Origin of the sequence: Streptomyces sp. A0642, assembly GCF_004795105.1 — a bacterium.
Classification (GTDB): domain Bacteria; phylum Actinomycetota; class Actinomycetes; order Streptomycetales; family Streptomycetaceae; genus Streptomyces.
This window is the reverse complement of record NZ_SSBL01000023.1, coordinates 57,672-114,027: the sequence shown is the minus strand read 5'-3', so window position 1 is coordinate 114,027 and position 56,356 is coordinate 57,672. Positions and strand designations below refer to the sequence as shown.

Below are 56,356 nucleotides of genomic sequence, written 5' to 3'. Positions count from 1 at the left end.
CCGCTGCCTTTCCCCGCCCGGCACGCGGCCCTGCGGCTGCACCGGAACCGAAGGGGAAAAGGGGCCCTCCGGGGGCGGGCCAGGGCCACCGAACGGCATCCCCCTCGCCTGCGCCTGCCCGGACGGCCCTGCCGCTCTGGAAGTCATCGAAGCGCCCCCTCGACCCGCGTCCGCAGGTACCGGGGCGGGATGACGCCTCCCCGGTGATCCTGACCTTGAGCAGCGTGCCCATGCAGGGGCCCGGACGCACCGTGATGCGGGCTTGTTCACCCGTCGCACGTCAGTCGGAGCGGCTCGATCGAGCCGGAGTCCCGCCCCTTACCCGCTCTGACCTGACTCAAGGATGCGGAGTTCATGATTCCTTCACGAGTACTCCATCTGGGCGATACCGTTCTCCTCGTGTGCGGCGGATTGCGCTGCGTCACGGATCAACACATGCTGCCGCCAGGGCGCCACCCGACACGGCGGCGCGTCTGGGGGACTGTATGCGCGAGATGACCAAGGGTGCCAACGTCGGCCTGGCAGACCTCAGCGACGACGCCGGATCGGTCATCGCGAGTCTGAGCTGGAGCAGCACCACAGGGGACGGCGACGCCGATGTGTCCGTCCTGCTGCTGGACGGCGTAGGCAAGGTCCGCAGCGACTCGGATTTCTTCTACTACAACAACCCGGCGGCGGCCGACGGCAGCGTGCAGCTGCTGGGAAAGACCCCGACCGACGGCGGCAGCGAGGACCGCATCAGCCTCGATCTGACCGCCGTGCCCGCTGATGTGGAACGCATCGTGGTGGCCGCGAGCCGTTACGGCGGGTCGCGGTTCGGTGATCTCGAGGATCTTCGGATGACGGTGTCCGACCGCACCGGAGACGTGCTTTTGGGGTTCTCGATCGCGGATGCCGGGGTGGAGAGCGCCTTCCTGTTCGGCGAGCTGTACCGGCGCGGCACGGAGTGGAAGTACAGGGCCATCGGACAGGGGTACGAGACCGGACTGGCCGGCCTCGCCACGGACTTCGGCATCGATGTCGACGACGACGAGGGAGAGGCCGAGGGCCCGAGCGAGAGCACGGTGGCGGGGCGGGTTGTGGAGGCGCCCGAGGCCCAGGCTGTGCCCGCACTCGGTGAGGATGCGGCGCCGCCCGTCGTCCAGGATCCCGCCCCCGTGCCACGGCAACCTGTCCGCGAAGCCGGAAGTCCGGCGGCCGGGCCAGAGGGCACGGGTACAGGAAGTCCGGCGTCCGGAGCAACGACTTCGGATCCGGTTGCCGCCCCGCCCAAGCGCGCCCGCGGCCCCCGCACCGCGAAGAAGAAGGTGACCCTCCCGGCCGTCGTCAAGAAGTCGCTGGCCGAAAACGACGCGTGGAGCGCCGCACGGCTCTTCCCCGCCCCGACGCTCAAGAGCGACAAGGAGCGGGAGGTCCGGGCCACCTCCGTGCTGCTATCGGTCATGGCCCAGGTTCCGGAGTTCGGGCGACGGCTGACGGCGGGTTTCGGCGCTCCGGCCGGCCGCATGGAGACCTTCACAGAGGTCTCGCTCCCCCACGGCGACACCCCCAAGCGCCCGGACGGCGTGATCCGGGTCGAGCGGGCGGGAAAGCTGTGGACCGCCCTGGTCGAGACGAAGACGAACGGGAACGTACTGCGTTCGGAGCAGGTCCAGAACTACATGGACATCGCCGCCCGGCGCGGGTACGAGGCCGTGATCACGCTGTCCAACGACGTGGCCCTGGAGGGCAGTCCCCTCGTCGACGTCAAGACGGACGGCCGGCGCAAGCACAAGGTCGCGTTGCGGCACCTGTCCTGGGCCGAGGTGGCCCATCAGGCACACATGTTGATCCGGCACGAGGGCGTCGGCAACGCCGCCCACGCCTGGCTCCTCCAGGAGCTCCTGCACTACCTCCAGCATGAGAACTCCGGCTGCCACGGCTTCCAGAACATGGGCCCCTCGTGGATCCCCGTACGCAACGGCATCGACACGGAGACACTCAGCCAGGGCGACGCGCGTGCCGTCGAGGTCGTGGAGAGCTGGGAGCGCCTCATCCGTCAGGTCTGTCTGCGGCTCGGCGGTGAGCTGGGCCAGAAGACGCTTCCCGTCCAGCGCGCCCAGCGCGGCACCACTCCGCAGTCGCGACGGGCGGCACTCGCCGACCAGCTGTGCGAGGAGGGCCGGCTCACCGCCGGCTTGCGGGTCGAGGACTCGCCCGGCGTCATCACGATCGTCGCCGACCTTCGGACCGGGAAGCTGCGCACCTCGGTGGAGATCCCGGCGCCGGAAGGCGCGTACCCCCTCGCCTCCGCCAAGCGGCTGATGCGGCAGCTGGCCGATGCGCCGGCCGACCTCCACGTCGAAACGCTGCTCGACGGCCGCAGCGGTCCGCGCGGCACGCTGGAGCGGCTCCGTCCGGAGCCCGGCGACATGCTTCCCGCCGACGGCAGCCGGATCACCGGCTTCCGGCTCTCTCTCTTCAAGGGCATGGGCCTCTCCCGCGGCAACGCCGAGTCGGGCTTCATCCGCAGTGTCGATGATGCCGTCGACCGGTTCCACGCCCATGTCATCGCGCATCTTCCCGCGGCAGACCGCCGCACCGCACGCCGACCACAGGAGGGTACGAAGGGGGCGGCATCGGAGGGCGCGCACGTAGCAGCGCCTGCATCGGCGGTTGCGGCCGACGCCCCGGTGCCCGCCTGAACCCGAAAAGCGTCACCCCGGCGTCCGTCCCTCCTGGGCCGTTCCGGGAGTTCTCGGGGTGTCCGGGAAAGATCTGCGGCGCGGTGTCGAGATCCGCCGCCCCGCTCCGACGTCCCCTGTGAGAGTCGCCCGCGAGGGGCGGCAGGGACGCATCGAGGAGCGGAACCATGAAGTACCTGGTGATGGTGCAGGGCTCACAGGCCGATTACGAGGCGATGCGCGGGAACGCGTCCGCCGGCAGTCCGGCCTGGAGCGAGGAGGACGTGCAGGCCATGTTCGGGTTCATGGGCGCGGTCACCAACGATCTCGCCGAGTCGGGTGAGCTCATCGACGCCCAGGGCCTGGTCGAACCGGCGAAGACCCGGCTCGTCACCGCGGGCGAGGACGGCCGGCCGGTGATCACCGACGGTCCGTACGGGGAGACGAAGGAAGTGCTCGCCGGGTACTGGGTCCTCGAATGCGAGAGCCTGGAGCGGGTCACCGAGGTCGCCGCGCGCGTCACCCGGTGCCCGGCGCCCGCGGGCGCGCCCGTCCGTCCGGTGGTCATCCGGGCCATCGACAGCGGTGGGGGCGATGTGTGAGCGGAGGCGGTGCGTGAGACGGACCACCGAGGTCGAGGACCTGCTGCGGCTGCACGCCCCGCAGGTCCTCGGCGCGCTGGTGCGCCGGTACGGGCACTTCGACCCGGCCGAGGACGCGGTGCAGGAGGCCCTGATCGCCGCCGCGCGGCAGTGGCCCGGGCAGGGGGTGCCCGACAATCCGCGGGGCTGGCTGATCAAGGTCGCCTCCCGGCGCCTCGTGGACCGGCTCCGCAGCGACGCCGCCCGGCGCGTGCGGGAGGAGGAGGCGGCCGCGCTCACGCCGCGGGACGCGTTCACCGCGCCGGCGCCCGACGCGTCCGTGCCGGGGGGTGGCCGGGGGCCCTCCGAGGACGACACCCTCACCCTTCTCTTCCTGTGCTGCCATCCGGACCTGGCCCCGGCCGCGCAGGTCGCCCTGACGCTGCGGGCGGTCGGCGGGCTGACCACGGCCGAGATCGCCCGGGCGCATCTGGTGCCCGAGGCGACGATGGCGCAGAGGATCAGCCGCGCGAAGCGGAGGATCCGGGGCGCCCCCTTCGTCCAGCCGGTACCGGCCGACCGGGACAGGCGGCTGGCGGCCGTGCTCCAGGTGCTCTACCTGATCTTCAACGAGGGTTACACGGCCACCTCGGGGCGGTCCCTGCACCGCGCGGGGCTGGCCCGGGAGGCGATCCGGCTGACCCGTGCGGTGCGCCGGCTGCTGCCCCGGGACGGCGCGGTGACCGGGCTCCTGGCGCTGATGCTGCTGACCGATGCCCGCAGCGCCGCCCGCACCGGCGCGCACGGCGAGCTGATCCCCCTGGACGAGCAGGACCGCACCCGCTGGGACCGGGCGGCCGTCGCCGAGGGCCTCGCCCTGGTCGAGGAGGCACTGGGTGAAGGCCCTGCCGGGCCGTACCAGGTGCAGGCGGCCATCGCGGCCCTGCACGACGAGGCGGAGCGCGCCGAGGACACCGACTGGCCGCAGATCCTGGCGCTGTACGACGTCCTCGTACGGATCGCCCCGGAGCCGATGGCCGCCCTGAGCCGCGCCGTCGCCGTCGCCATGGTCCACGGGCCGCGGGCCGGGCTGGCCGAGGTCGACGCCCTCGCGGAGCGGCTGGCGGGCCACTACCGCCTGGACGCCGTCCGCGCCCACCTGCTGGAACGGGCGGGGGACACGGAGGGCGCCCGCGCCGCCTACCGTTCGGCCGCCGCCAAGACCCTGAGCCTCCCGGAGGCCCGCTATCTGTACGGGCGCGCGGACCGCCTCGGCCGCTGACGGACCTCGTCTCCTCTCCGGGACGCCAGGGAAGCGACGAAAACGGCGCGGAAGGTCGGCAAACGGCTGCAAACAGTCGCACGGGCGGTGGTGCCACTGGCCGTCGCCCGTCCGGCTCGCAATCATCGGGTCCATGACCAACAGTCACCAGGGCCAGGACATCACCCTCCGGATCGCTCAGCAGCCGGAGGCGGACGAGCTTCTCGCACGCAGCCCGCTCGCCGCCCTCGTCGGCATGCTGCTGGACCAGCAGGTGCCGATGGAGTGGGCGTTCTCCGGCCCGTACGCACTGGCGCAGCGGATGGGAGGGGACGATCTGGACGCCCATGAGATCGCCACGTACGACCCCGAGGCCTTCGTCGCGCTCTTCACCGACAAACCCGCCCTGCATCGCTACCCGGGTTCGATGGCCAAGCGGGTGCAGCAGCTGTGCCAGTACCTGGTGGCGCAGTACGACGGCGAGGCGAGTGCGGTGTGGACCGGCGCCACCACCGGCGCAGACCTGCGGAAACGGCTCAACGCCCTGCCCGGGTTCGGCACCCAGAAGGCGCAGATCTTCCTGGCGCTCCTGGGCAAGCAGTTCGGGGTCCGCCCGCCGGGCTGGCGGGAGGCGGCGGGACCGTACGGAGAGGAGGGCTCGCACCGTTCGGTCGCCGACATCACCGGCCCCGAGTCGCTGGCCGAGGTCCGCGCCTTCAAGCAGGAGGCCAAGCAGAGCGCGAAGGCCGCGAAGGCGGCGGCCAAGGGAAGGTGAGCCCCGCCGGGGCCTGCCGCTCGCGCGCCCCGCGCCCTCGTCCCTCGCGAGCGCGCCCCGCGCCCTCGTCCGTCACGGCCTCAATTCCGGAATGGGCGCCCATATGCCTCCCCGGCCGGCGTCGCAGTCACCCGCCATGGCTGCGCCCGGAGGCCCTTGACCGGTAGGCTTTCCGTGTGATCTTCAAGCGCATCGGAAATGGACAGCCCTATCCCGACCACGGCCGGGAAAGCACCCGGCAGTGGGCGGATGTCGCGCCGCGCCCGGTCCGCCTCGACCAGCTCGTCACCACCAAGGGCCAACTGGACCTCGAAACGCTCCTCGCCGAGGACTCCACGTTCTACGGCGACCTGTTCGCGCACGTCGTGAAGTGGCAGGGCGACCTCTATCTGGAGGACGGGCTGCACCGCGCGGTCCGCGCCGCGCTCCAGCAGCGCCAGGTCCTGCACGCCCGCGTGCTCGACCTCGGCTGAGGCGCCGCACCGGTCACGACCGGCTGCCGCCGGGGTCGGCCGGGCACCGAGGGGCACTGACGGGGGTCGTTCGGGTGCTTTCGTACTCGGACGGGTGCGATCCGTCGATCATCAAATAGTCATCATCACCAGGTCGCACTACGCTTCGTCCATGAGCATGCTCACTCCCCCCGGCATGGGCGGAAAGTACCGCATCACGGGTGACAAGTACCCGCGTATGCGGCGCCCCCGCCGCCGCAGCAAACTGGTCCTCGCGACCGTCGCCTCCGTGGCCGCCCTCGGGCTCGCCGGATGGGGCACGCTGCAGCTCATCGATGTCTTCACGGGTGGCGACAAGCAGGCCAGTGCCGCCGACCGCAAGGCGGACTGCCCGAGCGCCAAGGCGTCCGCGCCCGCGCCCGCGAAGATCCTGCCGAAGCCCGCCAAGATCACGGTCAACGTCTACAACGCGACCCCGCGTGGCGGACTGGCCAAGGCGGCGGCCGACGAGCTGAAGAAGCGCGGCTTCACCATCGGCAAGGTGGGCAACGCCACCGCCGCGTACGACAAGAAGGTCCCCGGCACCGGTCTGCTGCTGGGCGCCCCGACCGCGGCCAACGGCACGTTCCCCGTACTCGGCACGCAGTTGCCCGGAGCGGCGACGAAGACCGACGCACGCAAGAGCGGGGACGTCGATCTGATCATCGGCACGAAGTTCAAGGCGTTCAGCACCCCGCAGGCGGCCGCCACCGCGCTGACCGCGCTGACGAAGCCGGCCCCGGCACCGTCCTCCTGCTGAGGCCCGCACCGGGCGGCCGGACGCGACGCCCCGGGTGCTCCTGGACGGCACGCGGCGGACGGGCCTGACACGGCCCTGCCCCGGGGCAGGGCAGGAGCGCCCGGACGAACACGTCGGCCACGGGACTCCCGGAGCGCCCGGACGAACACGACGGCCGGGACTCCCGCAGTGCCCCGACGAACACGACGGCCGGGGTGCTCCTGGAGCGCCCCGGCCGTCGCCGTCCCACATGCTGCTGACCGCTATCCGGCGGTGCCGTACATCCGGTCCCCCGCGTCGCCCAGGCCCGGCACGATGTAGCCGTTCTCGTTGAGCCGCTCGTCGACCGAGGCGGTGACCACGGTGACCGGCGTCCCCGCCAGCTCGCGCTCCATCACCTCGACGCCCTCGGGCGCCGCGAGCAGCACGACCGCGGTGACGTCGTCCGCACCCCGCTTGATCAGCTCCTGGATGGCCGCGACCAGGGTGCCGCCGGTGGCGAGCATCGGGTCCAGGACGTACACCTGGCGGCCCGAGAGGTCCTCCGGCATACGGGTCGCGTAGGTGGACGCCTGGAGCGTCTCCTCGTCGCGGATCATGCCCAGGAAGCCCACCTCGGCGGTCGGCAGCAGGCGCACCATGCCGTCGAGCATGCCGAGACCGGCCCGCAGGATCGGCACGACCAGGGGCCGCGGGTGCGACAGCTTCACGCCGGTGGTGGCCGTCACCGGGGTCTCGATGTCGACCTGTTCGGTGCGCACATCGCGGGTGGCCTCGTACGCGAGCAGGGTGACCAGCTCGTCGGCGAGGCGCCGGAAGGTCGGGGAGTCGGTGCGCTTGTCGCGCAGGGTGGTGAGTTTGTGCGCGACCAGCGGGTGGTCGACGACGTGGATCCGCATGGCACCAACAGTAACCGCGCGGCCCGTGCCCGTGCGCTGGCATCAACCGCACCTTCGGAGGGAAGGTGGGGGCATAAGGACCCAGCCTGGGGGTGATGAGCCGATGCCGGACGGGGCGAAGCAGCAGCGGGGCGGCCCGGACCCGCAGGAGGCGCAGGACGCGCCGGAGACAGAGGCGCAGGACGCGCCGGAGACAGAGGCGCAGCGACGCAGACGCCGCGCCCAGTTCCTCCGCGAGCTCAACGAGGCCAAGGCGCTCCGCGACCGGGTCCAGCCGCGCCGGGTCAAAGCCGCCAGAATGCGCCAGGCCATGCGGATGCGGACGTTCCGCTGGTAGGCGTCCGACCGCCGGAGAAACCCCCAGGTGGCGGCGTCGGAGAGAACTGATGGCCGACGCAACGGCGGAACTGCTCTCGCGGAGCCCTCGTATCTGCCACGATTCCGATGGGCGGGACGCAGGGCAGCCGGAGCACCGACTGCCTCCCGCCGGACCGACACACCCAGGGTCTTTCGTTGGGATCGGACTCCGCTGCGTGATCCGGCCCGATCCGAACGAGAGCCTCTCAGACAGTGGGAGAGTCACGGTGTACTTCGCCGCACTGCTCGCGCGCACCGAAGACGGGTGGGAAGCGAGCGACACGGAGCTGGACGATGTGGAGACCCTGTCCGACCTGACGGATCTGGCCCGTGACGCCTCGATGGACGAGGACACGGTGCTCGTCTACATCGAGCAGGAGGACGCCTGGTTCGGCGTCGTCCGGGTGGACGGTGAGGAGGACCCGCGCATCTTCGTCTCCAACGCCTCCGCAGCCGCCCGCTCCTCGTACGGGGAGATCCTGCTCACCGATGAACTGCTCGGCCGCGAACCCGAGGCCGAGGACTCGATCGCCGCCCTCGAGGAACTCGTCGGCCTCGACGGTACGGAGGACGGCGAACCCGGACCCCCCGGCCATTCCGACACCGACACCGACCACGCCACCGACGACGATGACGACGGGCCGGACGCCGACGCCGTACCGGCCGGTCCGCTCGGCGACACCGGGGTGCTCTCCGACCTCGGGCTGCCCGAGGCGGAGCTGCTGATGCTGCGGACGGACGCCCTGGCGGAGATCGCGGACGCGCTGGGAGCGGCCGAGGTCCTGGAGACCGTCCGTTAGGGTCCGCGGGTGACCGAAGCACCGCACCCGCACGACCCGTCCCCAGCGCAGCACCCCTTGCACGATCCCGTACGGGACCCGTGGCGGGCGCCCATGCGCCGCGCCCTGGACGAGGCCGCCCGGGCGGCGGCGGCCGGCGATGTGCCGGTCGGCGCCGTCGTCCTCGCCCCGGACGGCGCACTGCTCGCCACGGGCCACAACGAACGTGAGGCGACCGGCGACCCCACCGCGCACGCCGAGGTCCTCGCGCTGCGCCGGGCCGCCGCCGCCCTGGGCGCGTGGCGGCTGTCCGGATGCACCCTCGTCGTCACCCTGGAGCCCTGCACGATGTGCGCGGGCGCCCTGGTGCAGTCCCGCGTGGGCCGGGTCGTCTACGGCGCCCGGGACGAGAAGGCCGGAGCGGCCGGCTCCCTCTGGGACGTCGTACGGGACCGCCGGCTCAACCACCGCCCCGAGGTGATCCACGGCGTCCTGGAGACGGACTGCGCGGCGCTCCTGACGGCCTTCTTCCGCGACCGCTGACCTGCGCCCACGGCATCGCCGCGGTCGTGCGGGGAATCGGATTTCGACGGACGGCCGAGATGGTCTAAGCTCTCTCTCGGTAGCGTGTCCGAGCGGCCGAAGGAGCTCGCCTCGAAAGCGAGTGTGGGGAAACTCACCGAGGGTTCAAATCCCTCCGCTACCGCTCTTATGAAGGGCCCGACGCACAGCGTCGGGCCCTTCGAGTTTTCCGCCCGTGCCGCTGGCGGCCGTGCCGCTGACGCTGACGCCCGGCCGATCGCGCCCGTACCGGCGCCGCCCGCACCGCTGGCTCCCGGAGCGGGGCCGCCCGGCCGCAAGCGCCCGGCCGATTCCGTCCGGCCGGCGTGCGGCGGGTACGACAGTGGCCCCGGGTCCGACGGCGGTCGGGTCCGGGGCCATGGCCGTGGATGCAGGTCGGGGGAGGCGGCATCGGGGGGACAAGCCGCCTCCCCCGGTGAGAACAGGACCTGCCGGTCCTTGCCGCGATCGGGGGAGGCCGCGGCGGGACCCACAGTGAGGTCCTGTTCCTCGCCCCTCGGATTCCTGCCGAATCCGCTGGGCTCACCTCCATCCTGCCGCGGCGCACAAGCCGCGCGGGCGGGCAAAGGGCCCCGATCGCCGGGTCCTTGGTCCTTAAAGACCGCATGAGTGATCGGAAACAACAGGCCGATACGGCCATACGTGCGGATAGACTCGCCCGACCGCACAGGGGATCGAAGGGGAGTCAGGGGCTGATGGTGCAAGCGAAGAAGATCGCTCTCTACGTGATAGTCGTCTTCGTGCTGTACACGATCATCACGTCCCCCGCCCGGGCCGCCGACCTCGTCCAGGTAGGGTTCGAAGGCGTTTCGGACGCCGCACAGGGCGTCGGCGACTTCATGTCCGAGCTCGTGAAGTAGGAGTAACCCCATGATCCGCCATCTGGTCCTGTTCAAGCTGAACGACGGCGTCGAGCGGGACGATCCGCGGGTCGTCGCGGGCGCGGAGGCCTTCCGGGGGCTGGCGGACAAGGTGCCCGGGCTGGAGTTCTGGGAGTGCGCCTGGAACATCACCGACCGGCCGATCGCCTACGACTTCGCCATCAACTCCGCCGTCGCCGACGAGGCCGCGCTCAAGAGCTACATCGAGCATCCGGCCCACCAGGCCGCCGCCGCGCAGTGGCGTGAATTCGCCACCTGGGTGATCGCGGACTACCCGTTCTGACGGCTTCGGCCCTGCGAGCCCCTCACCATGGCGGTGAGGGGCTTTCTTTGTGTTTAAACCGATTCGAGGTCAACACGGCGCTATGGGGTGCTTGCACATAGTGGACATGTCTTGTGATGCTATGACCGCTTTTGACGGATGAGTTGACCGAAGTTGACCGCGAAGGGGTGGCGTCACCGTGCCGGCCAGTACAGCGCCTCAAGTGCCTCCCCAGACCGTCCAGGCGGCCCAGCCGATCCAGGCGGGCCAACCGGTCCGGACGGCCCAGGCCGCCCAGACCGCGACCGCCCGGACGGTCCAGACCGCACAGACCGCACAGGCGGTCCAGACGATCCAGACCGAGACGCCCGACGACACCGTCGCACCCGCCAGGACCCGGGGCGCCGACACCAGGGCGCTCACCCAGGTCCTCTTCGGCCGGCTCCAGGGGCTGGAGCCGGGCACCGCGGAGCACGGGCGGGTCCGGGCGGCGCTGATCGAGGCGAACCTGCCTCTCGTGCGGTACGCCGCCGCGCGGTTCCGGAGCCGCAACGAGCCGATGGAGGACGTCGTCCAGGTCGGCACGATCGGCCTCATCAACGCCATCGACCGGTTCGACCCCGAACGCGGGGTCCAGTTCCCCACCTTCGCGATGCCGACCGTCGTCGGTGAGATCAAGCGGTACTTCCGGGACAACGTGCGGACCGTCCACGTACCGCGCCGGCTGCACGAGCTCTGGGTCCAGGTCACCGGTGCCACCGAGGACCTGACGACCGCCCACGGCCGCTCCCCCACCACCGCGGAGATCGCCGCGCGGCTGAAGATCTCCGAGGACGAGGTGCTGGCCTGCATCGAGGCGGGCCGCTCGTACCACGCGACCTCGCTGGAAGCCGCCCAGGAGGGCGACGGGCTGCCCGGCCTGCTGGACCGGCTCGGCTACGAGGACCCGGCCCTGGCCGGCGTCGAGCACCGCGACCTGGTCCGGCACCTGCTCGTACAACTGCCCGAACGCGAGCAGCGGATCCTGCTGCTGCGGTACTACAGCAATCTGACGCAGTCCCAGATCAGCGCCGAACTCGGAGTCTCCCAGATGCATGTGTCAAGACTCCTGGCCCGAAGTTTCGCCCGACTTCGATCCGCAAACAGGATCGAAGCGTAGCTGGATCGGGTAGACCGGTCCTGGAGCAATCCGCGCGCGCCAAAAGCCGCACACCCCTTGTTAACTGGGCGTACACCCCCAGAACTTGTCGACAAGTCACTACAGCGTGTTGCCGACATGTGACATTCTGCGGGAACCGCGTTTGCCGCTGCCTCCCCTCCGGTATTCAGGTGGAGGCAGCGTTCCTCCGATGGTCGCGGCCACCGCGACCGTCCGCGACCTCAAGGGGGTGGCATGTCCGCAGAACAGGGCAGCTCGAAGGTGCTCACGCTCACGAAGAGCGCACCCGCACCCGTTGTGCTCACCAGCTCGTCGGAAGCCATCGACACCCGCACGCTGTCCCGCTCCCTGTTCCTGCGGCTCGCCGCGCTGGGCCCCGCACCGGGCCCGGATGGAACGGACACTCCGGAGCGCGCCTATGTGCGGGACACACTCATCGAGCTCAACCTGCCGCTGGTGCGTTATGCCGCGGCACGGTTCCGCAGCCGCAACGAACCCATGGAGGACATCGTCCAGGTCGGCACGATCGGCCTGATCAAGGCGATCGACCGGTTCGACTGCGAACGCGGAGTCGAGTTCCCCACGTTCGCGATGCCCACCGTCGTCGGTGAGATCAAGCGCTTCTTCCGCGACACCTCGTGGTCGGTGCGGGTGCCGCGCCGGCTCCAGGAGCTGCGGCTCGCCCTCACCAAGACGAGCGACGAGCTCGCGCAGAAGCTCGACCGCTCGCCGACCGTGCCGGAGCTGGCCAAGGCGCTCGGAGTCTCCGAGGAGGACGTCGTCGACGGCCTGGCCGTCGGAAACGCCTACACGGCCTCCTCGCTGGACTCGCCCTCGCCCGAGGACGACGGTGGCGAGGGCTCGCTGGCCGACCGGCTGGGCTACGAGGACGCGGCGCTGGAGGGCGTCGAGTACCGCGAGTCGCTCAAGCCGCTGCTGGCCAAGCTCCCGCCACGCGAACGCCAGATCATCATGCTGCGGTTCTTCGCCAACATGACCCAGTCGCAGATCGGCGAGGAGGTCGGCATCTCGCAGATGCACGTCTCGCGTCTGCTGACCCGCACGCTCGCCCAGCTCAGGGAGGGGCTCATCGCCGACTGATCCGGACACCCCGCTCAGGGGTTCCGAATTGACTAACCGTCAGACACACTGTCGCGATGCGACGTCAGACGTTCGGCCGGCCCGGCCGCCGGGGCACAGCGATCGCCGCCTCGGCGGCCGTGCTGTGTCTGGGCGGCGTCCTGGCGGGCTGTGGAGACGGGGCGGGCGACGGCTACACGGCGGTCGGCGCGGCCGCGGCGGGCCGGGGCCGGTCGCCCTCCGGCGCGGTGGCGCCCTCGGGGAAGGTCACTCTGATCCCGCTGGACGGGGCCGGTGACGGAGGCGGGAAAGGGGCGGGGGAACCTTCGGGCGGCTCGCCGTCGCCCGGATCCTCGGCCGGCGCCTCGGCCGGTGCCACCGCCGGCGCCTCGGCGCGGGACGGCGGTACGGGAGCTTCCGGGGGTGCCGGTACGGCGCCCGCACACCCCGGGGCGTCCGGGCGCCCGGCAGGGACTCCGGCGGCCCCAGGAGCCCGTCCCACGAGCGGTACACCGCCGAGGAGCTCCGGTCCGTCGGGCGGCTCCGCGAACTCCACGCCGCCCGACGCCCCCGCGTCCCCGTCCGCGCCCGGCTCACCCGCCCCCGCCGGGCCCGCCGTCGTCGTGGCCGGCGTGCCCGTGCGCGCGGCGGCGGACGAGCGGTGGTGCGAGAAGGTGACCCTGGAATTCCGCAACACCGGCGGTTCACCGGCACGCTCGGGCACCGTCACGTTCGCCACGCACATCATCGGCGCGCTGGGGATCGACTGGGCGACCCGGGAATCGACAGCGCCGCTGCCCGTGCCGATCGGCGCGGGAGCGGCGCGGAAGAGGACGTACACCGTCTGTGTGGACGCCTGGCGGGTGCCCCTGGGCATGCGGGTCGAGACCCGGGACGTGACCGCCGTCTGGAAGTGACGGGGGACTGCGACGCGGCCTGAGGGCCGGTCAGCCGAGGGCGAGCCAGGCGACGGCGCCGAGCACGACGATCACGGCGACGATGCCGACGATGAGCCCGGTCCTCGGTCCGGAGGACACGGCGGCGGGCTGCTGCCGGCGCTGCGGCTCGCCCTCGTCGACGAAGGCGCGGAACATCTGGGTGTTGCCTGCCGGGTCGCTGTTGCCCTCGGGACCCTGCGGAGCGTGGGGATTGTGTGCCATGTCGCAGGACCCTAGCGAACTCGGCGCAACGGCCCAACCCCCGGGCGGTGAAGGCGCACGGCCATAACCGGGGAACCGGTGAAGGAGAAGGACGGAGAAGTAAGGAGGAGTACGGAAGACGTCCGGCCGAACGCAGGCCGCACGGACCACCCCCGGCAACCGGCAGCGCCGGCCCCGAACCAGCCGCACGGGCCACCCCGGACACGGACACCCGGCGACGTCGACCCGCCCCGGCCGCACGGGCACCCGGACCCCCGGACACCCGACGGGGCCGAGCCCCACCGCACGGGCCACCCCGGACACGGACACCCGGCGACGTCGACCCGCACCGGCACCCGGACCCCCGGACCCCCGGCGACGTCGACCCCACCCCACCCCACGGGCCACCCCGGACCCCCGGCAGCGTCGACCCCACCCCGCCGCACGGACACCCCAAGCAGCCGGCGGCGACGGCCCCGACCCGGCCGTCGAAGCGCCCCCCGCTCCTCCCCCGAGGTGGCGCACGCCACATCCGGCGCACGCGCACCGCACACGCTGGGTGTTTGACCCGCGCCCTACACAGCCTTTTGCCTTCCTTTACTTCTGCAAGCCCCTCTTCGTTTGCCTGCAGCAACCAACAGCTTCTATGGTTGCCCTAAGCAACAAGATGACCGGCGAGATGTCTGGGGGTCCCGTGGCCGCGCGGAGTCAGTACGAAGAACTGGCCCGGCAGCTCAGCGCAGTCGGCGCCGTCAAACGGGGCCTGGCCCGCATCCTCCCCGCCGAATGCCCCGCCGGCTCGGCGGCCGTACTGGCTCTGCTGAGTCAGCACGGCGAGATACGGATCAGCAGACTGGCCGAGCTCCTCGCCGTCGACATGTCGGTGACCAGCCGGCACGTCGCCCATGTGGCGGAACGCGGCTGGATCGAGCGGTCCCCCGACCCGGCGGACAAGCGCTCCCGCATCCTGCGGCTGACGCCCGCGGGCGAGGGAGTGCTCGGTGAGCTGAACTGCCGGACGACCGAGATGTTCGCCCACAACCTTCAGGACTGGTCCGACGACGAGGTCGGACAGCTCAACACGTTGCTGGCCCGGCTGCGCGACAGCTTCTCCTGTCGCGGCGCCGGCGGGTGTGCCCCGGGGAAGCACAGCGGCGACTGCCGCCCCCGGCCCACCGACAGCCACGACGGCTCGTACACCCGTACACCCGTGTAACAGAAGCAAAGACAAGGATTTAAATGGCTACGACCACACCAACCGGTGTGCGGGGCGGCCACGCCAAGCACGGGGGGAACGACCCCTCCAACGGCGTGCCGATGACACACCGGCAGATCATGGAAGCGCTCACCGGGCTGCTGCTCGGCATGTTCGTCGCGATTCTGTCGTCCACCGTCGTCACCAACGCCCTGCCGGAGATCATCTCCGACCTCGGCGGCGGCCAGAGCGCCTACACCTGGGTCGTCACGGCCTCGCTGCTGGCCATGACCGCGACCACCCCGCTGTGGGGCAAGCTCTCCGACCTGTTCAGCAAGAAGCTGCTGGTCCAGATAGCCCTCGTCATCTACGTCGCCGGATCGGTCGTCGCCGGTCTCTCGACCAGCAGCGGCATGCTGATCGTCTGCCGTGTGGTGCAGGGCATCGGCGTCGGCGGTCTCTCCGCCCTCGCCCAGATCGTGATGGCCGCGATGATCGCCCCGCGCGAGCGCGGCCGCTACAGCGGCTACCTCGGCGCGGTCTTCGCCATCGCCACCGTCGGCGGCCCGCTGCTCGGCGGTGTCATCACCGACACCAGCTGGATGGGCTGGCGCTGGTGCTTCTACGTGGGTGTGCCGTTCGCGGCCATCGCTCTCGTCGTGCTCCAGAAGACCCTGAAGCTCCCGGTCGTCAAGCGCGAGGTCAAGGTCGACTGGACCGGCGCCTTCTTCATCAGCGCCGCCGTCTCGCTGCTGCTCCTCTGGGTCACCTTCGCGGGCGACAAGTACGACTGGATGTCCTGGCAGACCGGCGCGATGCTCGCGGGCTCCGTGGTCCTGGGGCTGCTCTTCGTCTTCACCGAGTCCCGGGCCAGTGAGCCGATCATCCCGCTGCGGCTCTTCCGCAACCGGACGATCACCCTGGCCTCGCTCGCCTCGCTCTTCGTCGGCGTCGCGATGTTCGCGGGCACCGTCTTCTTCAGCCAGTACTTCCAGCTGGCGCGCGGCAAGTCGCCGACGATGTCCGGTGTGATGACGATCCCGATGATCGCGGGTCTGTTCCTGTCCTCGACCGTGTCGGGCCAGGTCATCACCAAGACGGGCCGCTGGAAGGCCTGGCTGGTCAGCGGCGGCTTCCTGATCACGGCCGGCCTCGGCCTGCTCGGCACCATCCGGTACGACACCGAGTACTGGCACATCGCGATCTTCATGTTCGTGATGGGTCTCGGCATCGGCATGATGATGCAGAACCTGGTGCTCGCCACGCAGAACCAGGTCGACCCGGCGGACCTCGGTTCGGCCAGCTCCGTCGTCACGTTCTTCCGTTCGCTCGGTGGCGCCATCGGCGTCTCCGCGCTGGGCGCCGTGATGGCGAACCGGGTCACGCACTACGTGAAGGACGGTCTCGCGGACCTCGGCCCTCAGGGCGCGGCCCTGGGCCACGGCGGCACCGGCGGCGGGGGCATCCCCGACCTGGACGCGCTGCCCGCGCCGTTCCGCACGGTCGTGGAGGCCGCCTACGGGCACGGCGTCGGTGACGTCTTCCTGTACGCCGCTCCGGCCGCGCTGGTCGCCTTCCTGATCACGATCTTCATCAAGGAAGTCGCGCTGAGGACGAACGCGGCCAACGACGCCCCGGCTCCGGCCGAGACCGTGGAGCTCGCCAAGGCTCCGTCCGGTACGACCGGGCAGGTCTCCGAGGCAGCCGCCGGCGTCAACGCCGTGGCCACCCAGGAGGACGCGCCGGCAGCCCCGCCGGCGGCCGTGCAGGGCACCGCGGTCCGCGGTGTGGTGCGCGGCGCCGAGGGCGCGCCCGTCGACCGGGCGGCCGTCACGCTGATCTCGCTGGGCGGCCGGCAGCTGGGCATCTCCGCCGCGCAGGCCGACGGCAGCTACGGTCTCGACGCCCCGGGCGCCGGTTCGTACGTGCTGATCGCGTCCGCCGACGGCTTCCAGCCGCAGGCCTCGACCGTCGTCGTCGGCGACGAGCCGCTCACGTACGACATCCTGCTCGCCGGTACGAGCGGCCTGGCCGGGACCGTGCGGGCCGCCGAGGGCGGTACGCCGGTCGAGGGCGCCATGGTCATCGTGACCGATGTGCGCGGCGACGTGCTGGCCACCGGCAAGTCGGGCGACGCGGGCGAGTTCACCTTCGGTGAGCTGGTCCCCGGAGCGGTGACCGTCGCGGTCAACGCGGTCGGCTTCCGTCCGCTGGCGCTGCCGGTGGAGATCGGCGGCCAGGGTGTCACCCGGGTCGACGTCGCGCTCCAGTCCGGTGCGCTGGTGCAGGGCGTCGTGCGCGCCGGTTCCGGTCGGCGGCCGCTGCCCGACGCGCGGGTCACGCTCGTCGACGCGGCCGGCAACGTGGTCGCCACCTCGACGACCGGGGACGACGGGGCGTACGCCTTCGCCGACCTGGACGCGGGCGAGTACTCGGTCATCGCGACCGGCTACCCGCCGGTGGCCGGCTCCCTGACCGTGGCCGGTCGCGGGGTCGACGGCCACGACATCGAGCTCGCCCACCCGGGCGAGTGACCCGTCCGGGGACACTCCCGGACACGTAGGACCCCTGGCGGGACGGCACTTCGAGCGGAGAGGCTGTCCGGGCCGGCGGAAAATGGGCCCCGGCGGTGGGGACGGCAGGCAGGGGACGGCCTGCCGTCCCCGCCCCGGGGCCCGACTCATTGAGTGACCCGTTCCGGGAGCGGGCGGGCCATTGAGCAAGGACGCAAGGAGAGAAAACGGGATGGGACTTCGCGCACAGGTACGCACGCGGGACGGCTGGGCCGTCCAGCACGCGGTCGTGACGGTCACCGACATGACCGGTACGCAGGTGCTGCGGGCCGCCGCCGACGAGGACGGGGCGGTGCGCACCGACGGGCTGCTGTCCGCCGGGGCGTACACCGTGATCGTGACGGCGGTCGGGTACGCCCCCGCCGCCTCCACCGCCCTCGTCACGGCGAGCGGCCGGGTCGAGGCCGGCACGGTGGTGCTGGCGCGCCAGGGCGGCGTGGAGCTGCCGCCGCCGGGCGCCTGGTCGCTGGATCCGGCGCACTCCTCGGTGGGCGCGGTCGCCCAGCACCTCGGGATCTCCAGCGTGCACGGCCGGTTCACCGATTTCGGCGGCCGGATCGAGATCGCCGAGGACGTCGCGCACTCCCGCGTGGACGCGGTCATCGACGCGGCGAGCATCGACACCGGCAACGGCATGCGGGACAAGCACCTGCGGTCCCCGGACTTCCTCGACACGGACCGCTTCCCGGACATCACCTACCGCTCCAGCGGTCTGACCCCGGCCGGCCCCGACCGCTGGACCGTGCACGGCGCACTGTCGCTGCACGGCGTGGAGCGCCCGGTCGACCTGGACCTCAGCTACCTCGGCACCGGCCCCGATCCGTGGGGCGGCGTCCGCGCGGCGTTCCGCGCCACGGCCGAGCTGCGCCGCGACGACTTCGCGATGAACTACAACCAGGTCGTCCAGGCGGGCATCTCGGCGATCGGCACGACGCTGCGGGTGGAGCTCGACATCCAGGCCGTGCAGGGCGATTCCCTGCCGGCCGTCTGACCGGCGGTCGTAGGGTCGGGTCCATGGCATCGAACATCGCGACCAACACCGCCGTGGGACTCGACGACCTGCTGGTGTTCGTACGGCCCCGGCACCGGGCGATCCTGCTGACCACCCGGTCCGACGGCCGCCCCCAGGGCTCCCCGCTCACCTGCGGCGTCGACGACGCGGGCCGGATCGTCGTCTCGACGTACCCGGAGCGGGCCAAGACCCGCAACGCGAAGCGGGACGAGCGGGTGAGCGTGATCGTCCTGTCCGACGAGTGGAACGGGCCCTGGGTGCAGATCGACGGCTCGGCCGAGGTGATCGACTCCCCGGATTCGGTCGAGCCGCTCGTGGAGTACTTCCGGAACATCTCGGGGGAACACCCCGACTGGGACGAGTACCGGGCGGCGATGGTGAAGCAGGGCAAGTCGATCATCCGGATCACCCCCGAGCGGTGGGGGCCGATCGCCACGGGCGGCTTCCCGGCGCACCTGGCCTCGGACGGCTGACCGGGTGGCTGTCTCCGCGCCGCCGCCCGGACTGCTCGCGCACACCCGCCTGCTGGCCGGCCCCGAGGTCGGCCCCGAAGCGGCCGAGGCCCTGGGGCGGGCGGCCGGGCGGCCCGTGGAGCGCGACGGCTCCGCCGACGGCGGTCCCTATGTGTACGTGGGGGCCGCACTGCCCGACGCGCTGCGTGGGGACGGCCTGGTGTGGTTCCACAGCGTGAACGCCGGTACCGACGCTCTGCTGGGCGCCGGACCGTGGCCCGCCGACGCGCTGCTGACCCGGACGGTGGGCCGGATGGGCGAGCGGATCGCGCAGTACGTGCTGGCCTGGGTGCTGGCCGAGTGCCAGTCGGTCCCGGAGTTCGCCGCGCAGCACGCCCGTGGCGCTTGGCGCCGCATCCCTTCGGAGCTCGCGGCCGGGCAGACGGCGGTGGTGCACGGCACCGGACGGATCGGCTCGGCCGTCGCCGGGCTGCTGCGGGCCTGCGGCATCCGGACGGTGGGCGTGGTCCGCACCCCGCGCGAGGCGCCGCCGGGCTTCGACGCGGTCGCCGTGGCGGACGAACCGGTGTCCGCCCGCTGGGTGATCGCCGCGCTGCCCCTGACGGACGCGACGGCCGGTTACTTCGGGGCGGACCGGTTCGCGTCCATGGGCGGGGCCACCTTCGTCAACGTGGGCCGGGGGGCGACCGTGGACCTGGCGGCGCTGGAGGCGGCGCTGCACGCGGGATCGGTGGGGCGGGCGGTGCTCGACGTGCTGCCCGAGGAGCCCGCCGCGCCCGGGGACCCCTGCTGGCGGCTTCCCCGTACGGTGATCACCTCGCACTCCGCCGGCATCACGGCGGACGAGGACGTCGTCACGGACTTCACCGCCTGCCTGGCGGAACTGTCGGCGGGACGCCTTCCGGCGCTCGCCGTGGACACGGAGCGCGGCTACTGACGGGGGCGGGTACGGTCCTCGTCCGCCTCCGGTGACCGCTCCCGCTCGCGCATCGCGTCGATCCCCGCGATCAGCAGGTCGAGCGCGAACGCGAAGTCGCGGTCCTGCATCTCCTGGACGGTGTCGGCGCCGCGGGCCGCGATGAGTTCCTGCGAGTTCTCCACGATCGGGCCGAACTGCGGCTGTCCCTGGATGGCCGACATCGCCTGCTGGAAGTACTCGTCCTGGCTGAGCCCCGCCTCGGCGCTGCGCTGGGCGAACTGGCCCTCGACGGTGCTGAATCCGTAGACGAACTGGAAGACCGCCGAGAGCGCGCCGGTCTGCCGTCCCAGGGGGAGGCCGGTCGCACGGATCACGTCCTGGAGCGCGTACGCCATGAGCATCGCGTGCGGACCCATGTTGAGGAACTTGCCGATGAGCGGCGAGACCCAGAGGTGCCGGACGAGCAGCTGCCGGTAGGCGGTCGCCAGCGCCCGCAGCCGGGTCTCCCACGGGCCCTCGTCCGAGGGCGGGTCGATCTCGCTGAAGACCGCGTCGAGGGCCAGTTCCAGCAGGTCGTCCTTGGTGTCGACGTACCAGTACAGGGACATCGCCGTGACCTTCAGTTCGGCGGCGAGCCGGCGCATGGAGAACTTGGCGAGGCCCTCGGCGTCCAGCAGCCGGACCGTCGCCGCGGTGATCCTGTCGCGGTCGAGACCTGCGGGCTGGTCCGATTTCCGGGCGCGCGACGGTGGCCGGTGGTTCAGCCACACGCTGGTCCGGGCAGGGTCCTTCGCGCGGTCGGCCGCGGACACCATGGCGCACTCCCTCGTCTCGCCGGCGGGCCCACCGGATGCGTACCGCCTGCCCACAAGCGGAGCAGAACAGTCCGGTAGGCCCCGCCTGATGCTATGCCGCCGCCGCGGCCGGTTGAGCCCGGTCCGATTCTCCCCGCTCGGCCCGGCGCAGCAGCACCGCGGCCAGCAGACCGCCGGCCAGGACGGCCACGGCCCCGGCCAGCATGCTGGTCTCCAGGCCCGAGGAGAAGGCGTCCGTGATCCGCTGCCGCTCGTCCTCCCCGCTCGCGGCGGCCAGGGCGGCGGGCAGCGAGGCGGCGCCGACGGCCGACGGGACGAGCGCCGCGAACCGGGAGTTCAGGACCGCGCCGAGGACCGCGACACCGAGGCCGTTGCCGCATTCGGCGAGGGTGCCGTTGACGCCGGCGCCGACGCCGGCCTTCTCGGGCGGGATGGCGCTCATGATCGCGTTGGCCATGGCGGGCATGGCGAGCGCGATGCCCGCGCCCATCACGACGAGGCCGAGGAGTGTCCCGCCGTAGCCGTCCCCGCCCAGCAGCGCGACCGCGGCCAGTCCCGCGGCGAGCAGCCCCATCCCGCAGGCGATGGTGACGGGCGTGCCGAGCCTGGGCACCAGCCGGGCACCCAGCCCGGTGAGGTTGAGCGCGACGACGCTCAGCGCCAGCGGTGCCGTGCGCAGGCCGGCCTCCAGCGGGCCGTAACCGAGCACGAACTGGAGCTGCTGGGTGAGCAGGAAGAGCGAGCCGCCCATCCCGAACGCGACGAGGATCGCGCCCGCGACGGCGCCGATGAACCGCTGGTTGCGGAAGAAGTGCATGTCCAGCATCGGGTAGGGGATGTGCAGCTCCCACAGCACGAAGCCGGTGAGGACGGCCACGCCGACGAAGGCGGTGAGCAGCACCCGGCCCGACGTCCAGCCGTGTCCCGGTCCGGAGATGATCGCGTACACGACCGCGGCCATCCCGACGGTGGAGAGCAGCGCGCCGAGCAGGTCGGGGCGCTCGCCGCTCGGGTTCTTCGACTCGGGGACCAGCCGCGCGACGGCGACCAGGCCGATCACCGCCACGGGGATGTTGATCAGGAAGATCGCGCCCCACCAGAAGTGGTCCAGCATGACCCCGCCGATCAGCGGGCCGACGGCGAAGCCGAGCGAGCTGACGGTCGACCAGATGCCGATGGCCTTCACCCGCTCGGTGGCGTCGAAGATCTGGACGACGACGGCCAGGGTCGTGGTCATCAGCAGCGCTCCGCCGATGCCCATGCCGGCGCGGGCGGCGATCAGTTGCGCGGACGACTGGGCGAGCCCGGCGACCAGCGAGCCGATCCCGAACAGGGCGAGCCCGGCGATCAGCATCTTCTTGCGCCCGTAGCGGTCGGCCGAGCTGCCGGCGGTCAGCAGCAGTCCCGACTGGACGAGCGAGTAGGCGTTGATCATCCACTGCACGTCGGCGGTGGAGGCGTCCAGTTCCCGGGTGAGGGAGGGGATCGCGACGTTGAGGACGGTGTTGTCGAGCAGCACGGTGAGCTGGGCGAGGCAGATGACGCCGAGGATCAGCCAGCGTTGCGGATGGCTCGGCGCCGAGAGGTGGTTCGGCTCGGCCGAGGTTGCTGTCATACGGACTCCCAGACGGTTCGGACAGGGTCTTATACGGTGTACAGGGCAAGCGCTGTACACCGTATAGCTGTGCCGGGTACGCCTACAACCGGCTTTTGCGCGGTAGGTTTCCGGTCGCTGATCCGACAAGGACTGGAGTGGTATGTCACTGCGTCGTCGTACGGTGGAAGTCCTGCTGGTCACCGGCCTGTTGGGGGCGGCCCTCGCGCCTCCCGCGGCGGCCGCGGGGCACGGTCGGGGGCAGTCGGTCCCGCTGCGTGTCGTCACGTACAACATCCATGCGGGGGCCGGCATGGACAACGTCTTCGATCTCGACCGGCAGGCGGCCGAGCTCCGCTCGCTGGACGCGGATGTGATCGGGCTCCAGGAGGTCGACGTCCACTGGGGCGACCGCAGCCAGGGCCGCGATCTGGCGGCCGAACTGGCTCAGCGGCTGGGCATGCAGGTGTCGTTCGCACCGATCTACAGCCTCGACCCGGCGGCCCCGGGCGCCCCGCGACGCGAGTTCGGCGTGGCGGTGCTCTCCCGGTACCGGATCGTGAGCGCGGAGAACCACGACATCACCCGGCTCTCCACCCAGGACCCGAACCCGGTCCCGGCTCCCGCGCCCGGCTTCGGCGAAGTGGTGCTCCGGGTGAAGGGAGTTCCGGTGCACGTGTACGCGACGCACCTCGACTACCGAGGTGACCCGTCGGTCCGGACCGCCCAGGTGGCCGACACCCGCCGGATCATGGCGCAGGACCAGGAGTCGGAGCGGCGGCCCGTGCACCAGATCCTGCTCGGCGACTTCAACGCGGCGCCCGCCGCGCCGGAGCTGGCCCCGCTGTGGGAGACCCTCGACGACGCCGAGCCGGGCGGTCCGACCTACCCGGCGCTGAACCCGGTGAAGCGGATCGACTACGTGGCGGTCTCGAAGAACACCGTGCGGGTACGCGACGCGGCGGTGGCCGGGACACTCGCCTCGGACCACCGCCCTGTCGTCGCGGACCTGCTGCTGAGGCGCTGAGCCCCGGCGGCTGTCGGCCGCTCCTCGTACGTCAGCCGCTCCCCGTGCGTCAGCGGGTGCCCGGTCGGCAGCCGTGACCCGGTCCGCGGCCGTTCTTCCGTGGTCAGCCGGTCTTCGGCCGGGTCAGGTCGTAGAAGGTGGCGCTGCCGGCCGTGACCTCCTTGAAGTTCTCCTCCACCCACAAGGAGATCTGCGACGAGCTTCCGCTGCCGCCCATGCCGCCGCCCTGGCCGCCGGAGACGAAGTAGTGGATCCGGCCGTCCTCGACGTACTTCCTGAACTGGGAGAGCGTCGGGGACGGGTCGCTTCCGTTGAAGCCGCCGATCGCCATCACCGGCTCACCGGTGGCGAGTTGGTAACTGGCGGCGTTCTGCGAGCCGATGGCCGCCGCGGCCCAGGTGTAGTCGTCGGCGTCCGTCTCCAGGAGCTTCTTCGCCCCGGCGCCGACCGACGCGCCGTTGAGCAGTCCGCCCATGCCGCCGCCTCCGCCGGTGCGCTCGCCCGTGCCGGGCATGGCGCCGGGCTGCTGCCCCGTCCGCGTGGTGCCGGCTCCGCCGCCCTGCGTCTGTCCCCCGCCTCCCACCTGGCCGGGCGGGGTCCCGGTCGGCGGCTGCCCCATGCCGCCGGCCGGCTGGGCACCCTGCCGGTTGCCCTGCCCGGGAGGCCGCACACCGCCCCCGCCACCGGGGCCTCGGCCGCCGGGTCCGCCCATTCCTCCGGAGGACGGCCCCGCCGTGACGATCGACCCCTGGTGCCCGGTGTTCAGCGTGCTCACGGTGTACGAAACCGGCCCCGCCAGCGACGCGGCAAAGCCCAGACCGACGGCGGCGAGCGCCAGTCGGCGCCCCAGCCGGGACACGAGCAGCAGACCGAGCGCGGCGGCGATCCCGGCGACGAGCACCGTCGGCCGCAGCCACGGCCGGTAGTCCGGGGTCCGCCCCAGCAGCACGTACGACCAGTAAGCCGTCGCGCCCACCGTGACCGCGAGCGCGGCACCCGCCCACCAGCGGGCCCGCTCCTCCCAGAGCACCGTGGCGCCCATGCCGGTCAGCGCCGCGACGTAGGGGGCCAGGGCCACCGTGTAGTACTGGTGGAAGATGCCGGCCATGAAGCTGAACACGGCCGCGGTCATCAGCAGCGAGCCGCCCCAGGCCAGGAAGGCCGCCCGGGCCGTGTCCGTCCTCTTCGTCCTCCAGGTCAGCCAGACGCCCGCGGCCAGCAGGATCAGCGCGGCGGGCAGCAGCCAGGAGATCTGGCCGCCGATCTCGGAGTTGAACATCCGGCCGATGCCGGTCGCGCCCCACTGACCACCACCGCCGCCACCGCCACCACCACCGCCGACGCTGCCGGTCTCCTCGCCGTTGATGCGGCCGAGCCCGTTGTAGCCGAAGGTCAGCTCCAGGAACGAGTTGTTCTGCGAGCCGCCGATGTACGGACGCGAGGAGGCGGGCCACAGTTCGACGATCGCCACCCACCAGCCGCCGGCCACGGCCATCGCGAGCGCCGAGAGGCCCAGCTGGCCGAACCTCCTGCGGACGGGGACCGGTGCGCACACCGCGTACAGCACCGCGAGCGGCGGCAGGATCAGGAACGCCTGCAAGGTCTTCGACAGGAACGCCAGACCGACCGCGACACCCGCCCAGACCAGCCACTTCGTGCGGCCGTTCTCCATCGCGCGCAGCACGCAGCAGACGGTGACGGTCATCAGCAGCGCGAGCAGCGCGTCCGGGTTGTTGAAGCGGAACATCAGCGCGGCGACGGGCGTGAGCGCGAACACCGCCATGGTGATCAGCCCGGCGGCCGCGCTGAACCGGCGGCGTACGGAGGCGTAGAGCACCCCGGCCGTCGCCGCCCCCATCAGGACCTGCGGGGCGAGGATCGCCCAGGAGCTCAGGCCGAAGATCCGCACGGACAGCGCCATCGGCCAGAGCGTGGCCGGGGGTTTGTCGACGGTGATGGCGTTGGCGGAGTCCAGCGAGCCGAAGAAGAACGCCTTCCAGCTCCGGCTGCCGGCCTGCACGGCGGCGGAGTAGAAGGAGTTGGCGTAGCCGGAGGCGCTGAGGTTCCACAGGTACGCCAGGGTGATGACCAGCAGCGTGGCGAGGAAGACCGGGCGCACCCAGCGGGGGTCCTCGGGCCTGCCGCGCCACACGCGGTGCGCCAGGGAGGGGCCGGTGCGTGCGTGGCCCGCCGCGCTCTGGGGCGGGGCCGGGAGGTGGTCGAGCGTGGTCATCGGACGTTCCTCGGTTCGTGGTGGGTGTCGTCGGCCGGGCTGTTTGCCGCAGCGGCGGGGCGGGGTGCCGGGCCGTCCGCCCGGTGGGGCGCGTCACCGCCCCGGTCGCGGTCCGGGAAGACCCAGGCGCGGAAGAGCAGGAACCGCAGCACCGTCGCCGCGAGGTTGGCCGCGATCAGCACGGCGAGTTCGGTGCCGTGCGACGGCGACCCCGACGCCGCGCCGAGGGCGGCGAGCGAACCGCTGGTCAGCGCGAGGCCGATGGCGAAGACGACGAGGCCCTGCGCCTGGTGGCGTACGGCCCCGCCCCGGCCGCGCACCCCGAAGGTGAGCCTCCGGTTGGCTGCCGTGTTGGCGACGGCCGACACCAGCAGCGCGCCGCCGTTGGCGCTCTGCGGGCCGGCGCCCTGCCGGAAGAGGGAGTACAGGATGAGGTAGCAGAGCGTCGAGAGGGCTCCCACGACGCAGAAGCCGACCAGCTGCCGGGCCAGCCCGCGCGGCACCCCGCCGATCCCGCGGTCGCGCGGGTCGTCGCCGAAGGGCCGCGCGAGACGGTCCAGCGGCAGCGCCCCGACGGCCAGGGCGCGCCCCACCCGCCACACGCCCTTCAGGTCCTCGGTGGCGGTCCGCACGAGGTGGACCGTCGTGTCGGGGTCGTCGACCCAGTCGACCGGCACCTCGTGGATGCGCAGCCCGGCCCGCTCGGCGAGCACCAGCATCTCGGTGTCGAAGAACCAGCCGGTGTCCTCGACCATCGGCAGCAGCCGCTGCGCGACCTCCCGCCGGATCGCCTTGAATCCGCACTGGGCGTCGCTGAACCGGGCGGCCAGCGACGAACGCAGGATGATGTTGTAGGCCCGCGAGATGAACTCCCGCTTCGTCCCCCGCACCACCCGCGAACTGCGCGCCAGTCGCGAGCCGATGGCCAGGTCCGAATGACCGGAGATCAGCGGCGCGACCAGCGGGAGCAGCGCGTTGAGGTCGGTGGACAGGTCCACGTCCATGTAGGCGAGGACCGGGGCGTCGGAGTGCGACCAAACGGTGCGCAGCGCCCTCCCGCGTCCCTTCTCCTCCAGCCGGTGGGCGCGCACCCGGGGCAGCGAGCGGGCGAGCCGCTGCGCCACCTCGGGCGTCCGGTCGGTGCTCGCGTTGTCCGCGACGGTGATCCGGAAGGCGTAGGGGAAGGTGCGCGTCAGATGCTCGTGCAGCCGCAGCACGCACGGCTCCAGGTCCTTCTCCTCGTTGTAGACGGGGACCACCACATCGAGTACGGGGGCGCCTGCCGCGTCGTCCGCGCCGGCCAGGAGGTGGTCCCGGGCCGGCAAGGTGCTCCAGGGGGTGTCGGTTCGCATGGGACCGACACTCGCCAACCGCGCTGTCACGCCCGTGTGGTGAGCCTGTGGTCCGGCTGTGAGTACGGACCGGCCGCCACCCGGGGGACGCCGTCCGCGGGCAGGTGGACGGCGAACACCGTGTCACCCGGCGCCGAACGCACCTCGGCGGTCCCGCCGTGCGCGGTGACGACGGCCCGCACGATGGCGAGCCCGAGCCCCGTCGACCCGGCGTGCCGGGAGCGCGAGGCGTCCCCGCGCGCGAACCGCTCGAAGACGTGCGGCAGCAGCTCCGGGGAGATGCCCGGTCCGTCGTCCCGGACCTCCAGGGTCACCCAGGGGTTCCCGGCCTCCGCGAGCACCCTGGCCGTGACCGTGGTCCCGGGCGGGGTGTGCGTACGGGCGTTGGCGAGCAGGTTGACCAGGACCTGCTGGATCCTGGTCGGGTCGGCGCGTACGGTCGCGGGCGTCTTTGGAAGCTCCAGCCGCCAGTGATGAGCGGGACCGGATCCGTCCCCGGCGGCGGCGCGCCCCGTGACACGGGCGTCGCTCACCGCGTCGACGACGAGCGGGAGGAGATCCGTGCTCTCGTAACTGAGCGGCCGGCCCGCGTCCAGCCGGGCGAGCAGCAGCAGATCCTCCACCATGCCCGTCATGCGCTGCGCCTCGGACTCGATCCGCCCGAGTGCGTGCCGGGTGTCGGGACCGGTGTTCTCCCTGCCGCGCCGGGTGAGTTCGGCGTACCCGCGGATCGAGGCGAGCGGGGTGCGGAGCTCGTGGCTGGCGTCGGCGACGAACTGGCGTACCCGCATCTCGCTCTTCTGCCGCGCGTCCAGGGCCGAACCGACGTGCCCCAGCATGCGGTTGAGGGCCGCGCCCACCTGGCCGACCTCGGTGCGCGGATCCGCCTCGGCGTCCGGGACGCGCTCGAGGAGCGCCACCTCACCGCTGTGGAGCGGGAGTTCGGAGACGCGCGTGGCCGTGGCGACGACCCGGCGCAGCGGCCGCAGGGCGACGCCGACCATGGCGGCGCCCGCGATCCCGGCGGCGATCAGCCCGGCCCCGGTGACGCAGACCTCGACGAGGACGAGCGTGGTGAGGGCCCGGCTCACCTCGGTGGTGGGGATGCCGACCAGGACCGTCGTACCGTCGCTCGCGGGGGCGGTGACCCGGACCCGGTAGCCCCCCAGGCCGGGCAGCTCGACGTCGTGCGCCTCGCGGTCCGCGGGGACGTGGGCCGCCTCCAGGGCGGCCTGCTGCGCGGCGGTCAGGGGCGCGGTGTTCTCCCTCGCGTCGGGCCCGCCGTCCTTCACGAGCACCGAATCGGTGACGTCGCCGTGGTCGTAGAGCGCGCCGAACGTCTTGAGCGGCTGGCCGCCCATCCCGATGAAGCCGAGCGGTTCCCTGTCCTTGGGCCCGCCGGGAAGGGGCGCACCCGGCATCCGCTCGGCCCGGACGGCGATGTCGCGGAGCTGGCCGTCCAGCTTCCCGTACATGTAGGTGTGGAAGGCGATGGCGGTGACCGTGCCGATCACGGCCGCGACGACCGCGATCAGCGACACCGCGGAGACGACGAGCCGGGTCCGCAGCGTCCACGGTCCCCTCCGCAGCCGTGCCACGCGGCCGCTCCCCGCGCACCGGTGGTGCACGCGCCTACTCACCGGGCTTGATCAGATACCCGGCCCCTCGCCGGGTGTGGATCATCGGCGTCCGGCCGGCATCGATCTTCTTGCGCAGGTAGGAGATGTAGAGCTCGACAACGTTGGCCTGGCCCCCGAAGTCGTAGTTCCACACCCGGTCCAGGATCTGCGCCTTGCTCAGCACCCGGCGCGGATTGCGCATCAGGAAGCGCAGCAGCTCGAACTCGGTCGCGGTGAGGTGGATGTTCGCGCCGCCCCGGCTCACCTCGTGGCTGTCCTCGTCCAGCATCAGGTCGCCGACGACGAGCGTCGACTCGCTGCGTACCGCGGCCGTGCCGGACCGCCGGATCAGTCCCCGCAGCCGGGCGACGACCTCCTCCAGGGAGAACGGCTTGGTGACGTAGTCGTCGCCGCCCGCCGTGAGTCCGGCGATCCGGTCCTCCACGGAGTCCCGGGCGGTCAGGAAGAGCACGGGCACCTCGGAGAGCTCCCGGCGCAGCCGGCCGAGCACGGCGAGCCCGTCCGTGTCGGGCAGCATCACGTCGAGGATCACGGCGTCCGGCCGGAACTCCCGGGCCGTGCGCAGGGCGCCGGCCCCGTCCCCCGCGCTGCGGACCTCCCAGCCCTCGTAGCGAAGTGCCATGGAGAGGAGTTCGGCCAGCGGGGCCTCGTCGTCCACGACCAGGACCCGGACGGGGGTCCGGTCCGGCCTGAGCAGTTCGGTACGCCCCTGGGGCGAGGTCGTCGTCGTCATGGGCACAGCCTCTGAGACGCCCCTGAGAGAGTTCTTTCCCGAGTCTGTGAATTCCCTGAGAAAGGCAGCAGACTCCGGCACGCGCGCGCCGGACCCGCGGCCTCAGCAGTCGAACAGCGCCTTCGCGTTGTCGTGGCAGACCGCGCGCAGCCAGTCGTCCCCGAGCTCCAGCCGCTCCAGGGCGTGCAACTGGTGGGCGTACGGATACGGAATGTTCGGGAAGTCGGTGCCCAGCAGAATCCGGTCCCCGAGCGCGGCGAGCCGCCCGCGTGCGGCCGCCGGGAAGGGGCTGAAGCCCTCGCTGAAGTCGGTGAACGCCATCGTCGTGTCGAGCCGCACCTCCCGGTACGTCTCGGCGAGCGCCAGGAACTCCGCGTACTCCGGCATCCCCATGTGCGCCACGATCAGCCGCAGGCGGGGGTGGCGGGCCAGCAGCCTGCCGACCGGTTCCGGCCCGGTGTGCCTGCCGGGCGCCGGCCCGGACCCGCAGTGCATCACGACGGGGACGCCGGCCTCGGCGAGCAGCCCCCACACCGGTTCCAGCAGCGGATCGTTCGGGTCGTACGCCCCGACCTGGAGGTGTGACTTGAAGACCCGTGCCCCCGCCCCGAGGGCCTGCGCCACGTACTTCTCCACGCCCTCCTCCGGGAAGAAGGTCGCGGTGTGCAGACAGTCGGGCGCCCGGCCGGCGAACCCGACGGCCCACTCGTTGAGCCAGGCGGCCATGCCCGCCTTGTGCGGGTAGAGCATCGAGGTGAACCGGAGCACACCGAACGAACGCAGCAGCGCGAGCCGTTCGTCCTCGTCCTGCCGGTAGGTGATCGGCCACTCCATCCCGGTCAGCGGCCCGACCGCGTCGAAGTACGCCCAGACCTTGCGCAGCACCTGCTCCGGCATGAAATGCGTGTGCACGTCGATGAGCCCGGGAAGCCCGAGCTGCTCCCGGAACCGCACCACGTCATCGCGTTCGTCACTCATCCGGCGCGCTCCCCTCGTCCGATGACACCCCGACGATGTCAGAACAGCCCGCTCTGCACGGCCTCGCCCCCCACGATGACGGTCGGCACGCTCACCCCGGCCCCCTCGTCCGCCGCCTCCAGCGACCAGCCGGTCATCAGCCGGGTGTCCACGACGACGATCCCGTCCGCGCCCGCGTCCAGATGCAGATCCGGCCCGGCCGCCGCGACCAGCCGCCCGGCGACCGCACCCCCGTCCAGGAGCCCGGTCACCGCCCGCACCGGGCCGCCCGGCGGGTCCATCGCGGAGAGGCCGAAGATCCCCGCGTGGTCGACCGCCTCGCACGGCAGTCGCTCCAGCGCCTCGGGCCAGCCGCGCCCTTCGAGGGCCACCGCCCGCCCGTACAGCTCCGCCACCTCGGCGGCCCGCTCGGCCGGGTCCGGAAGGTCCAGCCGTACCGCCCGCTTGCGCGCGTACGGAATCCGGTCCGGCACCCCGAGGGCCGCCCGCAGCACCTCCTCGGCCCGTCGCGCGGCCATCAAGGGCCCCCGCCCCAGCCAGCTGAACACCACCGCGCCCTGCTCCCGCAGCCGGGCCGCGCCCCGCTCCTCGGCGGTGATCCCGACCTTCACCATCCCGGCCCCGAACCAGGCGAGATACACGCGGTACGTCCGGGGGTCGTCCGGAATCGTGTCGGCCGCCACCGAATGCGCCCGGTCCAGCCGCCCGCACTCCGCGCACCGCGCGCCCGTGCTCCGCTCCGGAACCGGGGCCGCCACCGGGCAGGCGTTCCCCCGCGCCCCGACGCAGGTCCGCGCCCCCGAGGCCCGGAATCCGAGCTCGGCCCCGTACGCCAGAGCGCTCCCCCGCGTCCGCGGGCCCTTGTGCCAGCCGAGCACGGGCCCGCCCCGCTCGTCGGGCCAGCGGAGGCCGGCGCACTGCCATCCCATGGGCGTACTCCCGGACTCCTGGACGTGGATACGGACGGACGAACCCGCCATGCTCCCACACATGGCCCACCCATGTGATCCGGGTCACACTGGAAGGTGGTGGATTCGATCCCAGGGTCTCAGAGGTGTTCGACCATGACCAGCATCGACGGCACTGCACTCGACAGCCTGCGCACGACCTTGCGGGGGCCGGTCCTCACGCCGGGGGACGAGGACTACGACGAGAGCCGCAGCCTCTACAACGCCATGATCGACCGCCGCCCCGCCGCCCTCGCCGGATGCGTGGACGCCGCGGACGTACGGGCCACCCTCGCGTTCGCCCAGGACCAGGGCCTCGACCTGGCCGTGCGCGGCGGCGGACACAGCGGGCCCGGCCTGTGCCTGATCGAGGACGGCCTGACCCTCGACCTCTCCCCGATGCGCTCGGTGCGCGTCGATCCCGGCGCCGGGACGGCGCAGGTCGGCGGCGGCGCCCAGCTGGGCGACCTGGACCACGCGACCCACACCTTCGGCCTCGGCGTGCCGGCCGGAATCATGTCCACCACGGGCGTGGGCGGCCTCACCCTGGGCGGCGGGCACGGCTATCTGACCCGCGCCTACGGACTCACGATCGACAGCCTGACCGCCGCGGACGTCGTCCTCGCCGACGGCACCTTCGTCACCGCGTCCGAGACCGAGCACCCCGACCTGTTCTGGGCGCTGCGCGGCGGCGGCGGCAACTTCGGCGTGGTCACCTCGTTCACGTACCGGCTGCACCCGGTGAACACGGTCGGCGTCGCGGTGACCGTCTGGCCGGTGGACCGCACGGCCGAGGTGCTGCGCTGGTACCGCGACTTCCTGCCCGCCGCACCGGACGACCTGTACGGCTTCTTCGCCCTCCTGGCCGTCCCGCCCGCGCCTCCGTTCCCGGAGGAGATCCACGGGCAGAAGATGTGCGGCGTCGTCTGGTGCTACACGGGCGACCCTGCGTCCGGCCACCTGGAGGAGACGCTCTCGGCGGTCAACGACCCGGCGCCCCCGGCCTTCCACTTCACCAGCCCCATGCCGTACCCCGCCCTCCAGACCATGTTCGACGGCCTGATCCCGAAGGGACTCCAGTGGTACTGGCGCGGCGACTTCTTCGACGCCATCTCCGACGCGGCGATCGAGGTGCACGCGAAGTACGGCCGCGAGCTCCCCACCGGCCTGTCGACGATGCACCTGTACCCGGTGGACGGAGCGGCCCACCGCGTCGCCCCCGACGCCACACCCTGGGCCTACCGGGACGCCACGTGGTCCGGTGTCATCGCGGGCATCGACCCCGACCCCGCCAACGCCGACCTGATCCGTCAGTGGTGCGTCGACTACTGGACCGAGCTGCACCCCCACTCCATGGGCGGCGCGTACGTCAACTTCCTCGGCGAGGCCGAGGCCCCGGACCGCGTCCGGTCCACGTACCGCACGACCTACGACCGTCTGGCCGCGGTCAAGCACACCTACGACCCGGACAACTTCTTCCGCGCCAACCAGAACATCCGGCCGACCGCCGCGTGACACGCCCGGGGGCGCGGGGGCCGCCGGGGAGGTGCGGGCTCCCGAGGCCGGAGAGCGCGGGTCCCGAGGCCGGCGCACCCCGTGCGCGTTAGGATCCGGGCCATGCCCCTGACCGCGCAGGATGTGGAACGGTTCGAGGCCGCAAGGCCGCGCCTGGAGGCCATCGCTTACCGCCTCCTCGGCTCCGCGAGCGAGGCCGAGGACGCGGTGCAGGACACGTTCCTGCGCTGGCAGGCCGCCGATGTGGACCGGATCGAGGTCCCCGACGCCTGGCTGACGAAGGTCCTCACCAACCTGTGCCTCAACCAGCTCACTTCGGCCCGGGCCCGGCGCGAGACGTACGTGGGCCAGTGGCTGCCCGAGCCGCTGCTCGCCGGAGACCCGATGCTCGGCCCGGCCGAGACCGTCGAGCAGCGCGACTCGGTCTCGTACGCCGTCCTCACCCTCATGGAACGCCTCTCGCCCAACGAGCGCGCGGTGTACGTGCTGCGGGAGGCCTTCGGTTATCCGCACCGCGAGATCGCCGAGATCCTCGACCTCACCGAGGCCGCCACCCAGCAGGTCTTCCACCGGGCCAAGACACACATCGCGGACGGCAGGACCCGGACGGAGATCGACGAGGCGACCGCCCGCCGGATCGTGGAGGAGTTCCTCGCCGCCGCCACCAGCGGCAGGACCGAGCCGCTCGTACGGCTGCTCACCGAGGACGCCGTCGCGGTCGGCGACGGCGGCGGCAAGATCCCGGCCCGCGCCAAGGCGTTCGAGGGCGCGCTCGCGGTCGCGAAGTTCATGCGCGGCCTGTTCAAGCCCAGCAAGGCCAAGCGCGACATCGCGGGCGGCTCCCCCGACGTCCACGTCACGACCGCCAACGGCCTCCCCGCCGTCGTCGCGGTCCTCGACGGACGGGTCATCGGCGTCATGTGCCCGGAGATCACCCCCGAGGGCATCGCCGCGTTCCGCAACCAGGTCAACCCCGACAAGCTCGCACGCGCGACCAGGCGCTGGGCGGCCTCCGAGCACGGGGAACCCCTGTTCACCGCCTTCTGACCCCGCCGTGACGCGGCTCACATCCTCCACCTGTCAGGAATCCGCGGGCTGCCCGGTTCAAGGGGCGGAAACCGCGCGAGACAGGAGCAGGGAAATGCAGCAGCAGCACCGCATCATCGTCCTCGGAGCCGGATACTCGGGTGCCATCGCCGCCGGCCGCCTCGCCAAGCGGCTGCGTCGCGAAGACGTCGCCCTCACCCTCGTCAACGCCGAACCCGACTTCGTCGAGCGTGTCCGGATGCATCAGCTGGCGGTCGGTCAGGAACTCAGGCCCCGGCCCTTCAGCGAGATGTTCGCGGGCACCGGAGTCTCCCTGAAGTACGCGAAGGTCACCGGCATCGACGCCGACCGCAGGACCGTCACCGTGGCCGACGCGGAGAGCACGGAGGAACTGGCTTACGACACCCTCGTCTACGCCCTCGGCAGCGGCTGGAGCACCCAGGGCGTCCCCGGCGCCGACGAGCACGCCCACGAGATCGCGGACCGCTCCGGCGCACTCCGGCTGCGCGAGCGCCTGGCAGCCCTCGCGGCCGGGCAGCCCGTGGTCGTCGTCGGCGGCGGCCTCACCGGCCTGGAGGCCGCGACCGAGATCGCGGAGGCCCGCCCGGACCTCGACGTCCACCTCGCCGCCCGCGGCGAACTCGGCGACTGGCTCTCGCCCAAGGGCCGCACGCACGTGCGGAAGGTCTTCGACGGGCTCGGCATCACCGTCCACGAGCACAGCGCCGTGACCGAGGTGGCGCCCGACCGCGTCACCACCGCCGACGGCGCGTCGCTCCCCTCGGCGGCCACCGTCTGGACGACCGGCTTCGCGGTCCACCCGATCGCCGGGGCCACCACCCTGGAGGTCTCCGGCACCGGCCGGATCGTCGTCGACGCGACCATGCGCTCGCTCTCGCACCCGGACGTGTACGCCATCGGCGACGCCGCCCTGGTCGCAGGCCCCGGCGACAAGCCCCTGCGGATGTCGTGCGCCTCCGGCGTCCCCACCGCCTGGCAGGCCGCCGACGCCATCGCGGCCCGCCTCACCGGCACGAAGGTGCCGAAGACCCCGATCCGGTACTTCAACCAGTGCATCTCCCTGGGCCGCAAGGAAGGCCTGATCCAGTACGTCACCGCCGACGACCGCGCCAGGAGCGCGGCCCTGACCGGCCGGCTCGCCGCCGTCTACAAGGAAGTCATCTGCAAGGGCGCGGCCTGGGGTGTCGCCCACCCCACCCTCGGCGCTCCGGCCAGGCGCCGGCCGGTCGTGCGGACCGGCCCCCGGCCCGCGCCCGTCACCGGGACCCCGGCGACCGCCCAGGCTGCCGAGCGCGGTTGATGCGTGTCGGGGGAGAGGGCCCGCCCGGGCGGACGGGCGGGGCCGCTCTCCCCCGCGCGGGCGCCTCCCCCCGCGTCCCGATCGGGATCCCCGACCGCCGCAGGAAACCCCGATCTCACCCGAGAAGCGCGGTCGCTTCGACCTCCACGAGAACGTCCGGCTCGAAGAGGTACTCGACGCCGATGAGGGACGCCGGGGGCAGGGGAAGACGGAGTCCGATCTCCTCGGCGACGGACTCGATCCCTGCCATGAAATCGCCGGACTTCTCCGGGCTCCACCCGGTCACATAGAACGTCAGCCGCAGCACATCCGCGAACGACGCACCTGCGCCCGTGAGGCCGACGGAGGTGTTGCGCAGGGCCTGGGCGACCTGCCCGGCCAGGTCGCCGGGCGCGACGGGGGTCCCATCGGCCTCGCGTGCGATCTGGCCGCTGACGTGGACGTGCCTCGTTCCCGTGCCCACGGCGACGTGGTGGTACGGAACCGGCTGCAGCATCCCGTCCGGGGTGAAGTGCTGAACGGTCAAGGCTCTCTCCTCCGAAGCAGACGTCCTGGTAGGTATCCGTAAGCTACTTAGTAGCCAAAGGACACTTCAACGAGACCAGGTTTCGCCATGGATACCGCCGACGAGTTCCGCATCGACGCCCCGCACCGCGAACTGCTCGACCAGATCCTCGACAAGTGGTCGCTCAGCGTCCTCAACGAGCTCTGCGAACGCCCGTGCCGCTTCAACGAACTGCGCCGGGCCATCCCCCAGGTCACCCAGAAGTCGCTGACTGCGACGCTCCGGCGACTCGAGCGCAATGGCGTGATCGAACGCGAGGTCGTCTCCACCCGCCCCGTGGCGGTCCGCTACCGGATCACCCCGCTCGGCAAAACCCTGCGGCACCCCGTCGACGTGCTGCTGGCCTGGGCCTCGCAGAACATGCCCGCCATCGCCCGCGCCCGGGAAAGCTTTGACACGAGGGAAGAGATCCCCGCCCGTTGACGCCCTCCCGAGCCGGTGGCCGCCCAGGACTCACCGTCGCCGCGCACCGCTGAACTCGTACAGCTGCACCTCGTCCACGAGCCGGTTCGTGTACAGCCGGCGGGTGTCGCGCTCACCGAGGTTCTCCAGGGCGGCGAGCACCAGCCCGGGGTCCGTCGCGGCGGCCGAACGCAACTGGACGACCTCGCCACGGGTCAGCCCTTCGATGCCGTACGTCGGACCCTCGGCCTCCACCACGGCCCAGGGCTCCCGCGCATCGGCCACGGCGCGACGGAACGCCTCGGGCGGGTCCGTACGCCCCTGGCCCACCGGCTCCTCCCGATCGCGTCCCAGAGCCGCGGTGATCCATGCCGCCGGGCGGGCGGGCCGCCATCCCGCAGCCAGGCCGTGGAGCTCCGCTGCGATGTCGCGGGCGTCGAGGCCCCGGTCGATGAGCGGACGCAGCGCGTACGCGAGGCGGCGCAGCCCTTCGTGCTGGGTCCAGCCGACGAGCGGTCGCACCTGCCGGGCGACGGCGATGTCGCGGGCGACCTGGAGCGGAGACCGCCGCGCCGCCCGGCCGGATGTCGCGCGCCCGCGCGAGGTGTAGTTCGACTTCCCCCTCGTATCAGGCTTGCGTACGTCGTGGCGCGGCCTGGAAGAATGGGGCGCACGCCCGCCTGAACTGCGGCTTTCCACAGGCGAGTTATCCACAGGCCGACACGCCCGCACGGCTTCGACCGCAACGCTCCGGCCCGCGTCCGTCACCCCGCACACGCGCGCCCGATAGCCCGAGCCCTCCAGCCGGTGGCCCATCGCCGAGTCGTACGCCGCCGGAATGGTGGCGGCGTAGACCGTCGCCGTACCCGCGTACGGGCGGCCGGGCAGGTGGAGGTTCCGCTTCGTCCCGTGGCGCTGCCACACCAGGGCGCCCAGTTCCCGTAACACCCGGACGTGGCGCTTCACCGTCGCCACCGACACCCCGCACCGGACGGCGGTGCCTTCCAGGTCGTACAGCACGAACCCGAGCCGGAAATCCATCCGCCCGGCCAGATCCCGCGCGACGGCCAACGTCGTCGCCCCCGCCCGCCGGTGCAGTCCGGCCTCGACGAGCCACACCACCGCCCGCAGCCATGCCCGCGGCCGAGCCCGCCGGGAGGCGGTCGAGTCGAGTTCCTGGAGGGGGCGGGAAACGGGGGCCCATGCCGGATCCGGGCATGACGGTGGAGCGCAGCACGAAGCCGCGCCGTTGGGGTGGCGCATCACAGTCCGTGGGGTGAGGGGCGGCCCGTGGGGCCGCGGAGGTCGCGGGAAGCGGAGCCGTTTCGGGCGGCTCAGGGCGCGGGAGTGGTCACCACGCGAGTACCGGGCCTAGGATCGAACGCGAATCCTTCTCTTCACATGGGTGGATTTCGGATCGGCGGGGTGATGACCCGCTGGTCACTACGGCCGGGCGGTCTCTACACCGCTCGGCCGTTCTCATCCGGCAGCGGGCCCTTGCGCTTCCCGGTCGGCCCGACGGCGTTGCGCCCCGCTCTGGCCCTTGCCGATCTGCTGGGCACGGGCCGCAGAGATGCCTCCGAGGAGCTGCCCGATGTCCTTCCAGGTCCTGCCTTGCTCCTTCAGGGCCTTGACACGCTGCTGGCGCAGCTGTCGGAGCTTCGTCTGGTAGCCGGGCCACTCCTCCAAAGCCCGCGACACGGCCAAGGCGCACGCCTCGTCGTCCTCGATGTCCCTGAATGCCGCGATGGCTTCCACCAGGCGTTTCACCTCCTGGATCTGCTCAGGGTCATTCGCCATCCCCGCGCTCCCTCCTGCGGCGCGGCCAGCACGACTGTAAACCCCGGGCTTGACGTCATTCAACCCCGGGGTTTAACTTCGTTCTCGCGAGGCCGGCCAACGGTCCCGTAGCAACAGAACGGCCCCGGCCCGGAGTTCGCACCTCCGCTCGGCCGGGGCCAGTCAGAACCTGAGATCACCAGGAGACCGACCATGCGCCATCCTTCCACCCCGCCCCCTCCACCCGACAGGCGGCTCGGCGCGCTGCCTCCGGTCGGGACGCTGTCCGCCCAGCAGCTCCGAGGTGTGCACTGCGTCTTCTGCGGTACGACCCTGCACACCGGGGCTGTCCGCGACCTCGGCCCGCAACTGACCGAGGCGCACGGTTCGGTGGTCCGCTGGTTCCCCCGCAGCTGTCACGGCTGCCCGAAGGAGCAGGCGTGCCCGGTGACGTGCGACCGCTGCGGCACGCCGATCGCCCCCGGCGCCGAGGAACGCGTGACGGTCCACGGCGCGTCAGGGGCGGGCGGCACGGTCATCGTGCACGCGGCGCACTGCCATCCCTCGCGTGGCCTTCGCCCGGCCTCGCCCCCGGCGGGACAGCACGGTGACCGGAACGAGGAGCACCGCGCCGAGGAAGAAGTAGCCGTTGATCACCATGCCCTTCCAGAAGTCCCATGACCTGGTGTCGACGGCCTCCTTGTCCAACCCCAGCAGGCCGTGCGGGGTGAGTCCCGTGACCGTGGTGACGTTCTCGACGAGGCCGGGCACGCCCCGCACCGTCAGTACCGCGCAGCCGATCCACAAGGGCACGCGCACCAGCCGGGACGGCACACGTCTGCCCCATGGTCCGACCGTGGCCAGCACACACACCACGCCCACGGCCGACAAGAGGACGATGAGGGCGTCGTAGGCGAGGAAGAGCCACACCGGAGCGACGCTGTCGGGACCCGTCGAGTCCTCGTACATGACACCCATCTGCACGTGCCATACGAAGCTCACCACCAACCAGGCGACGGCAGCGTATGCCCAGCGAAGGAGCGCTTTCCCGCGTTTGGATCGCATGCCTTCGACGCTAGGGGCCGGAGCCTGACGAGGAGTCGGCCCCTCGGAGGAGCACGTCCGCCGCACGGGGGAGAGACGCCGACGTCGAGCGGGATCGGTGGCCCGAGCCCGGACCAGCGCGGCCGGCTCAAGCTGCCGGGATACCGGAACACACCCAGCACCTCGCGCCCCCGCCCGAGGCCCGAGGCCGGGACCTGGGCCGCGTCCCCGTCGGCTGCCAAGTCGCCGCCCGCACTGCCGCACGGGCAACGCGAAAGGCCCCCAGGATTTCTCCTGAGGGCCTCTGGCCTGCTGTGCACTCGGCAGGATTCGAACCTGCAACCTTCTGATCCGTAGTCAGATGCTCTATCCGTTAAGCTACGAGTGCTTGTGCGTCCCGGGCTTTTTTCTGCCCCGTCGGCGTTGCGAGAACAACATTACATGACCTGCGCCGTGACGCGAAATCCATTAGCCGCACCGACGCTGAGCTGCGAGAACACCGGTTCGAGCCGCCCCCGCACAGCCCGGTCGCGGGGCGTCCCCGCCCGGGAACGACCGAAGCCCCGTGCCAGTGGCACGGGGCTTCGGTGATCAAGCGGAGGCGGAGGGATTTGAACCCTCGATGGGCTTTAAGACCCAAACCGCATTAGCAGTGCGGCGCCATAGACCGGACTAGGCGACGCCTCCAGCACACCCCACGCGAGCGCGGGTGGTGCGTGCAGATGATGACACAGTCGAGCGTTGCGTCACCAATCGATAGCTACGGTACTAGGCAGTCGGCCGCGAGGGCAAAGCGCCTCCGGTTGCGCAACGCCGTGGCGTGCGGAGCGTTAGTCATGCGGGGCACCCGCCCCTCGATTCCGTCCGTCGCCGGCTTCGGGCCGGCGACACGCACGACCACTGGAGCCCGCAATGATGCGTCGTCTTGCCCTCACCGCCGTCGTGTCACTGGCCGCGCTGGCCGCCGCCGCACCCGGGGCCACGGCCGCGGCCGGTCCCCTTCCGCTGCCTCTGCTGCCGCTGCCGGTACTGCAGAACGACGACGCGGGCACGCGGCTCACCGTGATCGTCTCCGGGTCGGGGAACCCGGAGGCCGACGGCAGGTACGAGCTGGAGTGCGACCCGGCGGGCGGCACTCACCCGGTCGCGCAGCAGGCCTGCGACCGGCTGGCGCAGCTGCCGGGTGAGAGCGCGGACCCGTTCACGCCGGTGTCCCGGAGCGCGATGTGCACGCAGCAGTTCGGCGGGGGAGCCACCGCCCGGATCACCGGTACCTGGCAAGGGCGAAGCGTCGACTCCACGTTCGAGCGGAGCAACGGGTGCGAGATCGCGCGCTGGAACAGCCTGCGGCCGGTGCTCCCGAACGTGCGGTGAGCTGCGACTGCACCGTTCCGGGGCGGCCGGCGGAGCCCGTGACGGGTCGGAGTCGTACACCGTATGTACAGAACCTTGGTGAGAGCTCCCCCTCATCCGCCGTCCCTCGCCCCTCCCCAGCCTTTAGACTCCTCAGTGACAGCCTGAGGCCCGAGGGGCAAGATGGGGCCCGCTGTCGGCAAGGTGCAGTAATCAGGGAGGAAGCGTCGTCGTGAGCAGCAGGCCATCTCGAGGCGCTGCTCGCCTCGCAGCCATACTCGACGCCCTTCCGGACGGGCTTCTGCTCGTCAACTGCAACGGTACGGTCGTCAACGCCAACACCATCGCCCTCGAAATGTTCGAGACGCCGGGCACCGCGCTCGTCGGTCGCGGACTGCTCGATCTGCTGCCGGAGTTCGACTCCAAGCTGATCCCGGGGTCGATGCGGAGGCCGGAGGCTGCGGACGAGCGGGGCCGGACCAAGCCCACGCGCATGACCGCGCGCCGGACCGACGGCAACGAGTACCCCGTAGAGGTGACGAGCGCCAGCCTGGAGGACGGGCAGGCGGCGTACACCGACGCCCAGAACTCCTACAGCGGCAGCTATACGGGTGACGAGCTGCTGATGCTCGTCGTGCGCGACCTGTCGGGCACCGTCGACACCGAGGCCGAGCTGGCCCGGTCCCAGCGGCAGACCGAGATGATCCTGCGGGCCGCCTCCGAGGGCGTCGTCGGCACCGACACGGACGGCCGGGTCGTCCTGGTGAACCCGGCCGCCGCGCAGATCCTGGGCTTCCGCGCCAGTGACCTGGGCGGTCAGGAGCTGCATCCGCTGATCCTGCACTCGCGGGCCGAGGGCGAGCCCTTCCCGTACGAGGAGTCGCCTCTCGCCGACACCCTCAAGTCGGGGCGCAAGCACCGGGTGCGCGGACAGGTGCTGTGGTCCAAGAGCGGTGCGCAGGTGCCCGTCGACCTGACCACCGCGCCCGTGCGCGACGGCGACCAGCTCGTCGGCGCGGTCATGACCTTCACCGACCGCCGGCCCTACGAGGAGCTCGACGAGCAGCGCAGGACCGTGGTCGCCGAGCTGACCGCGGGCCACACCGCCGCGATCACCGAGCTGACCGAGCGGCACGCCGCCGAGATCACCGCACTGACGGACCGGCACGCGGCCGAGCTCGCGGACCGCACCGAGCGGTACGCCTCCGAGCTGGAGGAGCAGGCCGAGCGGCTGGAGGACCTGTCCGCCCGGCACACCCAGCTGACCGCCGTGCTCGGCGAGTCCCTGCGCGGGCCGCTCCAGGAGCTGCGCGGTGAGCTGTCCGCGCTCGCCGCCGACCCCGGGGGCCAGCTGTGGCCCGAGGCCAACCAGATCCTGCACCACCTGGCCGCGGGCTACGCGCGCATGACGACGCTCGTCGACAACGTGCTGAGCTACCAGCGACTGGACGGCGGCTCCGAGGCGCTCCTCAAGACGAACGTGCTGCTCGACGGTGTGGTGACCGCCGGCATCGACGCCGCCGTCGAGCTGATCGGTCCGGGCCGTGCCCAGTTCGCCGTGCACGCGCCGCCGATCGAGGCCGAGGTCGACGCGGGGCGGATGGTGACCGCGCTCGCGCACCTGGTCGCGGACGTCGCCGGGGTCGACTCGACCGGCAAGGCCCGGCTGGTGCCGGGCGGCGGTTACGTCGACTCGACGGTCGTCGTGGCGGCGGCTCAGCGCGGTGATGTCGTACGGATCGAGGTGCGCGGGCCGTTCGCCGGGGGAGACCCGGTGCACGAGCCGATCGTGCGCGGCATCGTGCGGGCCCACGGCGGTGTGCTCCAGACCCACGAGATGCCCGGGATGAGCGGCAGCGCGTACGTGCTCGAGGTCCCGCTCGGCGCGGGTGCGGGGACCGTGGTCCCTGTGGAGCCGTCCCTGCCGCCGATGGCCGGCGAGGTCGGCGTCGCCGATGCAGGCGTGGCCCCTGATGCGGGCGCGGCCGCCGACGTGGCCGTGGTCCCGTCAACGCCTCAGGGCCCGGGTGGTTCCGGGGCTTCCGGCGATGTCGCGCTCACCGAGGGCGGCAGGCGGGGGCGCCGGGCGCGCAGGGGCTCCACGGATGCGTTCCTGGGCACGCCGGTGGGCGGGTCCGACGGTACGGGTACGGAGCTCGCCGGCGCGGAGTCCGGGGTCGCCGGTGCTGGGGTTGCCGGTGCTGGGGTTGCCGGAGCTGGGGTTGCCGGTGGCGGAGCGGCCGAGCCGACCGGCCGCCGGCGTGCGCGCCGGGAGGCGGGGGCTGTTCCCGCGCCGGAGTCCGGCGAAGCGCCCGGCGCTGTGCCCGCGCCCTTCGCAGCGCCCGCGGCCGAGGTGGCGGGCCCGCACGAACTCGTTCCCGGCCCGCAGAGTGGCGGCTCGGGCCGCAGGCGTGGCCGGCCCAGCCCGGCGGAGAGCGGTGAGTCGGCGGGCGCCCGTACGCAGGCGCCGGGGCAGGCTCTCGCGCTGCCCGCGGGGCCCGCGCCCTCGGAAGGGTCGGTCGTGACCGCCGCCGAGGGGGCTCAGGGTGCCGGTGGCCGGCCGCAGCGCGGGCAGACCGTCCCGCCGCAGGGTGTTCCGGCCGAGGCGCCGATGCCCGTGCCGGCGGGCGGACGCCGGGCGCACCGGGGCGGCGACAACCAGCTGGCGCTTCCGGCCGCCGGGAACGTCAGGAACGTGGGAACCGCCGTGGCGCCCGCCGGCCCCGCAGCCTTCCCCGGCCACGACGACGCCGCCCGGACGCACGGGGAGCCGGCGCCTGGTGACGCGGCCCCGGGGCAAGCGGCCCCTGGGCTCGTACCCCCCGAAGAGGCGCAGGGACCCGCGCCGGCGCAGCAGCCGAGCGGTCGGCGCGCCCGACGCGCCCTGTCGGCGGCCCAGGACCGGGCCGCCCAGGCCGAGGCCGGTCCGCGCGTCCCCTTCGCGCTTCCGCCGGCGGACGCCGACCGGGTGCCGCCCCCCGCCGGTGAGGCGGACGCCTCGCCGGCCGGGCGCCATGACGCGGTGTCCGGCGCGCCGGACCTCGACCACACCCCGCCGCAGGCGCACCCGGTCCCGACCGGACGACGCCGGGCCCGGCACGCCGACGCGCCTCAGCCTCCGCAGCAGGGACCCGCCGTGCCCTCCGACCAGCCGTCGCCTCCCGCGCAGCCGGGAGGCTGGGGGACGGACGACGCGTCCGGTCAGGGCCCCGCCGCCCAGGGCCCCGCCGCTCAGGGCCCCGCCGCTCAGGGCCCCGCCGCTCAGGAAGGGCCCGAGGCCGGCCCCGGCCTGCCCGCGTCCGGCCTGCCCGCGTCCGGCCTGCCCGGCCCCGGCCTGCCCGCGTCCGGTCTGACCACGCACACCACGGGCACGGCCGCGGCCGGCAACGCCCGCGGCGCCGCTCCCGAGGACGCCGACGGCCCGGCGGGCCCCGCGGACCCGCACGCGCACGACGGAAGCCGGCCGCGGAGGCTCTCGCCCGGTCCGGACGCGCGGCGGCAGCCGCTGCCCGCCGAGGCGCCCATGCCCGGAGGTTCGGACTCGACGCAGGGGCGTGCGTTCAGCGTGCGGACGCTGGGCCAGGGCGTGCCGTTCGCCCAGCACCTCGCGCACCAGCAGAACCAGACGCTCGGTGGCGGTGGCGGTGCCGGGCGGCGCCGTAAGCTCGCCGCCCCGCCCGAGGCCGACCCCGCCGACCGCGCCGTTCCGTCGGCGGCCACCCCGCCGACCACCGCCGCCCCGGCCCCCACCGCGTCTCAGCCGCCCGCCGCGCAGACCGGCCCCGGTGGCACGGCCGGCGGCCCGGCCGGCACGATCGGCCCGGTTCAGGGCCAGGGTTCGGGGCAGCTGATCGCCCCGCCGGCGGCCGAAGGGCGCGCGTACGCCATAGGGGCGCCCGACGAGGGCGCCGCCGAGGGACCCGAGCCGCTGGACGGGCCCGGTGGCGCCGTCGAGGTCGACAACCGTCCGTCCCCGCAGCCCGTCGACGACGAACTGCCCCCGGAGCCCCTGGACAACCCGCGCCGGCTCCTCGTCTGGCCGGCCCCCGACGTCTCCACCCAGCAGGCGCTCAGCGACCGCGGCTACCGGCCGGTGATCGTGCACTCCCGCGAGGAGGTCGACGCGCAGATCGCGGCGTTCCCCGCCGCGCTCTTCGTGGACCCGCTGACCGGCCCCATCACCCGCAAGGCCCTGCAGTCGCTGCGCCAGGCGGCGGTGGCGGCCGAGGTGCCGGTCCTGGTGACCGCCGGTCTGGGGCAGGCCTCCCGGGAGGCGGCGTACGGCGCCGACCCGGCCGTACTCCTGAAGGCCCTCGCCCCGCGCGACAGCGAACAGCATCCGCCCCGCGTCCTGCTCATCGAGGAGCACGAGGAGATCGCGTTCGCGCTGACGCAGACGCTGGAACGGCGCGGCATGCAGGTCGCCTGCGCCGCGACGGACAGTGAGGCGGTCGCCCTCGCGACCCGGATGCGGCCGAACCTGGTCGTGATGGACCTGATGCAGGTACGCCGTCGCCGCGCCGGGATCGTCGACTGGCTGCGGGCCAACGGCCAGCTCAACCGCACCCCTCTGGTCGTCTACACCTCGGCCGACATGAACCGCTCGGAGCTGCCGATGCTCAGTTCCGGCGAGACGGTCCTCTTCCTGGCCGAACGCTCGACGAGCGACGAGGTGCAGTCCCGCATCGTCGACCTGCTCGCGAAGATCGGCACGAACTGACCGCAGGCCGGCGCGCATGAAGACGACGTCGAGGGCGGTACGGAAGGGGCGGTACGGGACTCCCGTACCGCCCTCGTCATGTCATCCGCACACGGTTCAGAGCTGGGTGATGTCCAGCTCGCCCGCCGCGTACTGCTTGCGGATCACCTTCTTGTCGAACTTTCCCACACTCGTCTTCGGTACGGACGCGATGACCGACCACCGCTCCGGCAGCTGCCACTTCGCGATGCCCGACTCGGCGAGGAACGCCTTCAGCGCCTCGTAGTCGGCGGTGGCGCCTTCCTTGAGCACGACCGTCGCGAGCGGACGCTCGCCCCACTTGTCGTCCGGGACGGCCACGACGGCGGCCTCGGCCACGTCCGGGTGCGCCATCAGGGCGTTCTCCAGCTCGACGCTGGAGATCCACTCGCCGCCGGACTTGATGACGTCCTTGGCCCGGTCCGTGAGCGTGAGGAAGCCATCGGGGCTGATCACACCGACATCGCCGGTCTTCAGCCAGCCGTCCTCGCTGAACTTGTCCTCCGGCCGCAGCGCCTCGCCGTCGGCGCCGCCGTAGTACGCCCCGGCGATCCAGGCGCCGCGCACCTCCAGCTCACCGGCCGACTCGCCGTCCCATTCCAGGTGCTCACCGGCCGGCCCGACCAGCCGCGCCTCGACGCCGGCCGGGAAGCGGCCCTGCGTGATGCGGTAGGGCCACTCCTGCTCCTCGGTCAGCCCGGCGGGCGGGTTGGCCATCGTGCCGAGCGGCGAGGTCTCGGTCATGCCCCAGGCGTGACAGAGGCGGACGCCGAGCTTGTCGTACGCCTCCATGAGCGAGGGCGGACAGGCGGCGCCGCCGATGGTGACGCGGGCCATCGAGGTGAGGTCGCGCGGGTTGGCCGTGACCTCGGCGAGCAGCCCCTGCCAGATGGTGGGGACGGCCGCGGCGTGGGTGGGCCGCTCACGCTCGATCATGTCCGCGAGCGGGGCGGGCTGCAGGAAGCGGTCCGGCATCAGCATGTTGACGCCCGCCATGAAGGTGGCGTGGGGCAGGCCCCAGGCGTTGACGTGGAACTGGGGGACGACCACCAGGGTGGTGTCCTTGTCCGTCAGGCCCATCGACTCGGTCATGTTGACCTGCATGGAGTGCAGGTAGATCGAGCGGTGGGAGTAGACGACGCCCTTCGGGTCCCCGGTGGTCCCGGAGGTGTAGCACATGGCTGCGGCCTGGCGTTCGTCCAGCTCGGGCCAGTCGTAGCGGGTGGGGCGGCCGGCGATCAGCTCCTCGTAGTCGTGCACCCGCACCGAGGCGCCGTCCAGGACGGAGCGGTCACCGGGTCCCGAGACGACCACGTGCTCCAGCGACGTCAGCTGGGGGAGCAGCGGGGCGAGGAGCGGCAGCAGGGAGCCGTTGACGATGACGACCTTGTCGTCGGCGTGCCTGACGATCCAGACCAGCTGCTCGGCGGGGAGGCGGAGGTTGAGCGTGTGGAGCACGGCGCCCATCGACGGGATGGCGAGGTACGCCTCCACGTGTTCCGAGTTGTTCCACATGAGGGTCGCGACGCGCTGGTCCCCGTCGACGCCGAGCTCGTCGTGCAGCGCGTGGGCGAGCTGGGTGGCCCGGCGGCCGATCTCGGCGAAGCTGCGCCGGTGCGGCTCGGGCTCTCCGGTCCAGGTCGTGACCTGCGACTTCCCGTGGATGGTCATCCCATGGGTCAGGATGCGGGTGACAGTCAGCGGTACGTCCTGCATGGTGCTGAGCACGGCGTCCTCCCGGTGGGCGCTACGCGGCAGTAAGGTTCCGCTGATTCTGCGCACATACCGCGCGGTATGTCACTACTCCGGGGGGAACGAATCGGTGTCGTCAGGCACATTCACCCCAGGGCGACGGGGGGAGAGGGCGTTCGCGGTGCGCGTGAGCCGGGGACGGGCGGGTGTCATCGGACAGGGGCCAGCTCCGGGTCCTGACGCAGCTTGCCGAGCGCCCGGGAGACCGCGCTCTTGACCGTGCCGACCGACACCCCGAGCACCTCGGCGGTCTGTGCCTCGCTGAGATCCTCGTAGTAGCGCAGGACGACCATGGCCCGCTGGCGGTCGGGGAGCTTCAGTACGGCGCGCCACATGGCGTCGTGCAGCGTCTGGTGCTCGGCCGGGTCCGGTCCGGGCACGGTCTCCTGCTCGGGCAGCTCGTCGCAGGCGAACTCGTCGACCTTGCGCTTGCGCCACTGCGAGGTACGCGTGTTCAGCAGGGCCCTGCGGACATAGCCGTCGAGCGCCCGGTGGTCCTCGATCCGCTCCCAGGCGACGTACGTCTTGGTCAGCGCCGTCTGCAAAAGGTCCTCGGCGTCGCTGGGATTCGCGGTGAGCGAGCGGGCGGCGCGCAGCAGCACCGGCCCGCGGGCCTTCACGAAGGACGTGAAGGACGGGTACGGAACGTAGGGCGCACGCGCACCGTAGGACGAGCGCGCCGTAACCGGGGTGCGCTGAGCCGCGGGGGTCCGCTGGGCCGCGGGGGTCCGCTGGGCCGCGGGGGTCCGCTGGGCCGCAGGGGTCAGCGGCAGGGCGTGGGGAGCCAGCGGCGAGCGCGGCGGGTGCGCGGCGGTCGGTGTGTGCCGCCCGCGCGGCGGAGGCCCGGGGTGCGTCGGCGCGTACGGGCCGCGCTGTGCGTCCGGGGTGGTGGCAGCGGCTCCCCTGGAGGCGCCCGTGCAGACTGACGTGGTCATATCTCCACGCTAGGAGCGGGCGCCGTCGCGGGGATCGGCCCCAGGTCCCGAAACGGCGTCCGCCTCAGGGTGTAGGGGTGGGGCTGTCTCCACCTCCTGTAGGTGGAGGTGCCGTCCTCCCGTACTCAGGGTCGCTGCTCGCCCCTGGCCTGGACCTGCCCCGGCCGTCCCCCCGCAGGGCGGGGCCGGACTCCGGGGGGCGGCCTGGGGCAGAGGTCCAGCAGCGCGGCGGCGTTCAGCCGTCCTGGCCCAGCACGAGGCCCGAGGTCGGCACCCCCGTACCCGCCGTGACCAGGGAGGTGGCCGCGCCGGGTATCTGGTTCACCGAGGTGCCCCGGATCTGGCGAACCGCCTCCGCGATGCCGTTCATCCCATGCAGATAGGCCTCCCCCAGCTGACCTCCATGGGTGTTCAGCGGCAGTGCGTCCGCGGCCACGAAGTCCGCCGCCTCTCCCGGTCCGCAGAAACCGAACTCCTCCAACTGCATCAGGACGAACGGGGTGAAGTGGTCGTACAGGATCGCCACATCGATGTCGGCGGGGGCCAGGCCCGAGGTGCGCCACAGCTGGCGGGCGACGACGCCCATCTCCGGCAGCCCGGTCAGATCGTCACGGTAGAAGCTCGTCATCTGCTCCTGCGCCCGGCCGGCGCCCTGGGCCGCCGCGACGATCACCGCGGGCGGCTGCCGCAGGTCACGGGCCCGTTCCGCACTGGTGACGACGATCGCCTGCCCCCCGTCGGTCTCCTGACAGCAGTCGAGCAGCCGCAGCGGTTCGACGATCCACCGGGAGGCGGCATGGTCGGCGAGGGTGATCGGCTTCCCGTAGAAGTACGCCGCCGGGTTGTTGGCGGCATGGCGCCGGTCGGTGACGGCGACATGGCCGAAGGCCTCCGGCGTCAGCCCGTACGCGTGCAGGTAGCGCTGGGCCGCCATGGCCACCCAGGAGGCGGGCGTGAGCAGCCCGAAGGGCAGGTTCCAGCCGAGGGCGGTCCCCTCGGCGGTGGGCTCCCGCTGCTGCACTCCGGAACCGAAGCGGCGCCCGGAGCGTTCGTTGAACGCCCGGTAGCAGACGACCACGTCGGCCACCCCGCACGCGACGGCGAGGGCCGCCTGCTGGACCGTGGCGCACGCCGCCCCGCCCCCGTAATGGATGCGCGAGAAGAACGACAGCTCACCGATGCCGGCGGCCTGGGCAACAGTGATCTCGGGGCTGGTGTCCATGGTGAAGGTGACCAGCCCGTCGACGTCGGCGGGCGTGAGCCCCGCGTCGTCGAGCGCCGCGTGCACCGCCTCGACGGCCAGTTTGAGTTCGCTGCGGCCGGACTCCTTGGAGAACTCGGTAGCCCCGATTCCGACCACCGCCGCCTTGCCACCGAGCGAATCGGCCCGGAGCACGCTCATGGCGCCCCCTCCCCAAGCCCGACGGTCACCGTGCCGGTCACATGTCTGCCGATCCCGTTGACCCCCAGGACCGCGACCTCGGCCGTCCCGTCGTCGTCCACCGACGTGACCGTGCCGCTCAGCACCATGGTGTCGCCGGGGTAGTTGGGGGCACCGAGCCTGATGGCGACCCGCCTGAGCACGGTCGAGGGCCCGAGCCGGTCGGTGACGTACCGTCCGACCAGCCCGTTGGTCGTCAGGATGTTCATGAAGATGTCCGGCGACCCCTTCTCCCGTGCCAGTTCCGCGTCGTGGTGCACGTCCTGGTAGTCGCGGGAGGCGATCGCGCCCGCCACGATCAGTGTGCGGGTCACCGCGATCTCCAGCGGCGCCAGTTCCTCACCTGCCTTCATGCCGGTCCCTCCTTCACCAGCAACTCGCCGAGCTCCTGAAGTACCGTGCCGCTGCCGCCGAGATGGGCGTCGAGCTGACGCCCCCAGAGGAAGTGGCGGTGTACGGGGTGGTCGAGGTCGGCGCCCGTTCCACCGTGCAGATGCTGGCCCGCGTGGACGACCCGCCTTCCGGCCTCGGACGCCCACCACGCGGCCGTCAGCGCCTGTTCCCCGTACGGCAGCCCCTCGTCGTGCCGCCATGCCGCTTCGTATGCCGTGACGCGGATCGCCTCGGTGTCCATGTAGGCGTCGGCCGCCCGCAGGAGTACCGCCTGGTTGGTCGAGAGCGGACGCCCGAACTGCTCGCGCGTGCTGGTGTGTTGGACCGCGCGGGCCAGTGAACCGGCGCACACGCCCGCCTGCACTCCGGCGAACGCCGTCCGGGCGGTGGCCAGCACCTCCCCGTACGCCCCCGAGCCGCCCAGCCGCTCCGCCGGCGCACCCTCCAGCACGAGCCGCCCGGCGGACCACGGGGCCGTGGTCTCCACGCGTTCGGTCACCACTCCCGGGCCGGGGGTCCGCACGATCCAGAGGGTCCGGTCCCCGGCCGCGACCAGGACGTGGGTGGCGTCCCGCAGCCACGGCACCACCGGCACCACGCCGTTCAGCCGTCCGTCCGCCTCCGCGCGCACCGCGGCGTGGGCAGGGAACGCACCGGCCGCCACCGCCGTCCCGTCCCGGAGCGCCGGCAGCAGTCGCCCGCGCTGTTCGTCCGTACCGTGCTCGGCGACGGCGAGGAGCCCGTACACGCAGCTTGCCGCGAACGGCACCTGCGCGGTCGTACGCCCCTGCTCCTCAGCGAGGAGCACCAGCCCGAGGAGCCCGGTCTCCTCGGCCGCGCCGGGCAGCCCGGCCGCGCAGAGCTCCTTCCAGAGTTCCACGTCCGCACCGCTGCCGGCCGCGGCCAACCGGTCGGGGGTCGACAGGTCACCGAAGATCCGGGCGGCCAGCCCCTGTGCCGCGGCCTGTTCCTCGCTCGGCGTGAAATCCATGTCAGCCCTCACTCCCCCGGAAAACCGGCAGGACCAGGTCGGGGTCGGTACGCAGGAACTCCAGCCGCACCGGCATGCCCACCCGCACCTTGTCGCAGGGCACGCCGACGACGTTGCTGACCATCCGGACGCCCTCCGCGAGCTCTATCAGCGCCACCGCGTACGGGCCGCCCTCACCGTTCTCGCTGAACGCGGGGAAGGGCGGGTGGTGCATCACGACATGACTGAAGACGGTGCCCTCACCCGACGCCTCCACCGTGTCCCACTCGGACGATCCGCAGGCGTTGCATCCCGGCAGCCACGGGAAGCGTGGGAGGTCACACGCCGTGCAGCGCTGGATCAGCAGCCGGCGGGCGGCGACGCCTTCCCAGAATCCGGCGTTGTCCCGATTGACGACGGGCCGGGGGCGCAGCGCGGGCGGCTTGCTCCCCTTCGCCCCCTTCACCGTCGCGGGCCGGTACTTGAGGATCCGGAAGCGGTGCCTCCCGGCGGGTTCGCCCTGGGCCCGGATGTCCATGCGCGTGGTGACGAAGTAGCCCGTCCCCAGCTTCGTCGTCTTGCGGCCCGACACCGCCTCTATCACCGCGTCGAAGGTGATCCGGTCCCCGGGCCGCAGAGGGCGCAGGTACTCCTGCTCGCAGTCGGTCGCGACCACGGAGGTGTACCCGGCCCCGTCGAGGAGGCCGAGCATGTCGTCATAGGCCCCGTTCCGGTCCGTGTGCCCGGACAGCCCGCCCATCGTCCACGCCTGGAGCATCGTCGGCGGAGCGACTGCGCCGGGCCCGCTGTAGGCGGGGTGCGTGTCCCCCATCGCCTCGCACCAGTGCCTGATCATCGACTCGTTGACCAGGTCCTTGCCGACGCCCGCAGTGGCCGCCACCCGGCCCTCGTACGCCTTCAGCCGCTCATACAGCTCGTCCCGACCGCCTGGCCGCTCGCCCGGACGCTCCCCCCGCCGGTCGCGCGGCTCCCCCCGGCCGCCCGGCTGCTCCCCGGTCGGCGCATGCGGCTCGTCCCGGGCACCCCGCCCGGCCGTCACCGCTTCCCCCTCTTCATTCCGAGCCGCATCGTCGCGACGATCTCCCGCTGCACCTCACTCACCCCTCCCCCGAAGGTGTTGATCTGAGCCGCCCTGTTCATCCTCTCCAGCTCCCCGTCCCCGAAGGAGCCGGGCGAGCCGCCCCGGACCGTCCCGGCGTCACCCGTGACTTCCTGGCATATTCGGTAGACCTCTACGGCGCTCTCGGTCCCCGCGAACTTCACGCCGCTCGCGTCGCCCGGAGCCAGCGCCCCCGCGCCCACGGCCCCCACCAGGCGCCAGTTGAGCAGGCGCGTCGCCGCCAGGCGGGCATGCGCCTCGGCCAGCCGGGAACGGACCCACGGCTCGTCGGCGGGTCTCCGCCCCGTCATGGGATCGCGGGTGCGCGCCAGGGCCAGCGCCTCTTCGTAGAAGTCCTCGGCCTGCATGCCGATCGCGGCGAGAGCCACCCGTTCATGGTTCAGCTGGTTGGTGATCAGCCCCCATCCCTCGTTCTCCGCACCGACCAGCGCTGTCGCGGGCACTCGCACGCCGTCGTAGTACGTGGCCGTCGTGGTCAGGCCGCCCACGGTCTCGATGGGCGTCCAGGTGAAGCCCGGAGCGTTTGTCGGTACGAGGACGATCGAGATGCCCCGGTGCTTGGGCGCGTCCGGATCCGTACGGCAGGCGAGCCAGATCCAGTCCGCGTTCTGCGCGTTGCTCGTGAAGATCTTCTGTCCGTCGACGACCCAGGAGTCGCCGTCGCGTACGGCCCTGGTGCGCAGCGCGGCGAGGTCGGTACCGGCCTCCGGCTCGCTGTAGCCGATGGCGAAGACGAGCTCGCCGGCCAGGATGCGCGGCAGGAAGTATTCCTTCTGGGCCTCCGTTCCGTACTTCATGAGTGTCGGGCCGACTGTGTTGAGGGTGACCATGGAAACCGGGGCCCCGGCCCGGTAGGCCTCGTCGAAGAACACGAACTGCTCGTCCGCGCCGCGGCCCTGCCCGCCGTACTCGACGGGCCAGCCGAGGCCGAGCATCCCGTCGGCACCGATGCGACGCAGCAGCCGCCGCTGTGCGTCCGGGTCCTGGCCGACGGGGCCGGTCCGCCCGCCGTCGGCGGGCATCACTTCGCTGAAGTAGGCGCGGAGTTCGGCGCGCAGGTCCTGCTGGCGCTGGGTCGGTGCCAGGTGCACGTCGAATGCCTCCCGTGAACGGGCCTGGTTTCCAGGGTTTCTGACTGTCCGTCAGATGCGAGCCGGCTGTCAAGGCACCAGACAGCCGAACCCGCCTCGAACCCGCTCTCACCCCTGGAGACCTCGCGGGCTGCACGCGGCCACCGCACCGGCACCCGCAGCCCACCCTCGCCCCCACCGCGGCCCGCCCCCCCCGACCGGACCGCGGCAGGCACCGGCTCACCACAGCTTCGTGAAGTTCACCACCACGTTGTACGTGGACTGGTCGATGAAGGTGAACGGGGAGCCGTTCACCTGCGCGGAGTGGCTCTGATTCGATGCCCCCGCCCCGGTGGCCTGCTGCTGCGAGGTCGACGCATTGCCGAAGTTGTCCCCGCCGACCCCGCTACCGCTGATCGTGGCCACGCCCGCGTTCGATCCGCTGTTCGCGAGCGCGCCGTTGTCGGCCTGGGCCACCCCGCTGAAAAGAACGGCCGCGAGAGGCAGAGCGGCGAAGACGGCGAGGCCACGAGCGGTACGGATGCTTGCCATGTCTATTCCTCCAGGAGCCGAAATGAGCCTGAATCCGGGCCAGTTGGCCGACCGCCCGGTGATGATCACGACGTCGCTGGATCAAGGCTGCCCAGCACCGCACCGGCGAATCACTCACACGATCCGATTCCCCCGCAAGCATGAGGAAGCGAAGATAAACCCACAGACCTCACGAACTCGCAGGTCAGTTCGGTTCGCGACGAGAGCCGCCCCTCGCGGGCGAAGAAGCGTTCCGCCACCGGACCCCGTCGGCGCTCACGCATCCTCCCCTCTTCCTTTATTCGAACATCCGTACGAACATAGAAGCATGGCCACCACCGACCGGCGAACCGCCACCCTGGCCCTGGCCCATGCGCTCTCCGCCGCCGAGCACGGGCTCCCCGTCATCCCGCTGTCCGCCACCAAGCTCCCCGCCCTGCGCTCCCCGCACCACGGCGAGACCCGCCCCTCCGGCTGCCGTGGCGCCTGCGGACAGCCAGGCCACGGGGTCCACGACGCCACCACCGACCCCGCCGCCGTACGCGCCCTCTTCGCCGCCGCGCCCTGGGCCACCGGCTACGGCATCGCATGCGGACGCCCTCCGCACCACCTCATCGGCGTCGACCTCGACGTCGACGCAGAGGGCCGGACCGATTCCGTGGCGGCTCTGCAACAGCTCGCCCTGCAGCACCTGTTCACCATCCCGCCGACCGTCACGGTGCTCACCCCCAGCGGCGGCCGGCACATCTGGCTGTCCGGCCCGCCCGACGTGGCCGTACCGAACTCGGCCGGCCGCCTCGCCCCCGGCATCGACATCCGCGGCGCCGGCGGCTACCTGGTCGGCCCCGGGTCGGTCACCGCCCACGGCGCCTACCGCCTCGCACCCGGCACCGGCACACTGCCGGCCGCCCCCTGCCCCAGCGCCCTCCTCCACCTGCTGACGCCCCCGGCACCACCACGGCACCGGCACAGCCACCCCGACCAGGGCAGCGGCCTGATCCGGTTCGTCCTGGCCGCCGGCGAGGGCCAGCGCAACACCCGGCTCTTCTGGGCGGCCTGCCGCGCCTACGAACACGGCTTCGGCGACGCGCTGGCCGAGGCCCTCACCCGCGCCGCCGTCCGCACCGGCCTGCCCGCACACGAGGCCCGGGCCACCATCGCCTCGGCCGCCCGCCTCACCGCGACCCGCTGCGAACCTCCGGGCTGACTCGCCGGGCCGACGGCGTCCGGCGAGCGTCCGCTCGCCCCGAGACCCGGCAGCGGACGGAGCCCGCCGACGGCCGACGTTCGTACAGTGGCGCGCTCTGCCTGGACGCCAGGAACCACCCGCTCCACCGCGGGCAGGCGGGCGGCGGACGGGATGGCAGCCGGGGACACGGGTGCGCTGCGGCGGCCTGGCGGACCCGCGCTAGCCATGGGCGGCGAAGCCGGCGAGCAGCCCTGCTCCCACTCCCAGGACAATCAGTTGCACGACGCCTGGAATGCGCCAACCCAGGGCGAGGAGACCACCGCCGGTAACCACCGCGCCGCCGATGAGGAGCCACATCCCCCGCAACGCCTCCCCAGGCGCATCGGGCGGATTACCGCTGTCATAGGCGTCAGCCCAGCCCGCCATCCCGTAGCGGATGAACACCAGATAGGCGATCACCATCAGGTCGATGACGAGAAACGCCGCACCGACCCCGACCTGCTCACCGGTCGACGGCCCATCTGTCGACGGCCCACTCCCGCGCCTCATTGCCGTCCCCGCTGCCTCTGCCGGTGACATCCCGTTGATCGCATGCCGCCCAGCATCCTGACGTGACAGGTACGGCACATGAGCACCGCTACTCAGATCCGCCGCCCGTCGGAACCGTCCGGGGACGGGGCGACCGTGCCCAGCCGTGCCCGGGCAAGCGGGAAGCGGGAAGCCGGGGGGAACAGCGGGCGGTCACGGGGTCCGGACATGAGAAGGGCCCCCGACCGAACACTGGTCAGGGGCCGTTCACCTGCGGTGGGTGTGGGATTTGAACCCACGGTGACTCGCGCCACGACGGTTTTCAAGACCGTTCCCTTAGGCCGCTCGGGCAACCCACCTTCGCCACCGCCCCCCAGGGGCGGAGCGGGTACAGCCTACCCGGCCATCCGCCTCGCACAGGGTCCATGGTCCAGACGGGGTCCACCGGCTCTACCCGGGCGCCCCCTGGGGGCGAGCCCTCGTTCCCTGCGCGAGCCAACCCCGTGGAAACTCGGTGTCGCGCCGACCTCACCGTAGATCACGGGTTCCGCCGGCTCGCGCATCCGGTCACCCACCCCGCCTCCAGGCCGTACGGGCCGGAGCGCAGCCAGTCACATATTCAGTGGTCACGCTAGAAGAACCCAACTGACGCTCCGGAGGTCGTGTTGCTGACCAATCGACTCCTGAAGACCGCACACTGAAGTCGTTCATCGAATTCTGCAGAGGAAAGGAAGCCCACATGGCCGGCCAGCCCATTCTGTTGTTCGACGGAGACTGTGGTTTTTGCAGCAGAAGTATCGAGATTGCTCAGCGCGTCATTCAGCCGCGTGTGCAGTTCATCCCCTGGCAGTTCGCCGATCTCGCCGCCCTGAACGTCACCGAAGACAGAGCCGACCGTGAAGTCCTCTGGATCAGCGCTGCCGGCGGCAACGTCTACGGTGGTGCGCGGGCCCTGGCTGCTGTTCTGATGAGTGGACGAAGGCGCTGGTGGTGGCTCGGGATTGTTCTTCGGCTGCCGCCTGTCAGCTGGGTGGCGCGTGTCGCCTACCGGGCGGTCGCGAAGAACCGCCATCGCCTGCCGGGCGGCACAGCCACCTGCTCACTCCCGGCGCATGCGCGAGCGAAAACAGACTGCTGATCCCTACTTCAGTGAGGTCTGCGGCGGTACCAGAACGGGTGTCGTCCCGGCCGGGGCTTCGGCCCCCATGCCCCCTGTGCGCTGGAAAGCGCGCCGCCCCAGTCGTCCCAGAGCGCGGTAGAAGCGGTCCGGCAGGAATGCCGCATCGGCGACGATCATCGCGCCGGAGAAGAGGGGCAGCCCCATGAGTACCGCGATGTTCACGTGCATGCCGAACAGCAGAATCAGGACGGGGTACTTCACCCTGCTGAACAGGGTGAACGGAAAGGCGACCTGCACCAGCACCGTCAGGTAGGCGACGACGGCGATCAGCACATGATGACCGGCGACCATCTGGGACAGTTCGGGCCAGGGGCGGAACAGGT

Annotated in this window: 52 protein-coding genes and 4 tRNA genes (1 of these 56 running past the window's edge); 29 read left to right on the top strand and 27 right to left on the bottom strand. The window is 72.2% G+C overall.

Annotated features, from left to right (window positions below):
* Window positions 1-494: 494 nt before the first annotated feature.
* The 6 genes from E6R60_RS29320 to E6R60_RS29295 all read left to right on the top strand — a co-directional run bounded on the left by E6R60_RS29320 (window position 495) and on the right by E6R60_RS29295 (window position 6,531).
* Window positions 495-2,684, top strand: coding sequence for a TerD family protein (locus E6R60_RS29320; RefSeq protein ID WP_136329724.1), 2,190 nt, complete (start codon window positions 495-497; stop codon window positions 2,682-2,684).
* Window positions 2,685-2,851: 167 nt separating this feature from the next.
* Window positions 2,852-3,265, top strand: a complete 414-nt coding sequence (locus E6R60_RS29315) for a YciI family protein (RefSeq protein ID WP_136329701.1) — start codon at window positions 2,852-2,854, stop codon at window positions 3,263-3,265.
* 13 nt (window positions 3,266-3,278) lie between these two features.
* A complete protein-coding gene (locus E6R60_RS29310) occupies window positions 3,279-4,526 on the top strand; it encodes a DUF6596 domain-containing protein (RefSeq protein WP_240802717.1) in 1,248 nt (415 codons plus the stop codon).
* 133 nt (window positions 4,527-4,659) lie between these two features.
* Window positions 4,660-5,280 carry an HhH-GPD-type base excision DNA repair protein gene (locus E6R60_RS29305; RefSeq protein WP_136329699.1) on the top strand — a complete coding sequence of 207 codons (621 nt, stop codon included), beginning with the start codon at window positions 4,660-4,662 and terminating at the stop codon, window positions 5,278-5,280.
* Between the two features lie 176 nt (window positions 5,281-5,456).
* Window positions 5,457-5,753 carry a type II toxin-antitoxin system VapB family antitoxin gene (locus tag E6R60_RS29300; RefSeq protein WP_136329698.1) on the top strand — a complete coding sequence of 99 codons (297 nt, stop codon included), beginning with the start codon at window positions 5,457-5,459 and terminating at the stop codon, window positions 5,751-5,753.
* A gap of 175 nt (window positions 5,754-5,928) precedes the next feature.
* Window positions 5,929-6,531, top strand: coding sequence for a LytR C-terminal domain-containing protein (locus tag E6R60_RS29295; RefSeq protein WP_136329723.1), 603 nt, complete (start codon window positions 5,929-5,931; stop codon window positions 6,529-6,531).
* A 242-nt stretch (window positions 6,532-6,773) separates the two neighbouring features.
* Here E6R60_RS29295 and upp read toward each other — a convergent pair whose 3' ends face one another.
* The gene (upp, locus tag E6R60_RS29290) at window positions 6,774-7,409 is read right to left on the bottom strand and encodes a uracil phosphoribosyltransferase (protein ID WP_136329697.1); all 636 of its coding nucleotides are present in this window, start codon (window positions 7,407-7,409) and stop codon (window positions 6,774-6,776) included.
* A 103-nt stretch (window positions 7,410-7,512) separates the two neighbouring features.
* Here upp and E6R60_RS29285 point away from each other — a divergent pair, with 103 nt between their 5' ends.
* From E6R60_RS29285 to E6R60_RS29245, 9 genes are all read left to right on the top strand, one after another.
* Complete coding sequence (locus tag E6R60_RS29285) at window positions 7,513-7,746, top strand: hypothetical protein (RefSeq protein WP_136329696.1); 234 nt, start codon at window positions 7,513-7,515, stop codon at window positions 7,744-7,746.
* A 247-nt stretch (window positions 7,747-7,993) separates the two neighbouring features.
* On the top strand, window positions 7,994-8,566 hold the full coding sequence (locus E6R60_RS29280) for a hypothetical protein (RefSeq protein WP_136329695.1): 573 nt from the start codon (window positions 7,994-7,996) through the stop codon (window positions 8,564-8,566).
* 93 nt (window positions 8,567-8,659) lie between these two features.
* On the top strand, window positions 8,660-9,088 hold the full coding sequence (tadA, locus tag E6R60_RS29275) for a tRNA adenosine(34) deaminase TadA (protein ID WP_240802722.1): 429 nt from the start codon (window positions 8,660-8,662) through the stop codon (window positions 9,086-9,088).
* A 78-nt stretch (window positions 9,089-9,166) separates the two neighbouring features.
* Window positions 9,167-9,251: transfer RNA gene (locus E6R60_RS29270), tRNA-Ser, on the top strand.
* A gap of 571 nt (window positions 9,252-9,822) precedes the next feature.
* Window positions 9,823-9,987, top strand: a complete 165-nt coding sequence (locus E6R60_RS36855) for a hypothetical protein (protein ID WP_168713694.1) — start codon at window positions 9,823-9,825, stop codon at window positions 9,985-9,987.
* A gap of 10 nt (window positions 9,988-9,997) precedes the next feature.
* Window positions 9,998-10,291 (top strand): Dabb family protein, encoded by a 294-nt coding sequence (locus E6R60_RS29265; protein ID WP_136329694.1) that lies wholly within the window; start codon window positions 9,998-10,000, stop codon window positions 10,289-10,291.
* Window positions 10,292-10,622: 331 nt separating this feature from the next.
* Entirely contained in the window at window positions 10,623-11,429 is an 807-nt protein-coding gene (locus E6R60_RS29255; protein WP_136329721.1) for an RNA polymerase sigma factor SigF, read from the top strand.
* Window positions 11,430-11,663: 234 nt separating this feature from the next.
* Entirely contained in the window at window positions 11,664-12,530 is an 867-nt protein-coding gene (locus tag E6R60_RS29250) for an RNA polymerase sigma factor SigF (protein WP_136329693.1), read from the top strand.
* Between the two features lie 56 nt (window positions 12,531-12,586).
* The gene (locus tag E6R60_RS29245) at window positions 12,587-13,426 is read left to right on the top strand and encodes a hypothetical protein (protein ID WP_136329692.1); all 840 of its coding nucleotides are present in this window, start codon (window positions 12,587-12,589) and stop codon (window positions 13,424-13,426) included.
* Window positions 13,427-13,456: 30 nt separating this feature from the next.
* Here the strand turns inward: E6R60_RS29245 and E6R60_RS29240 are convergent, their stop codons facing one another.
* Window positions 13,457-13,669, bottom strand: coding sequence for a hypothetical protein (locus E6R60_RS29240; protein WP_136329691.1), 213 nt, complete (start codon window positions 13,667-13,669; stop codon window positions 13,457-13,459).
* Between the two features lie 673 nt (window positions 13,670-14,342).
* On the opposite strand from E6R60_RS29240, the gene E6R60_RS29235 reads away from it, so the two are divergent.
* The 5 genes from E6R60_RS29235 (at window position 14,343) to E6R60_RS29215 (ending at window position 19,838) form a co-directional block, all read left to right on the top strand.
* The gene (locus tag E6R60_RS29235) at window positions 14,343-14,864 is read left to right on the top strand and encodes a MarR family winged helix-turn-helix transcriptional regulator (protein ID WP_136329720.1); all 522 of its coding nucleotides are present in this window, start codon (window positions 14,343-14,345) and stop codon (window positions 14,862-14,864) included.
* A 23-nt stretch (window positions 14,865-14,887) separates the two neighbouring features.
* Window positions 14,888-17,377 (top strand): MFS transporter, encoded by a 2,490-nt coding sequence (locus E6R60_RS29230; protein ID WP_136329690.1) that lies wholly within the window; start codon window positions 14,888-14,890, stop codon window positions 17,375-17,377.
* Window positions 17,378-17,588: 211 nt separating this feature from the next.
* A complete protein-coding gene (locus tag E6R60_RS29225) occupies window positions 17,589-18,407 on the top strand; it encodes a YceI family protein (protein ID WP_136329689.1) in 819 nt (272 codons plus the stop codon).
* A gap of 23 nt (window positions 18,408-18,430) precedes the next feature.
* On the top strand, window positions 18,431-18,901 hold the full coding sequence (locus tag E6R60_RS29220; protein WP_136329688.1) for a PPOX class F420-dependent oxidoreductase: 471 nt from the start codon (window positions 18,431-18,433) through the stop codon (window positions 18,899-18,901).
* A 4-nt stretch (window positions 18,902-18,905) separates the two neighbouring features.
* Window positions 18,906-19,838, top strand: coding sequence for an NAD(P)-dependent oxidoreductase (locus E6R60_RS29215; RefSeq protein ID WP_136329687.1), 933 nt, complete (start codon window positions 18,906-18,908; stop codon window positions 19,836-19,838).
* Here the strand turns inward: E6R60_RS29215 and E6R60_RS29210 are convergent.
* Window positions 19,832-20,635, bottom strand: coding sequence for a TetR/AcrR family transcriptional regulator (locus tag E6R60_RS29210; protein ID WP_136329686.1), 804 nt, complete (start codon window positions 20,633-20,635; stop codon window positions 19,832-19,834). The two genes, E6R60_RS29215 and E6R60_RS29210, sit on opposite strands and share 7 nt — an antisense overlap.
* 91 nt (window positions 20,636-20,726) lie before the next feature.
* Window positions 20,727-22,250, bottom strand: a complete 1,524-nt coding sequence (locus E6R60_RS29205) for an MFS transporter (protein ID WP_136329685.1) — start codon at window positions 22,248-22,250, stop codon at window positions 20,727-20,729.
* Between the two features lie 142 nt (window positions 22,251-22,392).
* Here E6R60_RS29205 and E6R60_RS29200 point away from each other — a divergent pair, with 142 nt between their 5' ends.
* Window positions 22,393-23,256, top strand: a complete 864-nt coding sequence (locus E6R60_RS29200; RefSeq protein WP_136329684.1) for an endonuclease/exonuclease/phosphatase family protein — start codon at window positions 22,393-22,395, stop codon at window positions 23,254-23,256.
* A gap of 103 nt (window positions 23,257-23,359) precedes the next feature.
* Here E6R60_RS29200 and E6R60_RS29195 read toward each other — a convergent pair whose 3' ends face one another.
* From E6R60_RS29195 to E6R60_RS29170, 6 genes are all read right to left on the bottom strand, one after another.
* A complete protein-coding gene (locus E6R60_RS29195; RefSeq protein WP_136329683.1) occupies window positions 23,360-25,489 on the bottom strand; it encodes a glycosyltransferase family 39 protein in 2,130 nt (709 codons plus the stop codon).
* Window positions 25,486-26,841, bottom strand: coding sequence for a bifunctional glycosyltransferase family 2/GtrA family protein (locus E6R60_RS29190; protein WP_240802716.1), 1,356 nt, complete (start codon window positions 26,839-26,841; stop codon window positions 25,486-25,488). The genes E6R60_RS29195 and E6R60_RS29190 overlap by 4 nt, the downstream gene beginning before the upstream one ends.
* Before the next feature lie 26 nt (window positions 26,842-26,867).
* A complete protein-coding gene (locus tag E6R60_RS29185; protein ID WP_240802715.1) occupies window positions 26,868-28,439 on the bottom strand; it encodes a HAMP domain-containing sensor histidine kinase in 1,572 nt (523 codons plus the stop codon).
* 34 nt (window positions 28,440-28,473) lie between these two features.
* Window positions 28,474-29,214, bottom strand: coding sequence for a response regulator transcription factor (locus E6R60_RS29180; RefSeq protein WP_136329682.1), 741 nt, complete (start codon window positions 29,212-29,214; stop codon window positions 28,474-28,476).
* Between the two features lie 102 nt (window positions 29,215-29,316).
* Window positions 29,317-30,192, bottom strand: a complete 876-nt coding sequence (locus E6R60_RS29175) for an amidohydrolase family protein (RefSeq protein ID WP_136329681.1) — start codon at window positions 30,190-30,192, stop codon at window positions 29,317-29,319.
* A gap of 38 nt (window positions 30,193-30,230) precedes the next feature.
* Complete coding sequence (locus E6R60_RS29170; RefSeq protein ID WP_136329718.1) at window positions 30,231-31,121, bottom strand: DUF2797 domain-containing protein; 891 nt, start codon at window positions 31,119-31,121, stop codon at window positions 30,231-30,233.
* A gap of 135 nt (window positions 31,122-31,256) precedes the next feature.
* Here E6R60_RS29170 and E6R60_RS29165 point away from each other — a divergent pair, with 135 nt between their 5' ends.
* The 3 genes from E6R60_RS29165 to E6R60_RS29155 all read left to right on the top strand — a co-directional run bounded on the left by E6R60_RS29165 (window position 31,257) and on the right by E6R60_RS29155 (window position 35,022).
* Window positions 31,257-32,654, top strand: a complete 1,398-nt coding sequence (locus tag E6R60_RS29165; protein ID WP_206309546.1) for an FAD-binding oxidoreductase — start codon at window positions 31,257-31,259, stop codon at window positions 32,652-32,654.
* A gap of 102 nt (window positions 32,655-32,756) precedes the next feature.
* On the top strand, window positions 32,757-33,701 hold the full coding sequence (locus E6R60_RS29160; RefSeq protein ID WP_136329680.1) for an RNA polymerase sigma-70 factor: 945 nt from the start codon (window positions 32,757-32,759) through the stop codon (window positions 33,699-33,701).
* Between the two features lie 94 nt (window positions 33,702-33,795).
* On the top strand, window positions 33,796-35,022 hold the full coding sequence (locus tag E6R60_RS29155; RefSeq protein ID WP_136329679.1) for an FAD-dependent oxidoreductase: 1,227 nt from the start codon (window positions 33,796-33,798) through the stop codon (window positions 35,020-35,022).
* A 115-nt stretch (window positions 35,023-35,137) separates the two neighbouring features.
* Here E6R60_RS29155 and E6R60_RS29150 read toward each other — a convergent pair whose 3' ends face one another.
* On the bottom strand, window positions 35,138-35,548 hold the full coding sequence (locus tag E6R60_RS29150; protein ID WP_136329678.1) for a RidA family protein: 411 nt from the start codon (window positions 35,546-35,548) through the stop codon (window positions 35,138-35,140).
* An 87-nt stretch (window positions 35,549-35,635) separates the two neighbouring features.
* Between E6R60_RS29150 and E6R60_RS29145 the strand changes: the two genes are divergently transcribed.
* Window positions 35,636-36,010, top strand: a complete 375-nt coding sequence (locus E6R60_RS29145) for a helix-turn-helix domain-containing protein (protein ID WP_136329677.1) — start codon at window positions 35,636-35,638, stop codon at window positions 36,008-36,010.
* Window positions 36,011-36,040: 30 nt separating this feature from the next.
* Here the strand turns inward: E6R60_RS29145 and E6R60_RS29140 are convergent, their stop codons facing one another.
* The 5 genes from E6R60_RS29140 to E6R60_RS29120 form a co-directional block, all read right to left on the bottom strand.
* Window positions 36,041-37,111 carry a cell wall protein gene (locus E6R60_RS29140; protein ID WP_136329676.1) on the bottom strand — a complete coding sequence of 357 codons (1,071 nt, stop codon included), beginning with the start codon at window positions 37,109-37,111 and terminating at the stop codon, window positions 36,041-36,043.
* 357 nt (window positions 37,112-37,468) lie between these two features.
* Window positions 37,469-37,789, bottom strand: a complete 321-nt coding sequence (locus tag E6R60_RS29135; RefSeq protein WP_136329675.1) for a hypothetical protein — start codon at window positions 37,787-37,789, stop codon at window positions 37,469-37,471.
* Between the two features lie 495 nt (window positions 37,790-38,284).
* Window positions 38,285-38,833, bottom strand: coding sequence for a DUF3995 domain-containing protein (locus E6R60_RS29130; RefSeq protein WP_136329674.1), 549 nt, complete (start codon window positions 38,831-38,833; stop codon window positions 38,285-38,287).
* Window positions 38,834-39,127: 294 nt separating this feature from the next.
* A tRNA-Arg gene (locus E6R60_RS29125) sits at window positions 39,128-39,200 on the bottom strand.
* Window positions 39,201-39,408: 208 nt separating this feature from the next.
* Window positions 39,409-39,499, bottom strand: a tRNA-Ser gene (locus E6R60_RS29120).
* A 225-nt stretch (window positions 39,500-39,724) separates the two neighbouring features.
* Here E6R60_RS29120 and E6R60_RS29115 point away from each other — a divergent pair.
* Together E6R60_RS29115 and E6R60_RS29110 are read left to right on the top strand one after the other, a co-directional pair.
* On the top strand, window positions 39,725-40,186 hold the full coding sequence (locus E6R60_RS29115) for an SSI family serine proteinase inhibitor (protein WP_136329673.1): 462 nt from the start codon (window positions 39,725-39,727) through the stop codon (window positions 40,184-40,186).
* Between the two features lie 211 nt (window positions 40,187-40,397).
* Entirely contained in the window at window positions 40,398-44,885 is a 4,488-nt protein-coding gene (locus E6R60_RS29110) for a PAS domain-containing protein (protein WP_136329672.1), read from the top strand.
* 96 nt (window positions 44,886-44,981) lie between these two features.
* Here E6R60_RS29110 and E6R60_RS29105 read toward each other — a convergent pair whose 3' ends face one another.
* The 8 genes from E6R60_RS29105 to E6R60_RS29065 all read right to left on the bottom strand — a co-directional run bounded on the left by E6R60_RS29105 (window position 44,982) and on the right by E6R60_RS29065 (window position 53,157).
* Complete coding sequence (locus E6R60_RS29105) at window positions 44,982-46,631, bottom strand: long-chain fatty acid--CoA ligase (RefSeq protein ID WP_136329671.1); 1,650 nt, start codon at window positions 46,629-46,631, stop codon at window positions 44,982-44,984.
* 173 nt (window positions 46,632-46,804) lie between these two features.
* Window positions 46,805-47,428, bottom strand: a complete 624-nt coding sequence (locus E6R60_RS29100; RefSeq protein ID WP_136329716.1) for a SigE family RNA polymerase sigma factor — start codon at window positions 47,426-47,428, stop codon at window positions 46,805-46,807.
* Window positions 47,429-47,825: 397 nt separating this feature from the next.
* Window positions 47,826-48,992 carry a lipid-transfer protein gene (locus E6R60_RS29090; RefSeq protein WP_136329670.1) on the bottom strand — a complete coding sequence of 389 codons (1,167 nt, stop codon included), beginning with the start codon at window positions 48,990-48,992 and terminating at the stop codon, window positions 47,826-47,828.
* The gene (locus tag E6R60_RS29085; RefSeq protein ID WP_136329669.1) at window positions 48,989-49,384 is read right to left on the bottom strand and encodes a MaoC family dehydratase; all 396 of its coding nucleotides are present in this window, start codon (window positions 49,382-49,384) and stop codon (window positions 48,989-48,991) included. The genes E6R60_RS29090 and E6R60_RS29085 overlap by 4 nt, the downstream gene beginning before the upstream one ends.
* Window positions 49,381-50,415, bottom strand: a complete 1,035-nt coding sequence (locus tag E6R60_RS29080) for an acyl-CoA dehydrogenase family protein (RefSeq protein WP_136329668.1) — start codon at window positions 50,413-50,415, stop codon at window positions 49,381-49,383. Before E6R60_RS29080 ends, E6R60_RS29085 begins: the two co-directional genes overlap by 4 nt.
* 1 nt (window position 50,416) lies before the next feature.
* Window positions 50,417-51,328, bottom strand: a complete 912-nt coding sequence (locus E6R60_RS29075; protein WP_240802721.1) for an OB-fold domain-containing protein — start codon at window positions 51,326-51,328, stop codon at window positions 50,417-50,419.
* Between the two features lie 122 nt (window positions 51,329-51,450).
* Window positions 51,451-52,626 carry an acyl-CoA dehydrogenase family protein gene (locus tag E6R60_RS29070; protein WP_136329666.1) on the bottom strand — a complete coding sequence of 392 codons (1,176 nt, stop codon included), beginning with the start codon at window positions 52,624-52,626 and terminating at the stop codon, window positions 51,451-51,453.
* Window positions 52,627-52,845: 219 nt separating this feature from the next.
* Window positions 52,846-53,157, bottom strand: coding sequence for a hypothetical protein (locus tag E6R60_RS29065; protein ID WP_136329665.1), 312 nt, complete (start codon window positions 53,155-53,157; stop codon window positions 52,846-52,848).
* 307 nt (window positions 53,158-53,464) lie between these two features.
* On the opposite strand from E6R60_RS29065, the gene E6R60_RS29060 reads away from it, so the two are divergent.
* Window positions 53,465-54,343 carry a bifunctional DNA primase/polymerase gene (locus E6R60_RS29060; RefSeq protein WP_136329664.1) on the top strand — a complete coding sequence of 293 codons (879 nt, stop codon included), beginning with the start codon at window positions 53,465-53,467 and terminating at the stop codon, window positions 54,341-54,343.
* Window positions 54,344-54,544: 201 nt separating this feature from the next.
* On the opposite strand, the gene E6R60_RS29055 is transcribed toward E6R60_RS29060, so the two are convergent.
* On the bottom strand, window positions 54,545-54,787 hold the full coding sequence (locus E6R60_RS29055) for a hypothetical protein (protein WP_240802714.1): 243 nt from the start codon (window positions 54,785-54,787) through the stop codon (window positions 54,545-54,547).
* Window positions 54,788-55,127: 340 nt separating this feature from the next.
* Window positions 55,128-55,212, bottom strand: a tRNA-Ser gene (locus E6R60_RS29050).
* A 380-nt stretch (window positions 55,213-55,592) separates the two neighbouring features.
* Between E6R60_RS29050 and E6R60_RS29045 the strand changes: the two genes are divergently transcribed.
* Entirely contained in the window at window positions 55,593-55,991 is a 399-nt protein-coding gene (locus tag E6R60_RS29045; RefSeq protein ID WP_136329663.1) for a DUF393 domain-containing protein, read from the top strand.
* 3 nt (window positions 55,992-55,994) lie between these two features.
* On the opposite strand, the gene E6R60_RS29040 is transcribed toward E6R60_RS29045, so the two are convergent.
* Window positions 55,995-56,356, bottom strand: the final stretch of a protein-coding gene (locus tag E6R60_RS29040) for an HTTM domain-containing protein (RefSeq protein ID WP_240802713.1). Its footprint extends 691 nt past the window's final position; the window shows 362 of its 1,053 coding nt (coding positions 692-1,053); the start codon falls outside the window, past its right edge; its stop codon occupies window positions 55,995-55,997.

Coding starts and splice junctions, on each gene's coding strand:
- E6R60_RS29320 (WP_136329724.1), top strand. CDS start 495: ATGACCAAGGGTGCCAACGTCGGCCTGGCAGACCTCAGCGACGACGCC.
- E6R60_RS29315 (WP_136329701.1), top strand. CDS start 2,852: ATGAAGTACCTGGTGATGGTGCAGGGCTCACAGGCCGATTACGAGGCG.
- E6R60_RS29305 (WP_136329699.1), top strand. CDS start 4,660: ATGACCAACAGTCACCAGGGCCAGGACATCACCCTCCGGATCGCTCAG.
- E6R60_RS29295 (WP_136329723.1), top strand. CDS start 5,929: ATGGGCGGAAAGTACCGCATCACGGGTGACAAGTACCCGCGTATGCGG.
- upp (WP_136329697.1), bottom strand. CDS start 7,409: ATGCGGATCCACGTCGTCGACCACCCGCTGGTCGCGCACAAACTCACC.
- E6R60_RS29285 (WP_136329696.1), top strand. CDS start 7,513: ATGCCGGACGGGGCGAAGCAGCAGCGGGGCGGCCCGGACCCGCAGGAG.
- tadA (WP_240802722.1), top strand. CDS start 8,660: ATGCGCCGCGCCCTGGACGAGGCCGCCCGGGCGGCGGCGGCCGGCGAT.
- E6R60_RS36855 (WP_168713694.1), top strand. CDS start 9,823: ATGGTGCAAGCGAAGAAGATCGCTCTCTACGTGATAGTCGTCTTCGTG.
- E6R60_RS29265 (WP_136329694.1), top strand. CDS start 9,998: ATGATCCGCCATCTGGTCCTGTTCAAGCTGAACGACGGCGTCGAGCGG.
- E6R60_RS29250 (WP_136329693.1), top strand. CDS start 11,664: ATGTCCGCAGAACAGGGCAGCTCGAAGGTGCTCACGCTCACGAAGAGC.
- E6R60_RS29245 (WP_136329692.1), top strand. CDS start 12,587: ATGCGACGTCAGACGTTCGGCCGGCCCGGCCGCCGGGGCACAGCGATC.
- E6R60_RS29240 (WP_136329691.1), bottom strand. CDS start 13,669: ATGGCACACAATCCCCACGCTCCGCAGGGTCCCGAGGGCAACAGCGAC.
- E6R60_RS29230 (WP_136329690.1), top strand. CDS start 14,888: ATGGCTACGACCACACCAACCGGTGTGCGGGGCGGCCACGCCAAGCAC.
- E6R60_RS29225 (WP_136329689.1), top strand. CDS start 17,589: ATGGGACTTCGCGCACAGGTACGCACGCGGGACGGCTGGGCCGTCCAG.
- E6R60_RS29220 (WP_136329688.1), top strand. CDS start 18,431: ATGGCATCGAACATCGCGACCAACACCGCCGTGGGACTCGACGACCTG.
- E6R60_RS29210 (WP_136329686.1), bottom strand. CDS start 20,635: ATGGTGTCCGCGGCCGACCGCGCGAAGGACCCTGCCCGGACCAGCGTG.
- E6R60_RS29205 (WP_136329685.1), bottom strand. CDS start 22,250: ATGACAGCAACCTCGGCCGAGCCGAACCACCTCTCGGCGCCGAGCCAT.
- E6R60_RS29200 (WP_136329684.1), top strand. CDS start 22,393: ATGTCACTGCGTCGTCGTACGGTGGAAGTCCTGCTGGTCACCGGCCTG.
- E6R60_RS29195 (WP_136329683.1), bottom strand. CDS start 25,489: ATGACCACGCTCGACCACCTCCCGGCCCCGCCCCAGAGCGCGGCGGGC.
- E6R60_RS29190 (WP_240802716.1), bottom strand. CDS start 26,841: ATGCGAACCGACACCCCCTGGAGCACCTTGCCGGCCCGGGACCACCTC.
- E6R60_RS29180 (WP_136329682.1), bottom strand. CDS start 29,214: ATGACGACGACGACCTCGCCCCAGGGGCGTACCGAACTGCTCAGGCCG.
- E6R60_RS29175 (WP_136329681.1), bottom strand. CDS start 30,192: ATGAGTGACGAACGCGATGACGTGGTGCGGTTCCGGGAGCAGCTCGGG.
- E6R60_RS29170 (WP_136329718.1), bottom strand. CDS start 31,121: ATGGGATGGCAGTGCGCCGGCCTCCGCTGGCCCGACGAGCGGGGCGGG.
- E6R60_RS29165 (WP_206309546.1), top strand. CDS start 31,257: ATGACCAGCATCGACGGCACTGCACTCGACAGCCTGCGCACGACCTTG.
- E6R60_RS29160 (WP_136329680.1), top strand. CDS start 32,757: ATGCCCCTGACCGCGCAGGATGTGGAACGGTTCGAGGCCGCAAGGCCG.
- E6R60_RS29155 (WP_136329679.1), top strand. CDS start 33,796: ATGCAGCAGCAGCACCGCATCATCGTCCTCGGAGCCGGATACTCGGGT.
- E6R60_RS29145 (WP_136329677.1), top strand. CDS start 35,636: ATGGATACCGCCGACGAGTTCCGCATCGACGCCCCGCACCGCGAACTG.
- E6R60_RS29135 (WP_136329675.1), bottom strand. CDS start 37,789: ATGGCGAATGACCCTGAGCAGATCCAGGAGGTGAAACGCCTGGTGGAA.
- E6R60_RS29130 (WP_136329674.1), bottom strand. CDS start 38,833: ATGCGATCCAAACGCGGGAAAGCGCTCCTTCGCTGGGCATACGCTGCC.
- E6R60_RS29115 (WP_136329673.1), top strand. CDS start 39,725: ATGATGCGTCGTCTTGCCCTCACCGCCGTCGTGTCACTGGCCGCGCTG.
- E6R60_RS29090 (WP_136329670.1), bottom strand. CDS start 48,992: ATGAGCGTGCTCCGGGCCGATTCGCTCGGTGGCAAGGCGGCGGTGGTC.
- E6R60_RS29085 (WP_136329669.1), bottom strand. CDS start 49,384: ATGAAGGCAGGTGAGGAACTGGCGCCGCTGGAGATCGCGGTGACCCGC.
- E6R60_RS29080 (WP_136329668.1), bottom strand. CDS start 50,415: ATGGATTTCACGCCGAGCGAGGAACAGGCCGCGGCACAGGGGCTGGCC.
- E6R60_RS29065 (WP_136329665.1), bottom strand. CDS start 53,157: ATGGCAAGCATCCGTACCGCTCGTGGCCTCGCCGTCTTCGCCGCTCTG.
- E6R60_RS29060 (WP_136329664.1), top strand. CDS start 53,465: ATGGCCACCACCGACCGGCGAACCGCCACCCTGGCCCTGGCCCATGCG.
- E6R60_RS29055 (WP_240802714.1), bottom strand. CDS start 54,787: ATGGTGATCGCCTATCTGGTGTTCATCCGCTACGGGATGGCGGGCTGG.
- E6R60_RS29045 (WP_136329663.1), top strand. CDS start 55,593: ATGGCCGGCCAGCCCATTCTGTTGTTCGACGGAGACTGTGGTTTTTGC.